General features: G+C 34.7%; 42 protein-coding genes, 1 pseudogene and 1 riboswitch (1 of these 44 running past the window's edge). Of the genes and pseudogenes, 5 read left to right on the top strand and 38 right to left on the bottom strand.

Annotated elements, in window-relative coordinates:
* Together BCR26_RS06740 and treP are read right to left on the bottom strand one after the other, a co-directional pair.
* Positions 1–120, bottom strand: a pseudogene (locus tag BCR26_RS06740) (IS30 family transposase); the annotation flags it as partial.
* Positions 121–293: 173 nt separating this feature from the next.
* Positions 294–1,760: a PTS system trehalose-specific EIIBC component gene (gene treP / locus BCR26_RS06745; RefSeq protein WP_069698219.1), complete on the bottom strand. Its 1,467-nt coding sequence runs from the start codon at positions 1,758–1,760 to the stop codon at positions 294–296.
* A 331-nt stretch (positions 1,761–2,091) separates the two neighbouring features.
* Here treP and BCR26_RS06750 point away from each other — a divergent pair, with 331 nt between their 5' ends.
* Positions 2,092–2,514, top strand: coding sequence for a hypothetical protein (locus tag BCR26_RS06750; protein WP_069698220.1), 423 nt, complete (start codon positions 2,092–2,094; stop codon positions 2,512–2,514).
* Between the two features lie 54 nt (positions 2,515–2,568).
* Here the strand turns inward: BCR26_RS06750 and BCR26_RS06755 are convergent, their stop codons facing one another.
* The gene (locus BCR26_RS06755; protein WP_069698221.1) at positions 2,569–3,963 is read right to left on the bottom strand and encodes a 6-phospho-beta-glucosidase; all 1,395 of its coding nucleotides are present in this window, start codon (positions 3,961–3,963) and stop codon (positions 2,569–2,571) included.
* A gap of 143 nt (positions 3,964–4,106) precedes the next feature.
* Here BCR26_RS06755 and BCR26_RS06760 point away from each other — a divergent pair, with 143 nt between their 5' ends.
* Positions 4,107–5,084 carry a LacI family DNA-binding transcriptional regulator gene (locus tag BCR26_RS06760; RefSeq protein WP_069698222.1) on the top strand — a complete coding sequence of 326 codons (978 nt, stop codon included), beginning with the start codon at positions 4,107–4,109 and terminating at the stop codon, positions 5,082–5,084.
* A 97-nt stretch (positions 5,085–5,181) separates the two neighbouring features.
* On the opposite strand, the gene BCR26_RS06765 is transcribed toward BCR26_RS06760, so the two are convergent.
* From BCR26_RS06765 to lepA, 10 genes are all read right to left on the bottom strand, one after another.
* On the bottom strand, positions 5,182–6,447 hold the full coding sequence (locus BCR26_RS06765; RefSeq protein ID WP_069698223.1) for an ABC transporter permease: 1,266 nt from the start codon (positions 6,445–6,447) through the stop codon (positions 5,182–5,184).
* Complete coding sequence (locus tag BCR26_RS06770) at positions 6,440–7,339, bottom strand: ABC transporter ATP-binding protein (protein WP_069698224.1); 900 nt, start codon at positions 7,337–7,339, stop codon at positions 6,440–6,442. Before BCR26_RS06770 ends, BCR26_RS06765 begins: the two co-directional genes overlap by 8 nt.
* Before the next feature lie 222 nt (positions 7,340–7,561).
* Positions 7,562–8,047: a DUF2178 domain-containing protein gene (locus BCR26_RS06775; RefSeq protein WP_069698225.1), complete on the bottom strand. Its 486-nt coding sequence runs from the start codon at positions 8,045–8,047 to the stop codon at positions 7,562–7,564.
* Between the two features lie 43 nt (positions 8,048–8,090).
* On the bottom strand, positions 8,091–8,306 hold the full coding sequence (locus BCR26_RS06780) for a helix-turn-helix transcriptional regulator (RefSeq protein ID WP_069698226.1): 216 nt from the start codon (positions 8,304–8,306) through the stop codon (positions 8,091–8,093).
* Between the two features lie 177 nt (positions 8,307–8,483).
* Entirely contained in the window at positions 8,484–10,268 is a 1,785-nt protein-coding gene (gene uvrC / locus BCR26_RS06785; RefSeq protein ID WP_069698227.1) for an excinuclease ABC subunit UvrC, read from the bottom strand.
* Between the two features lie 170 nt (positions 10,269–10,438).
* Complete coding sequence (gene trxA / locus BCR26_RS06790) at positions 10,439–10,753, bottom strand: thioredoxin (protein ID WP_069698228.1); 315 nt, start codon at positions 10,751–10,753, stop codon at positions 10,439–10,441.
* A 91-nt stretch (positions 10,754–10,844) separates the two neighbouring features.
* Positions 10,845–13,211 (bottom strand): endonuclease MutS2, encoded by a 2,367-nt coding sequence (locus BCR26_RS06795; RefSeq protein ID WP_069698229.1) that lies wholly within the window; start codon positions 13,209–13,211, stop codon positions 10,845–10,847.
* Positions 13,212–13,272: 61 nt separating this feature from the next.
* A complete protein-coding gene (locus BCR26_RS06800; protein ID WP_069698230.1) occupies positions 13,273–13,821 on the bottom strand; it encodes a CvpA family protein in 549 nt (182 codons plus the stop codon).
* A gap of 17 nt (positions 13,822–13,838) precedes the next feature.
* Complete coding sequence (gene zapA / locus BCR26_RS06805; RefSeq protein WP_069698231.1) at positions 13,839–14,282, bottom strand: cell division protein ZapA; 444 nt, start codon at positions 14,280–14,282, stop codon at positions 13,839–13,841.
* A 317-nt stretch (positions 14,283–14,599) separates the two neighbouring features.
* Positions 14,600–16,435 carry a translation elongation factor 4 gene (lepA, locus tag BCR26_RS06810; RefSeq protein WP_069698232.1) on the bottom strand — a complete coding sequence of 612 codons (1,836 nt, stop codon included), beginning with the start codon at positions 16,433–16,435 and terminating at the stop codon, positions 14,600–14,602.
* A gap of 351 nt (positions 16,436–16,786) precedes the next feature.
* Between lepA and BCR26_RS06815 the strand changes: the two genes are divergently transcribed.
* The 3 genes from BCR26_RS06815 (at position 16,787) to BCR26_RS06825 (ending at position 19,333) form a co-directional block, all read left to right on the top strand.
* Positions 16,787–18,007: a GNAT family N-acetyltransferase gene (locus BCR26_RS06815; RefSeq protein WP_069698233.1), complete on the top strand. Its 1,221-nt coding sequence runs from the start codon at positions 16,787–16,789 to the stop codon at positions 18,005–18,007.
* Positions 18,008–18,115: 108 nt separating this feature from the next.
* On the top strand, positions 18,116–18,601 hold the full coding sequence (locus tag BCR26_RS06820; protein WP_069698234.1) for a nucleoside 2-deoxyribosyltransferase: 486 nt from the start codon (positions 18,116–18,118) through the stop codon (positions 18,599–18,601).
* A gap of 54 nt (positions 18,602–18,655) precedes the next feature.
* On the top strand, positions 18,656–19,333 hold the full coding sequence (locus BCR26_RS06825; RefSeq protein ID WP_069698235.1) for a DUF2238 domain-containing protein: 678 nt from the start codon (positions 18,656–18,658) through the stop codon (positions 19,331–19,333).
* A 38-nt stretch (positions 19,334–19,371) separates the two neighbouring features.
* On the opposite strand, the gene BCR26_RS06830 is transcribed toward BCR26_RS06825, so the two are convergent.
* The 25 genes from BCR26_RS06830 to BCR26_RS06950 form a co-directional block, all read right to left on the bottom strand.
* On the bottom strand, positions 19,372–20,262 hold the full coding sequence (locus BCR26_RS06830) for an SPL family radical SAM protein (RefSeq protein ID WP_245341930.1): 891 nt from the start codon (positions 20,260–20,262) through the stop codon (positions 19,372–19,374).
* Positions 20,263–20,517: 255 nt separating this feature from the next.
* Positions 20,518–21,087, bottom strand: a complete 570-nt coding sequence (locus BCR26_RS06835) for a YdeI/OmpD-associated family protein (RefSeq protein WP_245676930.1) — start codon at positions 21,085–21,087, stop codon at positions 20,518–20,520.
* Positions 21,072–22,004, bottom strand: coding sequence for an alpha/beta fold hydrolase (locus BCR26_RS06840; RefSeq protein WP_069698236.1), 933 nt, complete (start codon positions 22,002–22,004; stop codon positions 21,072–21,074). The genes BCR26_RS06835 and BCR26_RS06840 overlap by 16 nt, the downstream gene beginning before the upstream one ends.
* 432 nt (positions 22,005–22,436) lie before the next feature.
* Positions 22,437–23,366 carry a helix-turn-helix transcriptional regulator gene (locus tag BCR26_RS06845; RefSeq protein ID WP_069698237.1) on the bottom strand — a complete coding sequence of 310 codons (930 nt, stop codon included), beginning with the start codon at positions 23,364–23,366 and terminating at the stop codon, positions 22,437–22,439.
* A gap of 361 nt (positions 23,367–23,727) precedes the next feature.
* Entirely contained in the window at positions 23,728–26,331 is a 2,604-nt protein-coding gene (clpB, locus tag BCR26_RS06850) for an ATP-dependent chaperone ClpB (RefSeq protein ID WP_069698238.1), read from the bottom strand.
* Between the two features lie 259 nt (positions 26,332–26,590).
* On the bottom strand, positions 26,591–29,251 hold the full coding sequence (gene mgtA / locus BCR26_RS06855) for a magnesium-translocating P-type ATPase (protein WP_069698260.1): 2,661 nt from the start codon (positions 29,249–29,251) through the stop codon (positions 26,591–26,593).
* A gap of 271 nt (positions 29,252–29,522) precedes the next feature.
* Positions 29,523–30,038 carry a GNAT family N-acetyltransferase gene (locus tag BCR26_RS06860; RefSeq protein ID WP_084387051.1) on the bottom strand — a complete coding sequence of 172 codons (516 nt, stop codon included), beginning with the start codon at positions 30,036–30,038 and terminating at the stop codon, positions 29,523–29,525.
* A 116-nt stretch (positions 30,039–30,154) separates the two neighbouring features.
* A riboswitch (M-box (ykoK) riboswitch) is annotated at positions 30,155–30,328 on the bottom strand.
* Positions 30,329–30,464: 136 nt separating this feature from the next.
* Positions 30,465–30,929 carry a hypothetical protein gene (locus tag BCR26_RS06865; RefSeq protein ID WP_069698239.1) on the bottom strand — a complete coding sequence of 155 codons (465 nt, stop codon included), beginning with the start codon at positions 30,927–30,929 and terminating at the stop codon, positions 30,465–30,467.
* Between the two features lie 33 nt (positions 30,930–30,962).
* The gene (locus BCR26_RS06870; protein ID WP_069698240.1) at positions 30,963–31,811 is read right to left on the bottom strand and encodes a hypothetical protein; all 849 of its coding nucleotides are present in this window, start codon (positions 31,809–31,811) and stop codon (positions 30,963–30,965) included.
* Between the two features lie 290 nt (positions 31,812–32,101).
* Positions 32,102–33,031, bottom strand: coding sequence for a primosomal protein DnaI (gene dnaI, locus BCR26_RS06875; RefSeq protein ID WP_069698241.1), 930 nt, complete (start codon positions 33,029–33,031; stop codon positions 32,102–32,104).
* A complete protein-coding gene (locus BCR26_RS06880) occupies positions 33,031–34,434 on the bottom strand; it encodes a replication initiation and membrane attachment family protein (protein WP_069698242.1) in 1,404 nt (467 codons plus the stop codon). The genes dnaI and BCR26_RS06880 overlap by 1 nt, the downstream gene beginning before the upstream one ends.
* Positions 34,435–34,446: 12 nt before the next feature.
* The gene (gene nrdR, locus BCR26_RS06885) at positions 34,447–34,923 is read right to left on the bottom strand and encodes a transcriptional regulator NrdR (protein WP_069698243.1); all 477 of its coding nucleotides are present in this window, start codon (positions 34,921–34,923) and stop codon (positions 34,447–34,449) included.
* Between the two features lie 98 nt (positions 34,924–35,021).
* On the bottom strand, positions 35,022–35,624 hold the full coding sequence (gene coaE / locus BCR26_RS06890) for a dephospho-CoA kinase (protein ID WP_069698244.1): 603 nt from the start codon (positions 35,622–35,624) through the stop codon (positions 35,022–35,024).
* A complete protein-coding gene (mutM, locus tag BCR26_RS06895; protein WP_069698245.1) occupies positions 35,624–36,463 on the bottom strand; it encodes a DNA-formamidopyrimidine glycosylase in 840 nt (279 codons plus the stop codon). Before mutM ends, coaE begins: the two co-directional genes overlap by 1 nt.
* Positions 36,464–36,562: 99 nt before the next feature.
* Positions 36,563–39,208 (bottom strand): DNA polymerase I, encoded by a 2,646-nt coding sequence (polA, locus tag BCR26_RS06900; RefSeq protein ID WP_069698246.1) that lies wholly within the window; start codon positions 39,206–39,208, stop codon positions 36,563–36,565.
* A gap of 420 nt (positions 39,209–39,628) precedes the next feature.
* Positions 39,629–39,883: a hypothetical protein gene (locus tag BCR26_RS18755; protein ID WP_069698247.1), complete on the bottom strand. Its 255-nt coding sequence runs from the start codon at positions 39,881–39,883 to the stop codon at positions 39,629–39,631.
* Between the two features lie 46 nt (positions 39,884–39,929).
* Entirely contained in the window at positions 39,930–41,840 is a 1,911-nt protein-coding gene (locus BCR26_RS06910) for an endonuclease MutS2 (RefSeq protein WP_069698248.1), read from the bottom strand.
* A gap of 316 nt (positions 41,841–42,156) precedes the next feature.
* Positions 42,157–43,977: a glycoside hydrolase family 13 protein gene (locus BCR26_RS06915; RefSeq protein ID WP_069698249.1), complete on the bottom strand. Its 1,821-nt coding sequence runs from the start codon at positions 43,975–43,977 to the stop codon at positions 42,157–42,159.
* A 9-nt stretch (positions 43,978–43,986) separates the two neighbouring features.
* Entirely contained in the window at positions 43,987–46,392 is a 2,406-nt protein-coding gene (locus BCR26_RS06920) for a glycogen/starch/alpha-glucan phosphorylase (RefSeq protein ID WP_379962730.1), read from the bottom strand.
* Positions 46,393–46,565: 173 nt separating this feature from the next.
* Complete coding sequence (gene glgA, locus BCR26_RS06925; RefSeq protein WP_069698251.1) at positions 46,566–48,002, bottom strand: glycogen synthase GlgA; 1,437 nt, start codon at positions 48,000–48,002, stop codon at positions 46,566–46,568.
* Positions 48,002–49,153, bottom strand: coding sequence for a glucose-1-phosphate adenylyltransferase subunit GlgD (gene glgD / locus BCR26_RS06930; RefSeq protein WP_069698252.1), 1,152 nt, complete (start codon positions 49,151–49,153; stop codon positions 48,002–48,004). Before glgD ends, glgA begins: the two co-directional genes overlap by 1 nt.
* Positions 49,143–50,285 carry a glucose-1-phosphate adenylyltransferase gene (locus BCR26_RS06935; RefSeq protein WP_069698253.1) on the bottom strand — a complete coding sequence of 381 codons (1,143 nt, stop codon included), beginning with the start codon at positions 50,283–50,285 and terminating at the stop codon, positions 49,143–49,145. The genes glgD and BCR26_RS06935 overlap by 11 nt, the downstream gene beginning before the upstream one ends.
* Before the next feature lie 239 nt (positions 50,286–50,524).
* Positions 50,525–52,420: a 1,4-alpha-glucan branching protein GlgB gene (glgB, locus tag BCR26_RS06940; protein ID WP_069698254.1), complete on the bottom strand. Its 1,896-nt coding sequence runs from the start codon at positions 52,418–52,420 to the stop codon at positions 50,525–50,527.
* Positions 52,421–52,936: 516 nt separating this feature from the next.
* The gene (gene alaS / locus BCR26_RS06945) at positions 52,937–55,576 is read right to left on the bottom strand and encodes an alanine--tRNA ligase (RefSeq protein ID WP_069698255.1); all 2,640 of its coding nucleotides are present in this window, start codon (positions 55,574–55,576) and stop codon (positions 52,937–52,939) included.
* 980 nt (positions 55,577–56,556) lie between these two features.
* A protein-coding gene (locus tag BCR26_RS06950; protein ID WP_069698256.1) for a hypothetical protein crosses the window boundary here: on the bottom strand, positions 56,557–57,671 show its 3' portion. 379 nt of this gene lie beyond the right edge of the window; 1,115 of the gene's 1,494 nt are visible here — the last part of the coding sequence; its start codon lies off the right edge, out of view — the gene reads right to left on this strand; the stop codon is at positions 56,557–56,559.

The following is a 57,671-nucleotide window of genomic DNA, read 5'->3' on the forward strand; positions in this document are numbered from 1 at the left end:
GTTATAGATTGTTTGTCTAGATCTTCTCAGTAGTTTAGCCGCTTCCAAAACAACGATTCCTTTTTTGAAATAAGCTTCTATCATCACGAGTTCATTTGGTGTAAGATGGGTATAGGTCATTTGTCTTCACTCCTTATAATTCTTTCGTCAGAACTATTTTGAGTGTAGCACAAATGACTTTTTTAGTTGTCTAGCTTAATTTTACTATCGGCGTAATTAAAAAAACGAGATAAAATCAACTGATTTTATCCCATTTTTTTCTATTTTTATGTTCTCCCTTAATTCAGAAGCTCTTAGCCTTCTTGAGAGTACAAAAGACCCGTTGCTTCATCTACAGGATCAATTTTATTGAAAATTCCTTTTTTTCTAAAGATATATGTCAATAGAAGTGGTACAACAACAGCTATTAGCATTGCTCCTAAGAAAGGTACATAGTATTTCGGAACAATCGATAAAATTCCTGGCAACCCACCGACTCCAATACTTGTTGCTCGTACACCAAACAATGTAGCAAACATCCCTGCTAACCCCGAACCAATCATTCCGGCAATAAATGGATAAACATATTTCAAGTTAATCCCAAACATTGCTGGCTCAGTAACACCTAAATAACATGAAATCATAGCTGGAATGGAAACTTGCTCTTCTTCTTTATTGCCTTTGTGCATGAATACAATTGCTAATACCGCAGACCCTTGTGCGATATTTGATAGAGCAATCATAGGCCATAAGTTCGTTGATTGGAAATCTGCAATGAGCTGTAAATCAATTGCGTTAGTCATATGATGTAAGCCTGTAATCACTAAAGGAGCATACATAAATCCAAAAACAGCACCAAACAACCAGTTAAAGGTTGAAGTTAATCCTGCATTGACAACATCTGATACCCAGCTTCCAATTGCCCAACCAACAGGTCCTAAAATAATATGTGCTGCTAAAACTGTTGGTAGTAAAGCAAATAATGGTACAAAAATCATTGAAATGGCTTGCGGAATTACTTTTCTAAAATATATTTCCAAGTAAGCTAACATAAATCCTGCTAACATTGCCGGAATAACTTGTGCTTGGTACCCAATCATATTTACTTGCGCAAAACCAAAATCCCAAAATGGAATGTCAGCAACTGGTGTACCTGCTACAGCATATGCATTTAATAATTGCGGTGACACTAACGTAATCCCTAAGACAATCCCTAAAATCTGTGTCGTTCCCATTTTCTTCGTGATGCTCCATGTAATACCTACTGGTAGAAATTGGAAGATTGCCTCTCCAATTAACCATAAAAATGAGTTAACACCATTCCAAAATGTCGAAACTTCCACAATTTTTTGCCCATCTAAAAATCCAAATGGAATTCCTTCTAATACATTACGAAATCCCAAAATTAATCCACCGATAACTAATGCGGGAATTAATGGCGTAAAAATTTCTGCTAAAACTGAAATCGCTCGTTGAACAGGATTCAAGTTTTGTTTTGCAGCAGCTTTCCCCGCCTCTTTAGATACTCCTTCTAAACCAGAGATTTCCGAAAATTCATTATAAAATGTTGACACTTCATTACCAATAATTACTTGAAATTGCCCCGCATTCGTAAAAGTTCCTTTCACTGCTGGAATCTTTTCAATTGCTGCTTTGTCAGCCTTTTCAGGATCATTCAAAACAAAACGCATCCTTGTTGCACAATGAGAAACTGCAGCAATATTCTCCTTGCCACCAACTTCTTTTAACAGTTTTTGCGCATCTTCCTTAAATTTACCCATTTTTTTGCTCCTCCCTGCCAACTTGTACATACAAGTTGTTTGTAATCTTATAATACTTCATTCTGAATTCTTTTACAAGCGTTTTCTTGAGAAAAAGAAATCTCAAGAAATTTGTAACAACTTCTTCTTTTACCAACTAGCTATCAACTGCGTAAAAATAAGCTTTGTAACAATAAATACTTAAAGAAACGTCTGTGTACTTTATTTCATTTTGTAAAATATGAACTATTTTATACGACTTTAGGAGGATAAAAAAGTGCAGATAATTCAGTCTTTTGTTGGAATCATTTTATTAGCATTTATGTGAAAATAGACCTAGGAGGTGGTTTCAATGAAAATCACATTGAGAAGACAAACAACTTGGGGTTGTGTACGCTACTTTTCTCTTTATAAAAATGGAACTTATCAAGGAAAGTTATTCAATAATATTGCGACTGAACTAGAGGTTGACGCTGGGGACAAAATAGAATTTCGTGAAGGCCTATTTCAATTTTCGCAAAAAATGATTGTTTCACCAAGCATGACAGAGATTACGATTACTAATTCAAAAAACTTACAGCCATTATTTCTTAAATTCATTACTCTGTTCCTATTAGTTTCATTTTTCGCACTGTCTATTCATTCTTTAGGCGTTTTCTTAGCTGTTGAACTAGTAACATTTCTACTTTTGAATCATGTTTTTAGACATCAGTCTTATCAGTTCCAAATTGAGGGGTATCAAAAAACACATTCTTTTTCACCTTATCTGTTTTAAAATAAAAAATCCTTTTACTCAGTAATTATAGAGTAAAAGGATTTTTCAGCTTAATTAGTTACTTTTCATTAGCTCTGTTACATAAGCAACAGTATCTGGTTGTTCAACTTCAATTTTTGCAATTGCCTCTGCAAAGTTTGGTAAATGATCTTTATGAGCTATTAACAATTCGTCTAGCAATGTTTTAGCCATTGCTCCTCCTGGAACTAATGGATTGATTGTAAATGCATGCAATGCTGCTCCATAGTCACCATTAATTGCTGCGCGGATGACCGTTTCTTCCATCCCTTTCATCACTTGGATAATTCCTCTTGCAGCTGGTGGGAAAGCGCCCCAGTTATACGGTTCATGTCCATGAGCAGTAACTGGACCAGAAACTTCAACGACACAGTCGTAAGGTAAATCAGTGATTGTACCATTATTTTCTGTTGAAACAACCATATCTGTGCGTTTATCATTGTAAATTGAAGCAATCAATTCACAAGCTGCATCACTATAATGCGTTCCACCACGTTGTTCTAATTCTTTTGGTTTGTAATCTAGATTAGGATCTTTATAGAGTTCAAATAAGCGAGCTTCCGTTTCTTTAACAACTTGTGCTCTTGTTTCTCCCTTTTCAAATTCCTCAATAGAATGTTTTAACATTTCATCTTCAATATAGTAATAACGGTGGTAGCCACAAGGAAGCAAGCCTAAATCTTTGATTTGCTCGTAATGATAAGGTGCATCCCAAATGTTTTTCAAATGACTTTCTTGTTCTTCCTGAGGACCATAAATTAAATCAATTAATTCTTGCGTTCTTTCTTTTCCTTCTTTATCCCAAACTCGATGCCAATGGAAATGATTAATTCCAGCAAATTTGAAGAATAAGTCCTCTTCAGGAATACCTAGTTTTTCAGATGCTTGTTTTCTATGCCCAATTGGCACATTACATAATCCTGCTGTTTTTTTCCAACCGCCATGTTTAATGGCTGCTTCTGTGACCATTCCTGCAGGATTCGTAAAGTTTACTAGCCAAGCATCTGGACATAGTTCTTTCATATCTTCGATAATCCCAAGAATAACTGGAATCGTACGGAATGCTTTAAACATTCCACCAGCTCCGTTAGTTTCTTGTCCTAGCACACCATGTGATAAAGGAATCCGCTCATCTTTAATTCGAGCATCTAATAATCCTACACGAAATTGAGTTGAAACAAAATCAGCATCTTTCAACGCTGCACGACGGTCTAAAGTCAGATGAACTTCCCAATCCAAACCTGCTGCTTTTACCATACGTTTGGCCATTGCGCCAACCGTTTCTAATTTTTCTTTTCCTGCTTCAATATCTACTAGCCAAATTTCTTTAATTGGCAGTTCGTCTTTTCTTTTGATGTATCCTTCAATTAATTCCGGTGTGTAGCTAGATCCTCCACCAATTGTTGCGATTTTTAAGGCTCCTCTTGACATGTGATTTCCCCCTATTATTTTTTCGAGTCACATTATGACATCGTTTACATTCTTATCATAATATGTGGGAATGTTCCCATGTCAAGCCTATTTTTCAATTTTTTTATGATATACTATAATTATTCAGTTAAAGGAGCTAAAAAATGACTACTATTATAGATGTTGCTAAAAGAGCTAAAGTCTCTAAATCAACGGTTTCTCGTGTTGTTTCTGGAAATGGGTATGTTAGTAAAGAAAGTCGTCAGAAAGTAATAGAAGCGATGGAAGCTCTTTCCTATTCACCTAACCTATTGGCAAGAAACTTACAAAGTGGTGCTACTAAAACAATTGGTTTTCTGGCACAAGGCTACTTCGATTTACTAGGAACTGTTTTAGAAAGCTTCATTTCTATTGCTAAAGAATACAATTATTATGTAACGCTCTATTTTACAGATGGCGACAAGAAAAAAGAAATTGATGCCTTAAATCAAATGAAATACAAACAATTAGATGGTATTTTCATTTTAACACGTGCGAATGACTGGGAAGTAATTGAACCTTACAGTGTCTATGGCCCTATTGCTACTTGGCATAGACTTGATTCTGAAAGAATTTATTCTTCTTATGTAGATCACTATTCAGGCTACTATCGTTCACTAGAATATCTTTTCAATCGAGGTTACGAAGAAATCGGACATGTCTTAGGGAATCCAGAAAATTTGAATACAAAAGCTCGTTTAAAAGCAATTGCTGACTTTCAAGCTGATATGGGACTAGCTGAAAAGAAAGAGTGGATTTTTCCTGCAGCTGGTCATCACGGTAACGGAAGAATTATTGCTAATCACTGGGCAAAAATGGATCTCAAACCAACAGCTATCGCCTTTTTTACCGATTCTGTTGCAGGAGAATTCATTTCAGAGCTTCAATTACTAAATTATTCAGTGCCAAAAGATGTTGCAGTCATTGGATTTGATAATAGTGAAACGAGTGAGTTAATGCATATCACTACTATTGATTATTCCATCAAACAACAAACAGAAAATTCATTTATTTATATTTATAACCAGCTACACAAACAGTCGATTCCAGAGAAAAAGATTACAGTCCGCTTAATTGAACGGAATACTGTACCTAAAAAATAGGCACTTAAAAGTAGGTCGAGAAAAAACGTTTAGAGAGGGTGTTACAAAACTAAAAATTAGTTTTGTAACACCCTCTCCTTTAAAACACCTATTTTATTTAAACTGTTTTTTTACGTTCGTTTTTCAGTATTGAAATTGATTGTTTCAATGATTTAATCATTCCACCTTCGTTATAAACTAAAACATTAGATTTATACAAGGTTGCTGAAAACATTGTTAAGCCAATTCCAAAAATGACTAAGGTACCTATTGAAATAAAGATTCCTGCAGTAGAAACTGTTTCATTTGCTACGCGAATTGGCATAATAAAGGATGAGATCAACGGGATATATGAAGTTACTTTTATGACAATATTTTGTGGGTCTGTTGTCCCTAAAAACATCCCGATAAAATAACCAATCATTGCTAAATAAGTTATTGGTTGTACTGCTTTTGCGGTATCTTCTGGTTTAGATACTAATGAACCACAAAGGGCGGCTAAAACAGAATAAATCAAGATTCCCAAAATAAAGAATATCAATGTATAAGCAAGGAAGCTTCCTAAAAGATCATTAAGTGAAAAGTTTGTTAGAAAATCCTTGACAAAGTCCATGTCTTTTAGCTGGTTGTATCCTATTGCAAAGCTGACACCGTAAATAAGAATTTGCGTCAACGCTACTAAAACAACTCCTGTTAACTTACCATAAAAATGTGTTTGCGCTTTGGTACTAGACAAGATAACTTCCATAATCCTCGTTCCTTTTTCTGAAGCAATTTCTTGTGCGATGATGGAAGAATAAGAAACGATAATCATAAACAGAACCAGACTTAACGCATAAGCTACACCAAATAAAATCATCGTATTATCTTGACCTGTTGTCATTTTTCCGTCTTCACCAAAGCTAACTTTTGTTTTGGAAAAATTTGCTGGTTGATTTAAACTTGCTACTTGTTCTGGTGTAAGATTTAATTTACTAGCATTAATTGATGATTGAATTGTATTAAGCATTTGATTAATAGTTAGCTCAGTAACTGTCCCTAAAGAGGATTCCGCATACAATTTGCCAGTTATTTCATCATCCTTAACCGTTAAAACAAGAAAAGCATCTAAATCTTTTGCTTTTAATTTCTTTTGGGCCTCTTTTTCAGTAGAAATATATTTAAATTTAAAGTCGTCATTTTTAATACTTTCCATTTGCTGTGCTAATTCTTGATTTTCAGAAATAACACCTACATTATTTATTTCAGAAGAACCACTCGCTAAAGACCCTGCAAGATAGATAACACCTAACAAAATAAACGGAACTAAAATCATGATTAAAAAAGCAACAGATTTTACATTTTTCTTATAAACATCGCTTGCTATAATCCAAAATTTATTCATTTGGCGCACCTGCTTTCATTTTAAATATCTCTTCTAATGTTGGAGGTTGTTGATTAAACATTGGAATATAGCCAAACTGTGTCGCTCTAGCAAATATTTCTTCGCCAGCTTTTGGATCAGTAAGGGTTGCTTCAAGTACGCCATCATCCCGTTTAATCGCGGATTTTACACCTTCAACTGCAAGAACATCTTCAGCTGTTAAAGAGGATTCTAAAAATAACTTGGTACGGCCGAATCTTTCCCGAATTTCATGAACTTTTCCATCCAATACCATTTTCCCATTTTTTAGCATCACTAAATGGTCGCATATTTTTTCTACGTTATCCATGTTATGACTGGAAAAAATAACACACGAACCTTTAGCTTTTAATTCTAAAATCCCATCTTTTAATAATTCAGCATTTACAGGATCTAGTCCGCTAAAAGGTTCATCTAAGATAACCAATTTAGGTTCATGAATCAATGTAGCAATCAATTGCACCTTTTGTTGGTTTCCTTTTGAAAGAGATTTTACTTTATCGGTTTTCTTTCCTTTGACTTTGAATTTTTCCATCCATTCGTCAATTTTCGGTTCAATTTCTTTTTTCGTTTTCCCTCTTAATTCTGCAAAGTAGATCAACTGATCTTGGATAGAGACTTTAGGATATAATCCACGTTCTTCAGGTAAATAACCGATTGTATTGTAATCTTTCCCAGATATTTTATGTCCATTCCATAGTACGGTTCCACTATCTGCTGATAAAAAGTCTAAAATCAACCGAAAAGTAGTGGTTTTCCCAGCACCATTCTGACCGATTAGCCCTAATATTTTTCCATCTGGAATTTCAAAAGACACATTGTCTAGCGCTTTAAAATCACCAAATGTTTTCACCAAATTCTTTACCTCTAACATTTAATTTCCTCCTTCATATAAAATTATTTATGTAGATTAGACGAATAAAATAGTCTAAAGATTTTTATTTTCCTATAAACTAGTAATTTCAGCAAATATTTCTTATCGGAACATTTCGACTTTTCTGTAGAAAAAATATGATGCCATTTCCCTACACATGAAAATCATTTTAATTTGTTATAAAAATATTATTTCATAATGTAAAATAAGTCAAATGCTTTTTTACATTTTTTTATTATAGTACCAGTAGAACAAGCCATATAGTAGAAAAAATGAACTGACAAAATAAGCTATAATCATCGAATATTGCGTATTAAATACACCTAAGATAATTACCATAACGTAAACACTGACTAAAAAACACACTGAAGTCATCTTCCACGCTAAATTCCCAATCGCTACATTTCGTTCATCTGTTTCTTTTAGTCTCTTTCTTTTTAAAGTGCTCTCATTGTTCATAATACTATAACTATTGATTATTAATACAATTGAACTCCCTATAATTCCGATGCCGATGCCTATATAATAACTTTTTGTATGTTCTGGCATTACTACACCTAAAAAAGGTTTAGAAAAAAATGCAAGGAAAACAGTAAATAATCCAATCGAAAATAAAATAAAATATTTTAAACACCTCTTTCTCAATACTTTTCTGTAATCCTCATTATTATTTATTTTATTTCCATTAATAATCGGTTTTAATTTCATTTTTACAACTCCTTATATCAATAATGTTCTATTCCAAATTCATTCACTTCAATAAATTTTCCTCTTCTAAATCAAAAATAAAAATCTCTTCTATCGTTTTATGAAAAAACTGAGCAATTTTATGAGCTAAAATCAAGGAAGCGTTATATCGTCCATTTTCTAATGAAATGATCGTTTGTCTTGTTACCTCCACTGCATCAGCTAATTCATTTTGTGTAATCTTGCTGGCTTTCCTTAATTCTTGAATTCTATTCTGCATATACTTCTCACCTTTCTATTTAAGATAGCTTTAAATAGGGAATTATACACCTAAAAGTATAGCAAGCTTTACAAAAATAGTTTAGTATACTTTACATTTTATGTCAAGGGTACTTTACAAAATTAAAAATAGCAGAATTTAACAAGAACTGCTTTGCTAAAATCTACTATTTCATATTTATTTATCTGTGTCAGCATGCAGCTGTTTATATACATTTTTAGCAACATTTAATGGTAATCCTGATTTATTTAGCTCCTCAATAGAGGCATCAGTAATGTTCTTTAAGGACTTAAATTGTTTTAGCAAGTTCTTCTTACGTTTAGGCCCTAAGCCATCAATATTGTCTAACTTTGAAGCAAAGCTATTCTTACTTCGCAATTGTCTATGGAAGGTAATTGCAAATCGATGAACTTCGTCCTGAATTCTTTGTAGTAAGAAAAACTCTTGTGAATTTCGTTCCAATGCCACTACATTCAGCTCTGATCCAAATAATAGCTCGCTGGTTTTATGCTTGTCATTTTTTGCTAATCCAGCTATTGGAATATCCAAACCTAATTGATTTTCCAACACTTCTTTTGCTGCATCAACTTGCCCTTTTCCGCCATCAATAACGATTAAATCAGGAAATGGTAACCCTTCTTTCACTACGCGAGAATAACGGCGATAGATGACTTCCCGCATAGACGCATAGTCATCGGGACCTGTAACTGTTTTGATTTTATATTTTCGATATTCTTTTTTATCTGGTCGACCGTCTATAAAAACAACCATTGCCGATACCGGGTCTGTTCCCATAATATTTGAATTATCAAATGCTTCAATCCGAATAGGTGTTGGAATATTCATAGCGTTTCCTAATTTTTCTACTGCACCGATGGTTCGTTCTTGTTTTCGTACAATAATATCAAATTTTTCTTGTAAAGCAACTGTTGCGTTTTTTCCAGCTAATTTCACTAGCTTCTTCTTTTCTCCCCGTTGTGGTTGTAAAACTTTTGTAGAAAGCAGCGCTTCAACACTTTCCTTATCAATATTATCAGGAATTAAGACTTCTTTTGGTATAAAATGCTCATTCTCTTGATAGAACTGTCCGATGAAAGTTAAAAAGTCTTCCTCTTCTTCATTATAAAATGGGAAAATGGAAACATCACGTTCAATTAGTTTCCCTTGACGAATGAAAAACACTTGAACACACATCCATCCTTTATCAACAGCATAACCAAAAACATCTCGATCAATTAAATCCGCATTGGTCATTTTTTGACGAGTCATAACTGTCTCGATAGATTTTATCTGATCTCGATATTCAGCAGCTTTTTCAAATTCCATTTTTTCAGCGGCTAGTTCCATTTTTTTCTGTAGTTCTTCTTGGATTTGTGGATGACCACCATTAAGAAAGCGACGAATCTCTTCCACCATGTCTTTATAGGTCTTTTTAGGTATATCAAAAATACAAGGTGCTAAACATTGTCCCAGATGATAATAGAGACATACCTCTTTAGGTAAGACGCGACATTTTCTTAATGGGAAAAGTCGATCTAATAATTTCTTTGTATCATTTGCAGCTCCAACATCTGGATAAGGGCCAAAATAAGAAGCCTTATCTTTTAGTACTTTACGAGTAATTAATAGACGAGGATAATCTTCTTTTGTAATCTTGATAAAAGGATAACTTTTATCATCTTTCAGCATAATATTATACTTTGGGTCATTTTTGTGGATCAAATTTATTTCCAATAGCAAGGCTTCAATGTTTGATTCAGTTACAATATATTCAAAATCTTCAATTTCACTAACAAGCCGCTCAGTTTTTGTATCGTGGCTTCCAGTAAAATAGGAGCGTACACGGTTTTTTAAAACTTTCGCTTTCCCTACATAAATAATCGTCCCATTTTTATCTTTCATTAAATAACAACCAGGTTGATCAGGAAGTAAAGCTAATTTATGTTTAATTCGTTCGTTCATGTTCCTTCCTTTCCGTAACTTTCAATGATTTCATTATACCATTTTTTTTAATTTTTTCAGCTTTTTTACAGACACTTGTTCCCCTATCAATCATAAGTTCTAATTTTTCTTTAAGTAAAAAATCCTCTAACCCATTATATATGGATTAAAGGATTTTTATACTTTGTTGCTTACATGTGGCTCGCAATCATTGCTTTTAACTGATCTTTCGATTGGACACCCACCGCTTTTTCAACGACTTCTCCATCTTTTTTTAAGATTAGAGTAGGAATACTCATGATGCCGAAGCTTGCTGGAGTTTCAGGGTTTTCATCCACATCCATTTTTACAATTTTCACTTCATCTTCATCATATTCTTCAGATAGTTGTTCTAAGATCGGTCCTTGCATTCTACAAGGTCCACACCAAGTTGCCCAAAAATCAATTAATACTAAACCTTTGTCTGTTACTTCTGCAAAATCTTTATCTGTAATAGCTTCTGTCATTGTATATACCTCCTAATATCTTATCCTTAATTCTATTATAGCACTTCACTTGCAATCCAACTAGTTTGACGCTTACCTTTAGTAAGTCAGTTTAACCAAATTTAACAATTGTAGCTCCATTTCCACCTTGATTCGCCGGAGCAAACTCAAAACCTTTAACACTACGATGATTTTTAAGGTATTCAGTAATTCCTGTTCGTAAAGCTCCTGTTCCTTTTCCATGAACAATTGTAACTTGAGGATAGCCAGCTAAAATTGCTGCATCCAAATATTGATCAACCTCCGCCAGTGCCTCTTCGTATCGTTTTCCCCGTAGGTCTAATTGATTTGGCACATGACTACTTTCTGCGGATCTAATTGAAGTCACTCGTTGTGTCGGTTCTTTAAGTGGTGCTACTGGTGTCATATTTTCTTCTGAGACAGCCATTTTTAAAATCCCTAACTGAACTTGCCACTCATGAGTATTGATTTTACGAATAAGTGTCCCTCTTTGTCCGTAAGTGTCTACAATCACTTCATCACCGGCTTTTAATTGTTTTTGCTCTTTTGCTCGTTTCAAGACTTTATTTTTTTCTAAACGTGTTTCTTCTTGATGTAATTGTGTTAATTTACTTTTGGCATCAATCAATTGGTGTTCCTTTATGCCGCCTTGCGTACCACTGGCTAATTGCATTTTTCTTATATCAGAAATAATTCCCTCTGCTTCTTCCTGTGCTTGTGCTACCAGCTCATTTGATTTTTTACGAGCTTTTGCCATTTCCTTTTCACGTTCATCAAAGAAGAAACTATAAGCTTCTTTTAAATCTCTGTAAAGATTTTCTGCTTCATCTACATAGTGACGAACTTCTAAATATTCTGTCTCAGCCATTTTTCGACGGTTTTCAAGATCTGCTATCATTTCATTCAGGTCTTGACTTTCACCATCCATGATTTGTTTTGCTTCAGAAATAATTGTTGTGTCTAAGCCTAAGCGCTTAGATATTTCAAAGGCATTGCTTCGTCCAGGTACACCAATCAACAGTCGATACGTTGGGCTTAGAGTGTCTACATCAAATTCCATACTAGCATTGATTGTCCCTGCACGATTGTAGCCATAAACTTTTAACTCTGGATAATGAGTAGTTGCCATAACATACGCACTTTTACTACCGAGAGCATCCAAAATAGAAATCGCTAGTGCTGCACCTTCTTGCGGATCAGTTCCAGCTCCTAGCTCATCAAATAGAACCAAGCTACGTTCATTTACCTTATCTAAAACACTCACAATATTTGTCATATGAGAAGAAAAAGTACTTAAGCTTTGCTCAATGGATTGCTCATCACCAATATCCGCAAAAACCTCTTCAAAAATTCCCATCTGGCTTTCTTCTCCAACGGGAATTGGCAACCCTGATTGTCCCATTAATTGCAAAAGGCCTAATGTTTTTAAAGTAATAGTTTTTCCACCTGTATTCGGTCCAGTAATCACAATTGCTTGATACTCTTTTCCAATCATAATATCGTTAGCAACGACTTTGTCTTGATCAATTAAAGGATGTCTTGCTTGCTTGAAATAAATATGATTTTCTAGACTTATTTCTGGCACAATTCCTCTCAACTCTTTACCAAGTCTTGCTTTAGAATTAATAAAATCTAATTTTCCAATCACATAGGCATTATGCAAGATCTCATTACGATAAGGAACTAATTCTGCTGACAGCTCAGATAATATCCGCTCAATTTCATTTCTTTCAGCAATTTGATGTTGTCGTAAGCGATTATTGGATTCGACAATTTGTTTTGGTTCAATAAATAGCGTTTGACCTGATGCACTTTGGTCATGTACCACTCCACCAAAAACACCTTTATACTCTTGCTTCACTGGAATTACATAACGTTCATTCCTCATGGTAATGATTGCATCACTTAAATATTTTGCATTTTTTCCCCTAACAATACCATCTAGTTGTTCTCTGATGGTTTGTTCACTACGACGGATATTCTGACGGATTATTTTTAACTCTGGCGAAGCTTCATCTGTTACCCGTCCGTCTTCATCGATAGATTCTTTTAACCGTCGGCTTAATTCTGGTAAATGAACAAGCTGTTCAATCCAATTGTAAAGTCTTGTCAATTCAATTTCGCTATCTTGTAAATCTTCGAAAAAGCGAGTGATTTCTGATGTAGTTGATAATACTCTACCTACTTGTGCAAGTTCAACACCATTCAAATCAGCACCTATTTCGATCCGCTTCATGTGGGGTCTGATATTTTCTAACTTTGGAATCGGAATGCCGCCACGTAGACGTTGTACTTTTAACCCATCCTCTGTTTCTTCTAACCAAGATTGAATGGTAGATGCTTCACTGACTGGAACAAGTTGTTCTACTTCCTCTGCACCTTGAGCTGTTACAATATACGTAATCAACAATTGTTTGACTTTATCAAATCCTAAAGTAGTTAAAATTCTTGTATTCATTTTTTCACCTTCTCTTTTCTCTATAAGAAAAGCTGAACGTTATTTGTCCAGCTTCGTGACTTTATTTAATCATTTGCTCAATCCACATATTTTGCACTTGTTTCGTTAAAATCGGCGTATTTTCAACAATAAATCGAGCGAGTCCACTATTTTTAAATTGATTTTGCACAGCATCAACTGGTAGCATGGCTATTGTGCTCAACACTAAAAAGATCCCGACATATATAACTAAAAAGCTTAGCACCCCGCCAGCTAACCCATTCGCTTGCTTCAAAACAGGAATAAACGTGAGTCCATGGGCAAATACAGCTAAAATTCGAACAACTAACCACCCTGCAAATAGGATTATTAGAAATGCGATAGCACCATAAAAAGCCTGATCCAACTCCAATGTTAACTTTTGATCAAAAAATAACAATTTTGTTTCCGCTGTTGGTGAAGGGTATGGAATATATAATTCAAGATGAGAGGCTAGAGCTTTATAGTTCTGTTTCGCAACAAGATAGGCAATCAAATACCCTACAGTATAAATTATTTGTAAGACTAATCCTCGCTTTGTGCCAGTATAAAACCCCATTGCTAAAATAAGGAAGATTATTAAGGTTAACATCCTATCATCCTCTCAGATTATTGATCTTGTGTACTTTTGTTTTGAATTTTTTTCTTATGGTTTTCGTTTAAAATTTGCTGGGCTTCCATGTGGTTTTGAATTTCAACACCTTCTTGACCATTCTTCTTCAATACATCTCTAGCTTCTTCTTCTATAGCTTCAATTCGTTTAATACGATTTTCAAGTTCAGCAACTTTAATTGTTCGCTGCTTCAATTCAGCTACTTCTTGTTCTAACTTCATTACTTGTTCTTGTTTTTTTAATTGATCTGAAATCGCATTGATTGCTAATAGAACAGAAGCTTGTTCGTTATTCGTTTGTGGTGAAATATGCTTTATTTCAGCTAGTTGTTCATTTACTAGTTTCGTCACTAAATCCATATGTTGTTTATTTTCTTGTCCGATAATTGTATACGTATGTTCAGCAATCACGGCTTTATATCTCGCTTTATCTTTGGCCATGTTGAAGGACCTCCTTATAATATTCCATTTGTCAGGTCTATACTGAAAGATAGATTCCCTATTTTCTCTAACTAATCCCTTACTATTATATGCTAACACAAGAAAAAGTAAAAGCTTTAATCAAAAGAATCAGAGGAATTCTGCCACTCTTAAAAAATCCTTTTGCTTTGGTTGAGTGATTTTTTATATATTTTTATCGCTTTCTATGCTGTCTAGTTTTCAGAACATGGAAAAATCTTCCTACGAGATAATTACCTCATAGGAAGATTTTAGCAAAATGACTATTTCCAATAATATTCAAGTCCCTGAAACCCTTGCTACTTCTTGTTTTCATCCTCATCCATTTTAAGAACTGCCATGAAGGCTTCTTGAGGAACTTCAACTGACCCTACTTGTTTCATTCGTTTTTTACCATCTTTTTGTTTCTCTAATAGCTTACGCTTACGGGAGATATCTCCACCATAACATTTGGCTAAAACGTTTTTGCGTAGGGCTTTAATCGTTGAACGGGCTGTGATTTTTTGGCCAATGGCTGCTTGGATTGGCACTTCAAACTGTTGACGAGGAATTAATTTTTTTAATTTTTCAACAATTACTTTGCCACGTTCAAAAGCAAAATCTTTATGCACAATAAAGCTCAGAGCATCAACTTTTTCCGAGTTCAAAAGAATATCCATCTTAGACAGATTACTTTTACGGTAGCCAATCATTTCATAATCTAATGAAGCGTACCCTTTTGTTCCTGATTTTAAACGGTCAAAGAAGTCATAAACGATTTCTGATAATGGCATATCATAAACGACATTTACTCTATATTCATCCAAATAATCCATCGTTACAAATTCTCCGCGTTTTCGCTGAGAGATTTCCATCACAGCACCAACATATTCATTGGGTACCATGATTGTTGCCTTCACGTAAGGCTCTTCTACAAAATCGACACTACTTTGGTCTGGAAATTCTGCTGGATTATCAACCACAATTTTCGTTCCATCGGTCTTCGTTACGTGGTAAATTACTGATGGCGCTGTTGTAATCAGATCAAGGTTGAATTCACGTTCTAAACGTTCTTGGATAACATCCATATGCAGCAAACCTAAAAAGCCACAACGATAACCAAACCCTAAGGCCTGAGAAGATTCTGCTTCAAACTGTAAAGCTGCATCATTTAGTTGTAATTTTTCCAACGCTTCACGTAATTCAACATATCGTGAGTTATCGATTGGATACAATCCACAATAAACCATTGGATTCATTTTACGATATCCGGCTAAAGCTTCTTTTGCAGGATTGTTTGCTAAAGTTACTGTATCCCCTACTTGGGTATCACGAACTGTTTTGATAGCTGCTGTGATATAACCTACATCACCAACCATTAAAAAGTCACGACTAATTGGCTTAGGTGAGAAAATACCTACATCCGTTACTTCAAAAGTCTTGTTGTTATTCATCATCATGATTTTATCTCCAGGTTTTACAACCCCATCCATGATTCGGACATTCAAAATAACACCACGATAACTATCATAAACTGAATCAAAGATTAACGCCTTTAATGGTGCTTCAAGATCTCCTGTTGGTGCTGGAACTAAGTCAACGATTTGTTCTAAAATCTCTTCGATTCCAATCCCTGCTTTTGCGCTTGCTAAAACAGCATCGCTAGCATCAATTCCAATAACATCTTCTATTTCGGTACGAACACGTTCTGGATCGGCTGCTGGTAAATCAATTTTATTGATTACTGGAAGAATCTCCAAATCATTGTCTAAGGCTAAATAAACATTTGCTAAGGTTTGCGCTTCAATCCCTTGAGCGGCATCAACAACTAATATAGCCCCTTCACAAGCGGCTAAACTTCTTGATACTTCATAAGTAAAGTCCACGTGCCCTGGGGTGTCAATCAAATGGAAAATATAATCTTCCCCATCTTTTGCTGTGTAAGTCAATTCAACAGCGTTCAATTTAATCGTAATACCACGTTCACGCTCTAAATCCATCGCATCAAGTAATTGATCTTGCATTTCACGGTCTGAAACGGTTTCTGTTTTTTGTAAAATCCGATCAGCAAGTGTAGATTTCCCATGATCGATATGGGCTATAATCGAAAAATTACGAATCTTTTCCTGTCTTTGTTTCATTTCATCTATATTCATGATATTCCTCATTTCTTTTCAGTCAGCACTTTTCATTATAGCAAGGTTTTTCAAAGATTTAAAGAACTTTCATAGCTAGATTCAACGATTCTTCTATTTTTGTCCTCTATATGATGAATCTTCAAAACTGTCTATCTTAATTCGTAACACATCTTCCTTAGATTTGGTATACTATAATTATATTTGTTCGACTTAAAAATAATAGATATCAAAATATTATGCGTCGAACGAAAGAAAATTTGCATTCAAGTGCATCGCTTTCTATCGATGGTTGATATAAAACGAAGGGAATTTCTTCTTTCATTTGATTGCAAAGAATAAACAATAGCAAAAAAATTTGGAGATGGAAAAATGGAAGATCATGAGTTTCGAGATAGTTTAGAATTAAAACCTGTAGAAATGGAACATGTGGCTCAATTTAATGAACTACTAAGTTATGTTTTTCAATTTACAGAAGCTGACTTAGAAGAAAGTGGCTATGAAAGTAAAAGAGAGTTAATTAAATCTAAGCAGCCAATTTTAGAGCTCTCAAAAGTGTTCGGTTGGTTTCATGAAGACAAGCTCATTTCTCAAATAGCAATTTACCCTTGTGAAGTGAATATTCATGGAAAATTATTTAAAATGGGTGGTGTAACTGGTGTAGGAACCTATCCAGAATATGCGAATCATGGCTTAATGCAAGATTTGATTCATGTAGCTTTGGAAAATATGCGCCAAGACAAACAATGGATTTCTTATCTCTATCCTTATAGTATTCCTTATTATCGGAGAAAAGGTTGGGAAATACTTTCAGACAAACTTTCTTTTAAAATAAGAGATACACAGCTACCTAAGCAAGTTGAAGTTCCTGGGTTGGTAGAACGTGTTTCGGTAGATCACGAAGATGTTTTCTCCGTCTACGCTCGTTTTGCTCGTCAAAATCATGGGGCTTTAATCCGCAGTGAATTCAATTGGGAAGAATATTGGCGTTTTGAAAATTTAGAAGAACGGACAGCTGCTGTTTATTATGGTGCAAACCAAGAACCTTTAGGCGTTCTATTTTATTGGGTAGCGGAAGAAGTTTTTCATGTCAAAGAAATGTTCTATTTAAATCAAGAAGCACGAGATGGTCTGTGGAATTTTATTTCTGCACATTTTTCAATGATTTATTGGGTTAAGGGGGATATCTATAAAAATGAACCTCTAGCTTTTCTTTTAGATGACAGTCAAATAAAAGAAACAATAGAACCATATTTTATGGCTCGGATTGTTGATGTCAAAGAATTTTTAACCGCCTATCCTTTCGCCAGCACAGCGAAGCCATTTCATTTTATCGTGACTGATCCTGTAGCAGAATGGAACAACGGGATATTTAGTCTACTTTGGGACGAAAATGATCAAGTCACCATAAGCAATGAACCTTTGGGAAATCCTGTCCATATTGATATTCAAACATTAACTTGCTTAATGATGAATTATCGTCGCCCTTCTTATCTTTACAGAATTGAACACATTGAAACAGATAAAGAAACTTTGCACTCTTTGGAACGAATTATTCCAGATCAAGAAGCTTATTTTAGTGATTACTTTTGATACAGAAATGAAATTATTTACGGGACGTGAGGAATCAATCTAGATTTCACCACGCACTAAGTCCACACCCTATTACCTACTATTTTTATAATAAGCGGAGGAAAGATCATGAACATTTATTTTGCAGGCCCTATGTTTGCTAAGGCAGATTTACTTTATAATGAATATTTAGTTGGAAAAATACGTGAGATAGACTCCTCAATTAGTGTCTATTTACCACAAGAAAATGGTGCTATCAACGACAAAACAGCCTATGCTGATAGTCAAATGATTGCTTTAGCAGATACAGAAAGAGTGTTAAACAGTGATTTATTAGTAGCTGTTCTCGATGGTGCTGTAATAGATTCTGGTGTCGCTTCTGAAATCGGGATTGCTTACGCCAAAGGAATTCCAATTATTGGGCTGTATACAGATACTCGACAACAAGGCGCCGACAATCAGAAGAAATTGGATGCGTTGAATGATACAGCAGAAAATCAGTTTCACTATTTAAATCTCTACACGGTTGGGCTAGTAAAACTAAACGGCACAATTGTTAATACGGACGAAGACTTTTTATCTTTGATTAAACAAGCAACGCTAGAAAAAAATTAGGTCTATCTTGCAAAATGAACCATCCTTAAAAAATAATCTGGAGGTAACCCCTTAATGAAAATTGAGTTTGAAGATAAGCAAGAAAAAACGATTTTTTCCCTACTAGTTGGATTTGGTTTGATTACATTAGTAGTTAATATTGTTAAAATTTTTACTGTCCAGCCTGCAAGTCAATATATCTTGTTAACTTTGGAAATGATTCTTGGGATTGGAGTACTTTTTGTCCCTTTCCTTTTCACAAAACTAACTGGATTAGTTTTTCCTAAAATGGTTCGTCTTTACTATTGGTTTTTCCTTTGGATTGCTGTATTTTTAGGAACTGGTTTACGTTTAATTATCGTGATTCCTTTTTGGGATAAAATTTTGCATACAGTTAGTCCGATTCTGTTAGTAGCTGTCGGTTATGCGTTTATTGGGTATTATTTAAGAGACATTGATTATACCAAAATCAGCCCGTGGCTCTTTATTATTATGGGCTTTGCTTTTGCAGGATTATGTGGTGTTTTTTGGGAGTTTTGGGAATTTATTTGCGATTCACTCGGAGATATGAATCTACAACGATACATGAGTGAATCAGGTGTCCCCTACGTTGGTAGAGCAGCTTTAATGGACACTATGGGAGATTTATTTACGAATACACTTGGCGCATTAGTTTTAACTATCTATAGTTTTACACAGCGGCATAAACCAGACTACTTTAAGAATTATGCTTTTAGAAAAGTAAAAAAATAGATTTAAAAAAAGCGGCAGCGTACTGTCGCTTTTTATAATTAAGAAAATAACGATAATTGTTCCATTGTTTTCTTCTTAGGAGTTGCTTTCACAATATCTTCCATTTTATAAAGCAAGCCATATTTTTCGCAATTTTCAACAAAAGCCTTCGCTAGTTCCTTGCTATTTTTTGCCTCGCAACCATAATTATCTCCATAACTTCTTTGATATCGTTCTTTTAGTCCAGGAAAATGGTGATCCAAGGCTTCAAAATAATGTTCTCTTTGTCCCCTTCTCATAGTCATACCAAATTGCGCATAAATAAATGAGGCACCACTTTCAGATGCTTTTTTAACAATTGCTTCGATGTTTTCAACAGTATCCGTTATATAAGGTAAAACTGGTGTCAGCAAAACGCCTGTGTAAATTCCTGCATCACTTAACTTCCGAATTGCTTCAAATCGTTTACTAGAAACACAAACACCAGGTTCAATAATCCGCGATAATTTATCGTCAGCTGTTGTAATGGATAGTTTAATAGAAGCAGAATGATTTTCTTGGATTTTTTGGATTAAGCCGACATCTCTAATGATTTGATTGCTTTTCGTCTCTATTGAAATGCCATAACCAAATTCAGCGATTTTTTTCAATGCATTTCTAGTCAGCCCTTCCCTAAGTTCTTCTGAATTATAGGCATCTGACATCGCCCCAAAATTAATTACACCTGTTTTATGTTTCTTCAATTCAAAATAAAGCAATCCTTCACTATTTTTCTTCCCTCGAACTCGGTCAAAAGATTCAATGAAATACTTGTCACTGCGACTATCACAATAAATACAGCGATGATTACATCCTTTATACAAATTCATTATATAATCGATACCAAACCATAAATCTCCATTAAACGACACCTTACTTAGCAACGATTTTGCTTCTATCCATTCCATCATCTTATGTTCCCTTCTTCAGTTTACTTATTCTAACTATAACGAACGTATGTTCTTTCGTCAATATAGAATTACCAAATTAAATGCAATAGAAATAAAAGTATGGAAACTAAAAAGCATGTCCTCGTTAGAAATTAAGTTTTATGCCTCTTAAGTTTTTTTTTCGATATTTATTCATTTTGTTTCCTTTTTAATTACTTTAGCGAACAGCACAGTTTTTTCATATACTTTCTGCCAAAATAAAGTAAAATGAAGAAACTAAGGTCTAAACATCTCTCCCTTTTCCCATGAAACAATCAGTCGATTAACTCTTCTTAGCTTAGTATCTTCTCTTTTTGCACTCATTATCCACCAAATAGCATCTCTTTTGTAAGAAGCTGGAAGCTGGTTGAAAAATTTCCAAGAATTCGAATTTTTTCTAATTTCATCTTCATATTCTTTCATTAGAATAGCATTTCTATTGACTAAAGAATACCCTGCTCGATCATTTCTTTGGTTAAAAACAGCCAATCCATTTGGTCTCATCTGATTGAGCGCTATCAGCTTCTGTGCCTTTAGCACATTAACTTTGCTCCAGAGACTATCAAGCTTACGTGGAGTAAAGCGAATTTTATAGCTATCTTCATCAACTTTTTTTCGTCTTCCATCAATCCAGCCAAACGACAGTGCACAATCTACTGATTTAGACCAAGTGAGACTTGCTCTATTAGTCTTTTTCTTTAGAAAAACTACCCAAATTTCACTAGCTGTTTGATGATGAATATCCAACCAATCAATAAATTCTGTTTGATTACTAAAAAATAATCCTTCACTCATTTTCCCAACCATTCTAAAATCATTTTATTAAGCTCTTCAGGTCTTTCCTCTTGAATCCAATGACAAGTGTCTAAACTCCTAACATCTATATTGGGTACAAAATCTTTTATGTTTGGAAGCGGTGGAATAACATCTTTCTCACCATAGACCATTAAAGTTGATTGATGAATAATTGGAGATACGTTACCTAATAAATGCCAATTACGATTTAAATTTCTGTACCAATTGATGCTGGGTGTGAAGCCTGTCTTCTTAAAACTTGCGATATAAATAGAAAGATCCTCATCACTCATAACTGGTTCACCTAAGGGCTTGCTTGCTTTAGCAAGATTAATCATCTCCATGCCTTTAACAACTCTTTGTGACGGGAGATTCTTTCGATATAAATTATGAAGAAACTGTGCTACATTTCCGTCTAATATAGTATCTGCAACTCCTGGTTGTTTGTTAAAGTGAACGAAATAGTAATCATTGCCAAAAACTTCTTCCATAAAGTCTATCCAAGGTTTATCTCCTCGAACTTGGTAAGGTAAGCATAAATTAATCATTTTACTAACACGTTCTGGATGCAGTAAAGCCATACTCCAAACAACACTTGCGCCCCAATCGTGGCCCATGAAAATAGCATCTTTGTATTGATAGTAATCCAAAAGAGCAACAAGATCACCTGTTAAATATTCAATATCATATTTTTCGACTTCCTTTGGACAAGAAGACTCTCCATATCCTCGTTGATTAGGTATAATAACGTGGTAACCTGCTTCAACAAGTGAAGGTACTTGATATCTCCAAGAAAAGGCATGTTCTGGCCATCCATGACAGAGAACGATAGGTCGCCCCATATTTTCTTGTCCAGCTTCAAAAACCTCTAGTTTTACACCGTTTACTGAGATAAGTGTTGGTGTTGGAAATTCATAATTTTTTGTCATTTTACATCCTCCTAATTAAAATAGAGTCCTCTAGGAAACTTCACTTCCTTGTCATCGCTACCTTTTAAAGGGGCTTTGGATATATTTTACTCTTCTTTTTAAGTGCTTATTTTTCAATTCATCAACTGGAGCATAACGCAAAGAAAATAACTTATTGTAAATAAAATATCGGAACTACTAGTAGTTGGTGCCAGTAACCGTGTCTGGAAGCCAATGTGAATTACTTGGGCTTGTTATTTATTTAGCCCAAGTTTGAAGCTTGGAAGCTCTGAGACCTGACTTTTGGGCTCAGAGCGATTCCACGGTTTTCACTGGTACAACTGCTAGTAGTGGAGCGGATATAGTTTCCTAGTTCACTCAAATAAAACTGTCTTACACTAATTATATTATCATGGAGGTTTGACAACAGTCTGTCAGGTTTGAGAAGCTCACTTAACTATATTTTTTAGTCATCATACTTAATTTGGAAGCAATTTTTTGACGTAATTCTTTTGGAGCTAAGACCTCTATATGTTCTCCAAAGCTAAATATAAGAGAGTATAACCATTCTTTTTCAGGAAATGTAGCATTAACAAGAAGTTCACCAGTTTCTAAGACCGAAACATCTTCTTTTCTAAAAACATCCTCCACGCGAGACTTCATTACTGGGGAAACTTTCAAGACAATTGTTGTCATTGTTGTTTGTTCATTTAATAATGCCATAATCTCACGATAGGATTTTTTTCGACGTTCAAATAATTTATTTTCGATGTAAAAATCAGTTATACGCGAAATTCTAAATGTTCTAAAGTCCTCTCTTAAACGACAATAAGCAAATAAGTACCAAGTATAATTTTTAAATATTAGTGACATCGGCTCAATTTGTCTTTTGCTGACAATATTATCATAATTTCTATAGTCTATTGTCAACAAACCATTCTGTGTAATAGCTTTTCTAAACGTTCTAACGAGTGATTTTTGATCTGACGTATCTCCAAAAGGATGTAAATCAATGATGATTTGTTCCATATGCTGATTTAGATAATCTAACTTGTTTTTAGGAATTATATTTTGTAGCTTTTCTATGGATGATTCTAAATCAATATCGTCAACCGTAGAATTAATATCCTTGAGAACAGAAAGAAGGGAGGACAGGTTATTAAGAGTCAGTACTTGATGATTTAGCTTATAACTTTCATAAATGCTGAATCCACCATTGTTTCCTGAATGAGAAATAATTGGAATACCAGCCAAATTGATTGTTTCAATATCTCGGTAAATAGTACGAACCGACACTTCAAACTTCTCAGCTAATTCATTTGCTGTTATACGATTTCTATTTAATAGCATCACAATAATGGTTAACAGACGTTCAATTTTCATCGTGTTCTCCTTAAGAATATATTTTTGTTGGAATGCGTCTTTATTGTCTAAAAGATTCTATGAAGCCTTCATACTAAAATAAGCTTAAACAACTGCTTTTTTAGCTTTAAAGTCATTCAAAAAATTCCTTATAGAAGGACGCATCTTCCAAGATTCTTATTCTAACACAGTTCTGGTTGTTTTTATGATACGATTTTTGTGTTAGGGTTTTGACGATCTTATAAAACGCTTTCGACAAGGTTCACACATCACAGATAAACAATGCTTTCGCGCAAAGCTCTTCTCGCAGAAAGACACTGTCGTACTTAAATTGTATATTAGCAAAAAAAGAACCAGATTAAAATCTGATTCTCTGTTCTTCTTATTCTTCTATCGCTTCATTTTCAAAAACTAATTGGTTGTTCAATAAACTGATAGTAACTTTTGTTTTCGGCATAATTCTTCCAGAAACAATTTCTTTTGCTAATGGGGTTTCCACTTCTTTTGTAATAAAACGTTTCAAAGGTCGTGCGCCATAAGCAGGTTCATAAGCACTTTCAGCAATCCATGTTTTCGCTTCATCGGAGATAACCAGTTGAATCTCTTGTTGTTCTAGTCGTTTAGCAAGATAAGCAGTCATTTTCTCAATGATACCTTTCACATTTTCCAAGCTTAATGGTGTAAATAAGATCGTATCATCAATTCTATTCAGAAATTCTGGTTTAAAGTTGCCTTTTAGTATTGTCATCACTTGCTCTTCTATTTCTTCCGGAATCGTTCCTTCAGCAGTGACACCTTCCAATAATAATTGTGAACCAATATTACTGGTCATAATTAAAACTGTGTTTTTAAAATCAACAACTCGACCTTTAGAATCTGTCAAGCGACCGTCATCTAAAACTTGTAATAAAATATTGAAAACATCTGGATGGGCTTTTTCGATTTCATCAAGCAAAACAATTGTATAAGGATTTCTTCGAACGGATTCTGTTAGCTGTCCACCCTCTTCATAACCTACATAGCCTGGAGGTGCACCTACTAAGCGAGAAACACTATGTTTTTCCATATACTCACTCATATCAATCCGAACCATATGATCTTCTGAATCGAATAAATCTTCTGCCAAAGCTTTCGCTAATTCTGTTTTTCCAACACCAGTAGGTCCTAAGAACAAAAATGAACCTAGCGGGCGATCAGGGTCTTGCAAGCCAGCTCTAGAACGAATAACAGCATCACTTACAGCATCCACCGCTTCATCTTGTCCAATTACCCGTTTATGAAGGGTTTCGTTCAATTTCATTAATTTCTCTCGTTCCCCTTCAACAAGTTTTGTCACAGGAATACCCGTTAGACGACCGACCACTACGGCGATTTCGTTTTCAGTAACAGACTCCTGAACCATCTTGCTATTTTCGGAATTGTTTTTTGCTTCTAAAACTTGTAATTCCTTCTCTAATTCAGGAATAGTTCCGTGACGAAGAACAGCAGCTCGCTCTAAGTCATAATTGTTTTCAGCATCTTCCAGTTCGTGTTTCGCTTTGTCTATTTCAGCACGCTTGTTGCTAACGGCATTGACTTCTTCTTTCTCTGTTTCCCATTGCATTTTCATGGCATTGGTTTCTTCACGAAGTTCAGCTAGTTCTTCTTGTAAGATGCCTAACCGTTTTTTACTCGCATCGTCAGATTCCTTTTTCAATGCTGCTTCTTCAATTTCCAATTGCATTAAGCGACGAGTCACTTGATCTAATTCAGTTGGCATAGAATTCATTTCTACTCGAATCGTGGCACTAGCTTCATCCACTAAATCAATTGCTTTATCTGGTAAAAAACGATCTGTAATGTAACGATCAGATAGTGTTGCCGCAGCAACTAGCGCATTATCATGAATATTCACACTATGATGGATTTCAAAGCGCTCTTTTAATCCACGCAAAATACTAATGGTGTCTTCTACTGATGGCTCTTTGACTAAAACTCTTTGAAAACGACGTTCCAAGGCTTTATCTTTTTCCATGTATTGTTGATATTCATCTAGTGTTGTTGCACCAATTAAATGCAATTCACCTCTAGCTAACATTGGTTTAAGTAGGTTGCCCGCATCCATGCTACCTTCTGTTTTTCCAGCACCTACAATGTTATGAATTTCATCAATGAACAAAATAATTCGGCCATCGCTTTTTTTCACTTCTTTTAAAACAGCTTTTAATCGCTCTTCAAACTCTCCTCGGAATTTTGCCCCGGCAATCAGAGCCCCCATATCTAAGGAGAAGATTGTTTTATCTTTTAAGTTTTCTGGTACATCTCTCTTGACGATTCGTTGGGCTAACCCTTCTATGATGGCCGTTTTACCTACACCAGGTTCCCCAATTAATACTGGGTTATTTTTAGTTTTACGAGAAAGAATCCGAATCACATCACGAATTTCTTCATCTCTACCAATAATCGGGTCTTGATTGCCACTTTTTACCTGTTGAACCAAATCCACACCGTATTTTTCTAACGCTTCGTATTGCTCTTCTTGATTTTGAGAAGTCACACGATCCCCTCCTCTCATTGCTTCGATATTCTGTCTTAGTTCCTTTTCATTTATTCCCTGACTAACTAAATATTTTGTCAAACGATAATTTTTTAACTTCATTAGACCTAAAAGAACAATTTCTGTTGATAAGAATTCATCGTGAAAAGATTCTCTTAATTTGTCTGCTTCATTTAGCAAATTAAATAAATTTTGACTCATACTTCTTCCATATTGGATGTTTTCTCCTTGAATGCTTGGGTACTCATCCAACGCTTTATCGATTTCTCTTTCAAAAGCTTCAACATCTACGCCAGCATCTGTATAAAAGTTACGACCAAAATGATTCGGTTGCAAAAATATTTTCCATAAGTGAGCAATATCAATTTCTTGATGGCGACGGGTCACAGCAATTTTTTGTGCCTCAGCAATTGCTTCTTGCAAAGTTGTTGTCATTTTTTCGATATTCATATTCATATCTCCCTTTCTAATCTCTAACGAAAAACCAACCCATAAGTTAGTTTTATTATAATTCTTTGTCTCTCTATTTTAAAGAACTAGCTTTTTTTACGATCTCTTCTATTCTGTAATTATAAGGCGTTTATTCAACCTTATAGTCAAATTATACTCTTTTGGTCAGTAAAGGTCAAACGATAAATCATCACTTTGTAAAAAAAATAAACATAGCTCATCCAACTAGACTAGCTACGTTTATTTTATGAAAATACTCTTATAAAAGATCTCCAAACCGCTTCACATAAATAGTTTTTACAACCATTACTAACAATAAATATGCAATAATTGTTAGTCCTAACCAAGCAAAGTAAACCAATGGTAATGGTGCTAAACCTAAATTTTGACCAAAGGAAGTAAATGGTAAAATAGTTCCCACGCCAATACCTATTGAAGTAATCGTTGTTAGAACAAATGACGCACGACTTTGTAGAAAAGGAATTTTCGGTGTACGTAAGGTATGAATAACTAAAGTTTGAGACCATAGAGATTCGACAAACCAGCCTGCATGGAAAATTGCAATGAACATTGCTTGTTCCGCAGGGCCCAAGTCATGATAGCTTCCCCCCATAATTTGAGGACAAATGATAAAGTACATTAACAAATAGGTCGTAATATCAAATACTGAGCTAGTCGGTCCTAACCAACGCATAAATGAACCAATTCTTGAAGCATCCCATTTTTTGGGTTGTTCTAAATAGTCACTATCCATATTATCCCAAGGAATAGACATACAAGAAATATCGTAAATCAAGTTCAAGAAAAGTAGCTGAATCGGGAACATTGGTAAAAATGGTAAGAAAATGCTCGCAACAACTACAGAAAACATATTTCCAAAGTTTGAACTTGCTGTCATTTTTACATATTTCATAATATTCCCAAATGTAGTTCGACCAGATAATAAGCCTCGCTCTAAAACCATCAAATCTTTTTCTAAAAGAATAACATCCGCTGATTCTTTGGCAATATCAACTGCTGTATCTACTGAAATGCCTACATCCGCTTCTTTCATTGCAGGAGCATCGTTGATCCCATCCCCCATAAAACCAACTGTATGTCCAGCGTTTCTTAAGACTTTGACTAAACGTGTTTTTTGTTGAGGATTTAGTTTGACAAAAATGTTATATCGTTCTGCAACTGTTTTTAATTCTGCATCATTCATTTTAGCCATTTCGCTGCCTGTAACCAATTCTTCATTTTCTAAGCCTACTTGCTTACAAACAGATTTTGTTACTAAAGCGTTGTCTCCAGTCAAAACTTTTACAGCAACACCATGTTTTTTCAACGCTTCAATGGCTGATTGTGTTGTTTCTTTTGGTGGGTCTAAAAATGCTAGGTAGCCAATTAGAACCATTTCACTTTCATCTGATACTGAAAATTCTCCCACAACACTAGGATTTGTTTTTTGAGACACTGCTAACACACGCAATCCATCTTCGTTCAAGTCTTCTACTGTTTTCAAGATTGTTTTTCTTAGTTCGTCGGTTAATGGAATAACCGCCCCTTGATAATCAACAAAACTAGATATTTCAAGCATTTCTTCTACTGCGCCTTTAGTAATCAATTGCGTTTTTCCAGTAGTATCTTCGATTACTACACTCATACGGCGACGTTGGAAGTCAAAAGGAATTTCATCTACTTTTGTGTAGGCAGAGGAATCGATGTTTAATTCTTCTTTTGCAGCATCAATAATAGCAACATCCATTAAATTTTTCAGTCCTGTTTGATAATAGCTATTGAAAAAAGCGTGTCTAAGCACTCGCTTGTCTTCGTTTCCATCACAATCTAAATGATACTCCAAAATTATTTTATCTTGCGTTAAAGTTCCTGTTTTATCTGTACATAAAATATCAATCGCGCCAAAATTTTGAATAGAATTCAAGTTTTTAATGATTGTACCTTTTTTTGCCATTGCGGAAGCCCCTTTTACAAGGTTCGTTGTTACAATCATAGGTAACATTTCTGGCGTTAACCCCACCGCAACAGACAATCCAAATAAGAATGCTTCAAACCAATCTCCTTTCGTTAATCCATTAATTAGGAAAACGGCAGGTGCCATCACCATCATAAAACGAATCAACAACCAAGAAGTTTTACTAATTCCTACTTCAAAGCTTGTTTGAGGGCTAATCGCAACGACATCTTTTGCTACTTTCCCAAAAAGAGTGCCATCACCAACTGAAATGACAACTCCTAAAGCACTTCCACTAATGACATTACTTCCCATAAAGACAATATTTTCATATTCTGTTTCACTACTAGTAGGATTCACATCATAATCAGCTTTCTTTTCAACTGGATAGCTTTCCCCAGTCATTGCCGCTTGCGAGACAAATAAATCTTTTGTTTGGGTTAAGCGAATATCAGCTGGAATCATGTCGCCTGCTGACAATTTCACAATATCGCCACAAACAACTTCTTCCATCGGGAGTTCCATTTCTTTTTTTCTACGAATGACAGTTGCTGTAACTTTTACCATGTTATTTAATTTTTCTGCCGCTTGACTAGAGCGCACGGATTGCACTAAGGTCATGGTACCGCTAATTAGAACCATTGAAAGAATAATAATAACTCCGATTAAATCACGTTCTTCGGGTGCTGCAATCATATAATCTGTAATAAATGAAATCACTGCTAAAGCAATCAAAACAATTGTAAACGGTGTGATATAGGCTTTCAATACTTCGATAATAAAAGGTGTTTTTTCACCTTTAGAAATAATATTTTCTCCATATTCTTCTCTTGAAAGAACTGCCTGTTGATTCGTCAATCCTTTTTGCGACGTTTTAAATGTGGTAAAAATATCTTCCACTGAATTTCTTGCGAAGAATTCATAATTTTTGTTGTTCGTTTGTTTCAATACTGATTTTTTTTCCATTTTTTTCGCCTTCTTTCCAAAAAAACTTTGTCCATAAAATAAGGAATAAAGTGAAGAAGCAACCATTGTCTATTGATAGTCTTCTCCCTTTATTGATATTTGGTGGGCCTATGAAAAGAAGGGGTAATCGTTAAACGAGCGCTATTTATCGTTAATTAGAAACAAATAAACAATAATAATAGATTCATTTTCTTGGATTGCATCTTCTACTGGGCATAGGCCCTTAATCTTCAGACTACTGTCGTCCATTTGTTTCCATCTCCTTTAACATTTATGCAGGTAGCAATTCTTTTAACGATTCAATGACTACTGCTTTTTCATATTTTTTTAACAATACTTTCCCATCGTAATAGGATTGGCCTACACTATCATAGCCAAATTTTTCATAAAATCCCCAAGCTTGACTTCTTCCAGTTAAATAGATGGTGCTAAATCCTAATTTTCTGGCAAGTTCTTCAGCAAAAAATAATAGTTCTTTCCCTAATCCATTACCTTGATAACTTTCATCAATCGCCACTTGCTTCACTTGAACGGTACTGGAATTTTTTTTAGATAGCATCAACGTACCAATAACAACTGAATCAATCTCTGCTACAATGTGTAAATCATTTTTTTCATCCTTTGGAAGTCTTCGAATACATGGTTTCTCTGCACTAAGTTTAAGATATTTGTTTCTCAAATTAATTCCTTGCCAGTACTGTTTACTATTCCAAGTAGTCGTTTTAATTGTCACTGTTTTACCATATTGATTCCCCCATTCTTTAAATAAGTTACTGACTTTTTGCATCCTCAAAAAATTTTTCAAGAAAACCAGTAAATAAATTCTTGTTTTTGGCTAAACACAATAAAAAACCTTCCGCCGAAAACTCAGCGAAAGGTCAAATAAGCACATTAAAAAAAACTCTTATGATCTAATCGTTGAGTTTTGGCACTATACAACGTAAAAAGCATAAAAGCTTTTAGCTACCTTATGAAAAGCCTTGTAATCGACAATCCCTGTTCTACCCATTGGCGTCTCTCGACATTTTTGGGCAGTAGCCTGTGTTTGTATAGGAGCCTCACCTAACAAATCTTTATTCAATTTTCTTACATGTGAACTATACCATCATCTGAAAGGACTTGTCAACCCCTCCATTATTTTTTATGAAAATCAGATAAAATAACAAAAAATGGCAACCCGTATATGGGATAACCATTTTCAAGTTATTTATCTTTAGATTATTTTTTCAATAGATGTAATACTATTACCTGGTATTTGTGGCGGAATAGACATTGTCATGATTGATAATCCTTGTAAGGAAAATTGAATTGTATCCCCTTTTAGTAATTGATTTTCATCCAGACCTTTAGGGAACACTTCTTTTGGCGCGTTTAAAATAACACCATCTGTCTCCATCATGCCAATAATTTTTTCAGGATCGTCAACAGCTTCAACTTTTTCTAAAACTAAACGAACCGTTTTACTATCATCGTCATTCATTTTGGCATCTTCGGCTAATGTGCCTGAAAAAATCGATGTCTTCATTTCCTTCTCCTTAATTTTTCCTTCACTTGAATTAGTAGAAGAGTTTGTTACCTTAGATACTTCAGCTTTTTCTGTGGTTTTAGAATTTGAACCACAGGCCCCTAGAATAAATAAGCTTGTAGTTAATAGTAAAATCATTTTTGTTTTTTTCATCTTTTTCCTCCTAAATAACCTAAAATATATTACTTATTCATAGTCTTCCATATTACGAAATGCCTGCACTAGAAAATCTATTGATTTTTGACTCTCATTATCCTTTTGTTTTCCTTGACCAAAAATCAAACGAACATTCAAATGATCTATATTGGGCGTAGAAAGTAACTTTTGAGAAAGACTCTCACTTATTTGTCCTTTGGAAGTGATTTGCGATAATTCCTCAGAAAAAGATAAGATTCCCCATGTAGGAAAAACAGAATCTAGCAAATAGGTTAGTTCCCCTTGTTTGGTTCTTTCTGCAATGGTTTCATTTACTAGTCTGAAAAGTATTTCAAGCTCTTCTTCACTGGCTGTATTTTTCAAATGATTCCAATCATGAAACCTAATAACCATCGTATAAAGTGGTACTTTTAACCGCGCAGAAGTTTCAGAGCAAAATTTAAAGTCTTGATCATACATTTGGATTGTTCTAAGAAACATCTCAGATTCTTTTGCATTTAAACGTTCAATTCCATTTTTAAGTAACGTATTCTCCTTTTTAACCGACCGAACTGGATAAATAATAAAACAAGTGCTGACGAAGAATAATAGGGAGATCACTAATAAAAAAAGAGAGCTAAGTGAAAATTGTCTATAAAACACATACTCATAAGAAATATAACAAAGCTGTATGAAACTTAAAAGTAACATACCAACTAAACCGTAAGCTATTTTAGTAAAATACGTAATCAGGATTACAATGAAAACAGCAAACAAAAAGAAGAAATGTATCAACAGAAAAGATGAATTTAGGCTTAAGAAAATAGCCGTACATGCAATAAATGAAATAATCAATATCAAGAAAGAATTAAACAAGCTCATCGCATATCTATCATTCATAAATTATCTTCCTCCTTGTTTATTTATTTTCAAAAAAACGTTATTTAATCTAAAACAATTCCTTATGAATTTTTCTCACAAAAATATTTTTTCTATAATTGTTAGTTTACATTCATTTATCTATTTTCGCAAATTTTTGCCTGTAAAAAAAGTAAAAATATATAGAATTAAATGAATATATTTCAGCAATACTATTAAAAAGTATTTTTATAAATAAAACTTAATTAATAAATGCAACAGAAAATAAACTGAGAAGGATACTAAAAAAGTAACCTTCTCTGTTTATTTATTTACCCATTACGTCTGTCATTTCCACTCATTGTTATTTCTTTAGAAAGGTAACGAACCCGTTCCATAATTCTTTTAGCTTTTAATGGCTCTTGTTCTCCTCTTTGGGTAACCGTTAAATGTGATTCTAAAGCCTTCATATCAAGATTGGATGAGAAGAATGTTACTAACTGTTCTTGCATTCTGTATTGCAAAATGACACTAAGTACATCATCCCGAATCCAGCTAGTCATTGATTCAGCGCCTAAATCATCAATCATTAAAACGGGGGACTTTTTGACAGCATCTAGTTTTTCTCCTACTAGATCTTTGGCTATTGCTTGTTTCATTTCTACAGTAAAAGTAGGAAAATGAACGATTGTTGTGATAAAACCATCTTTAGCTAATTCATTAGCAATGGCTCCTAATAGAAAAGATTTCCCAACACCAAAGGTCCCTTGTAAATAAAGTCCTTTATGAAAGTTCTTTGGATTACTTACGTATGAATCAACTAAACTTGTCGCCTCAGTCAAAGCTTCCAATCTGCCTCTTGAAGATAAATCAAATTTATCGAAGCTTGCTTCTCTAATATCTTTAGGCATAGTCATAGCCTTAACTCGTTTGCGTATTTCATCTTCTTTTTGTTTTGCAACTAAGGCTTCTGTCGGAATATAGGTGACATCAATATAATGGAAATTCAAGGCTAATTTAGGTTCATATCCAGGGGCTATCATTGTTGGGTCTTTCAACTGAAATTTTCTTTTTTCTTGGACAAACTCATACAATTTTGCATAACTTTTCCTGATGTCTTCTTCTGTTAAACGTTCTCGGTGTTCCTCAATAAACTGTTGAACATCTTCATCTTGCATCACAGCTTCTACTAACTGATTAAAACGCTCATTCAGCTGTTTTTTCTGGATTATTTTTGACATCTCTTTTCCCACATCTTCCATTAATTGTCACCTCGTCTCTTTAAAAATTTTTCCATTTCTTTATCTAGTTTTTCTTGTTCTTCAATTGAGAGCTTTTCTTCGGCCACAGGATTATTCACCCAATCCGGTAAAACTTCTTGGCGAATCGGTTTTCCATTATTATATTTAGAGCGATTTTGTTTCTTTTCTTTTCCTTGTTTTGCTAAATCTCTTACGTGAGAGATGGCTTTTTCAGGAGAAAAAATTTTACTTTGCGCCCATTCATTGGCTATTCTGTTAACATAATCGGCTTTTAAAGTCGGTTGTTTTTGAATATTATAAACATAATTAATTAATATATTTATAACACTATTTGGCAATCCTGACTTACTTACTAAATATTTCACTAGTGATCTTTCTTGCGGGGTGATATAGCCTCCACGACCTGCTTTTAATGCTTCTAAATAATTCAGAGGGAAATTATTCTCACTATCCATAATCATTTGAATATCTTGTTCAGAAAAACCTTCCAATTTTAACGAGTTGTGACGATAGGTCTGTTGGTCTTGCTCACTTAAATTTACTTTTTCATTTCTAATTGGTGTTGCATTTGTCTGTTTCTTATCAGGGTCTTTTGCTAAATAGATGCTCCGTTCAAAATCCTTGACAACAATTTGATTCGTATAGTAATCAAACGATTTAGAAGCAAAATCAATCATGTCTAATTCATTAATGCCAAATAAGTTATGAAAAATGTAAATTTCTTCTTTAAATCCTTCTTCATTTGCCGGTAATTTTATTCCTAGACGTTCAATTCCTGAAATAAAATAATCCCAGTCAAAAGTTTCACTGACTGCTGTAATCTTCGTTGCTGGTCTTGAATCATGAAAAGAATTTTCGATGTTATTTAACATTTCACTGTGAGAAATGATTTGCTCTTCTTTAAACAGATAGACATCTTTAAAGCCAACTGAAATATTTTCATATCCAGATAAATTAACAAATTTAGGCTTAAACCGATTAAACAGTTTGTCTAGTTTTCTCTGCCCAATGATATTTAATAAAGTTAAAGTTAAGACTTCATCTTTAAAAAAATGTTCCGCTGATTCTGGATGATTTAATCGATAAATGTAGACATTTCCAAGTTCACTGTCTGTTTTTACAAAAGTTTCCAGTAGCCCGATCCCTTCAAGTTTTAATCGAGCTTTTTCTAATTGTTGGATGCTTAAATCTAGCATTGTAATTAAATCAGCATGAAATAAAGAATCGCTCATCCCGGAAGCATCTATTTCAGACAAGAGCGTTAAATAAAGACTAAAGGCATTTGCCCCTACAATTGGCTGGTAAAGAAAGGTCAGCACTTCTTGCTCTTGGTTTGATAAAGGATTATTAATCACTGCTTTGAATATATTTTTAGGTTGGATTTCTTTCCGTATGTCTTTCAAGGAAAGACCTCCTTATTGATTTGTTGCATCATTCTTAGCTTTTTCAACAATATCTTGTAATTCTTTCAAAAATACACTCATATCTTTGAACTGGCGATAGACACTTGCAAAACGAATATAAGCAATTTCATCTAAATTTACTAAATCTTCCATAACGTACTCGCCAATTAAATTGGTGGATATTTCATTTTCTCCCAAGCTACGAACACGGTTTTCCACATTATCAACGATTTGAACCATCTGTTCCATCGTAACGGGTCTTTTTTCCGCTGATCGGATCAATCCACGAAGAATTTTTTCGCGATTAAATTCTTCACGCTCACCTGTTTTCTTGATAACAAGTAATGGAGCGGCTTCGATTCTTTCAAATGTTGTAAAGCGATAATTGCAACTTTCGCATTCTCTACGACGACGAATCGCACGGCCATCATCGGCTTGGCGACTATCAATGACTCTTGAATTGTTATGATGACATCTTGGACAACGCATGGTGTTCACCTCATCTATCTTAATATGATTTTTACTATGTTAATATATGGTACAATTATAACATGAATTTGTTGAGATACCATCTATCTGCTGGTAACTTATTCGGTATTTTTCAAAAAAGAATCTATCCAGCTCAAGACTTGGGTTCTGGTTTCGGCCAGTGTTCCCTGGTTATCAAAAACAATATCTGCTTTCTTTTTCTTCTCCTCAATGGACCACTGGCTTTTAATTCTGCTGAAAGCCTCTTCCTTGGTTAACTGATTCCTTGCCATCAAACGTTTTAATTGAAGCGTTTCTGGAATGTAGACCACAGCGACTTTATCCACTAAAGACTCATAATGATATTCATAAAGCAATGGAATATCAGCAATCACTAATTGATTGCGCTTTTTCTCTTGTTCTATTTTCTTGATTATTTCGGTTCGAATGAAGGGGCCTAAGGTACTATCCAATTGTTTACGTTTATTGTCATCTGAGAAAATAATGGCTCCTAATTTCTTCCGATTCAACTGTCCGTTTTCCAAAAGAATTTCTGTACCAAACTTCTCAACAATAGCTACTAAACCTTCTTTCCCCGGTTCAACTACTTCTCTAGCAATAACATCTCCATCAACAATAGGGTAGCCTCGTTCTTTAAAAATATTTACTACGGTTGTTTTTCCTGTCGCAATGCCTCCAGTAAGGCCTAACACTTTTCCCATTAGCCTTTCCTCACTTTTACTTTTTGACACTTCGGACAAAAATGAGTCCCTCTCTGAGCAACTTTTATCTTTTTAATAGGTGTACCGCAGCGCTCGCAAGGTTTATCTGTTTGTCCATAAGCATGTAAAGAAATTTGAAACTTGCCTGCTTCTCCAAGTGCATTTAAGTAAGTCCGAATCGTCGTTCCGCCAGCTTCAACTGCTCTAGCTAGAACATCAATAATTGCATAATACAACTCTTCAACTTCTTTTGGTTTAAGTGTATTGGCTGGTTGTTCAGGATGGATCTTCGCTTCCCACAATGCTTCATCTACATAAATATTCCCTAACCCAGTAACTAGTTTTTGATCTAACAATAGCGGTTTAATAGCTTTATGGTGTTTTTTTAAGCCTTTTTGAAAAGCAGCGAGTTTGAACTGTGAAGGGATTGGTTCTGGCCCTAAAGCTAAGATTCCTTTATAGTTCGCCCCTTGGTCTTTCTCTACTAATACCATTCGACCAAATTTTCGTACATCTAAATAACGTAAGTCACTACCATCTGTAAATGAAAAAATAACATGTGTATGCTTCGCTATCGGCTCATCACTTTGGTTTATCTCGTATTTCCCTTCCATTCTAAGATGGGAAATCAAATCATAATTTGTTAATTTAAAAATCAAAAATTTACCCCTTCGTTCCATCTTTTCAATGGTTTGTCCAAGTAATTTTTCTGCAAATAGTTCTGCTTCTGGTCGTTCGATAATTCTAGGCCATAAGATAGTAACTTTTTCTATTTTTTTCCCAACAACTAATTTTTCTAAACCCTTGCGAACCGTCTCAACTTCTGGTAATTCAGGCATGATAGTTCCCTCCTTTTTTATCGATTAGCTGTGCCTATTTCTTTAAGAGTCAATAAAGCTAGAGAAAAGCGATAAGCACTTTCCTCCAGCCTGATTCCACTATTTTGCTTCGTACCAAGTTTTCCCCCAACTACTATCTGTAATTAAAGGCACATGTAAGGACACAGCATGTTCCATTACATCTTTAACTAGCTCATTTAATTTTTCTAATTCAGATTCTGGTACTTCAAAAACCAATTCATCATGTACTTGTAATAACATTGTTGCTTGCATCTTTTCTTCTTTCAATCTTTGGTCCATATGAATCATAGCAATTTTTAGAATATCTGCCGCACTTCCTTGGATTGGTGTGTTAATCGCAGTTCTCTCTGCAAATGAGCGTAAGTTAAAGTTCCGAGCATTGATATCAGCTAAATAACGACGACGATTGTATAAAGTCTCAACGTAGCCTTTATCTTTCGCTTCACGAACAATATCTTCCATGTATTTTTTAACACCAGGATATTTTTCAAAATAGGTGTCGATATATTGTTGTGCTTGCTTTCTTGTAATGCCAAGATTCTGAGATAACCCGTAGTCACTAATACCATACACGATCCCAAAATTTACGGCTTTCGCTTGACGTCTCATATTAGGCGTAACATCTTCAGCTTTTTCAACACCAAATACTCGCATAGCAGTACTTGCATGAATATCCTGCCCTTCAATAAAGGCTTCTTTCAAATGTTGGTCATCAGAGATATGGGCCAGTACACGTAGTTCAATTTGAGAATAATCTGAAGAAAAAATCAACCAATCCTCTTTTCTTGGAACAAACGCTTGGCGTATTTTCCGGCCTTCATCTAAACGAATCGGAATATTTTGCAAGTTAGGATCTACCGAACTTAAACGACCTGTTTGTGTCAAGGTTTGAACATAACGCGTATGAATCTTATCGTCTGGTTGAATAACCTTCAGCAACCCTTCAACATAAGTCGATTGGATTTTAGCAATTTGACGATAGATTAAAATATCTTCAACAATTGGAGCCTGCTCCTTTAATTGTTCTAGAACATCTACCGCTGTTGAGTAGCCTGTTTTTGTTTTCTTGATAACAGGTAAACCCATTTTTTCAAATAAAATAACACCTAATTGTTTTGGAGAGTTCAAATTAAATTCAGTTCCTGCTTCAGCATAGATTTTTTGTTCGATTTCCCGAAGGCGATTAGAAAATTCTACGCCCATTTCTTTTAATGTATGAGCATTTACACGAATTCCCGTGATTTCCATATCTCCTAAAATTTTAGATAAAGGTAACTCCATTTTATAGAATAGATCGGCTTGATTTTTTTCTGTCAATTCACTGTCTAACTTTTCTGATAGGAAATGAATAGCTTGGATTTTACGGGCAAGATGACTGAAAAATACCTCTTCGTCTTCTGGCAATCCTTTCTTAGCTCCTTTTCCATAAACAGATTCATCGGAATGGATGTCACTATAGCCATAATAGTGTGCTACACCTTCAATATCTGCACTATTATCATTTGTATCTAAAAGGTATGCTGCTAATAAAACATCGAATGCAATGCCTTCTGTTTTCCCAACATAGCGATTTAATGAAACATAGGTACGTTTCGCATCATAGACTTTTTTCTTAAAGCTATCAGATTGAAGCCATTCGATAAAAAATTGATTTTCAAAAAGTTCTAAACTATTAGTTGTATAGATTTTTTCTCTTGTTCCCCAAGCAACGCCAACAATCGGCGAAGTATGATAGTTATCTTCTAGCATTTCTACATACAAAGCCATGTCGCCTGTAAACATCTCTTTTGTAAAGTTGTCAACAACATCAAAATGAACATCTTCTAATTGAACAACTTCTTCTTCGATATTTAGCTTACTTAAAAACTGTTTAAAATCCATTTCTTTATAAAAAGGAACCAACTTGTCTAAATCTTTTCCATGGTATTCTAAATCATCAATATTTACATCTACAGGAGAGTCTACATTAATGGTTGCCAATCGCTTCGACATGAAAGCTTGTTCTTTATCATTTATCAAATTTTCTTTCATTTTACTTTGTTTCATTTCATCAATATGCTCATAGACTCCTTCTACAGAGCCATATTCTTTAAGCAGCTTAATTGCTGTTTTTTCACCTATTTTTGTTACACCCGGAATATTATCAGAGGTGTCTCCAGCTAATCCTTTCATATCAATGATTTGATTAGGTGTTAAGCCATCATATTTTTCAGCCACATGCTCTGGCGTGTAGGATTCAATATCACTAACCCCTTTAATGGTAATTTCAACCTTCACTGAATCAGTTGCTAATTGTGTTAAATCTCGATCTCCTGACAACACAACAACATCAAACTCTTCCTTAGGCACTTTGTGGGCTAGGGTTCCGATGATATCATCCGCTTCATAGTTGTCTAGTTCATAATATTGAACACCTAATCCAGTTAAAAGTTCACGAATATAAGGCATTTGTTCTTTAAATTCTCCTGGCGTTTTTGAACGTCCTGCTTTGTATTCAGGATAAAATTCGGTTCTAAAGGTTGTTTTGCCAGCATCAAAAGCAACAAGCACATGTGTTGGCTGTTCTTTTGCCATGACATTTTCAAACATATTATTAAAAGCATAAATCGCATTTGTATGCAGTCCATTTTTATTCTTGAATCGTTCTAATGAATTGTGCAAAGCAAAGAAGGCTCTGAATGCTACACTGTTTCCATCAACTAATAATAATTTTTTCTTCGTCATTCTTTTTCCCCTTTTTCTTTGTAGTCCGATTGCTACTATTATTATACGCTAGGAAGAGCAAAAACAGCTTTTTCCTTAGCTCTCGCAAAATGCGTTCTCTCTATTTTAACAAACATTACGAAACTTTGCAGTAAGAAGGGATTTCTCTTCTACTCATTCAATAGATACTACTATTTTCAGCAAAAATCTCAATAAGTATTTCTCTCTATCCAATCCAAATTTTTGCTTAAAAAGGTTAGTGTCTTGGCAAAGTCAAAACAACGAGATAGTTCAAATGTATCGCATTGTCAAAATACTAAACCACACTCATTGATATACAAATAAGCCATTTCAACTCAAAAATGGCTTATCAATAAATTACGTATCTGTTGTAACCAATTTGTTCACTAGTGTTGCATAAAGACAGGGTCTTCCTCTAGTTTAATCAATTTTCAAAGAAGGTTGCTTCAAAAAAACAGCGGAACTACTAGCAGTCAGTGTCAGAAACCTTGACCAGAATCCAAGCTTCAAACTTGGGCTTAAATTATTTAGCCCAAATTTGAAGCTTGGAAGCTCTGAGACCTGACCTTGGGGCTCAAGAGCGGTTCCTCGGTTTTTCATTGGCACTAACTTGTTGCTAGCTAATGCTAGTTGTTTTTTTATTAATAAAGCAGAATAGGCTAATCTAGTTTCCACAAAACTAATGGTAGTTTCTTTGTATGTGTCCTAGTAGAGTATTTAATCATTTAGATTTCTTTTCCAAGCGCTGCCTTTCTATCATTTCTTTATATAGTTTTTTATGAGCCTTTTTTGATCCTCGGTCAATATCTCTACGTTCTTTTCTTACTTTGTGGCTTTCAAATAGCGAACCCAAATCGTAGTTAGCTGGATAAAGTTCAGTCGCTTTCATTTTCATTTGAAGCCTTTTTCGACTGACTTCAACGAATTCTTTCTCCACATAAATAATCACTTGATCTGAACCTAGAATTGTTTCATAAACTAAAGCAATTTTTTGTTTTTCAGTCCAAAGCACTTGGTCACCTTTTTCAAAATCCACCCATTTCAACACGGTTTCTTCTTGCTTCTTAGGTTGACTAAAAACCACTTTTTCAGTTGAATATTCTTTGGTTGCTAAATAGTCTCGTGCCTTTTCTAATACGTTTTGGTTCAACTTCATTTTATCTGCAATCCAAAAAGCATTACTTTCTCCGGTTTGTCCTAAAATCAGTTGATATTTTGGCGTTAAAGTGGCAGAATCAAAAGCCATCGCTGCCGTCGTAAAATCTTCATGTTCTTGTGAAAACTTTTTGATTTCTCCATAATGTGTAGTTGTGATTAATATACTTCCTTTTTGATAAAAAGCCTCCATGATAGCAATCGCCAAAGCTGCTCCTTCATTTGGTTCCGTTCCACTACCAATTTCATCAAGTAAAATAAGACTATTTTTTTTAGTTTCTGCAAGAATTTGAGCGATATTTTGCATATGTCCTGAGAAAGTACTTAGCGCATTTTCAATACTTTGTTGATCTCCAATATCTACAAAAATTTGATCGAAAATAGCAATATTCGTCCCCTTTTCTGCGATAATTTGAAGCCCTAGCATAGTTTGTAATGTTACTAAAGCGACTGTTTTTAGTACTACAGTTTTACCACCAGCATTAGGACCAGTAATTGTTAAGCCCCGATAGTCTTTCCCTAAAGAGAGTGTCAATGGTACTGCTTGTTCTCCCAGTAAAGGATGTTTAACACCTTTCAGATCAATAATCCCTTGTTTATTTATTAACGGTTCCATCCCATTAATCTCTCTACTATATTTTCCCTTAGCAAAAATAACATCGAATTGGCTAATAACTTCCATATTTGACTGAATAGCAACCATTTTTTCTGCGATTAAGCCATTTAGCATTGCCAAAATTTGATAGACTTCTGTCATTTCTTCCATTTTTAACTGATACAATTTATCATTTATCTTTGTTAACGCTGCTGGTTCAATATAGGCCGTTGCTCCTGTCGCCGAAATCTCTACGATTGTTCCTGAAATTTGGTTTTTATAGCTAGCTTTGATTGGAACTGTATATCGTTCTTTTTTCTTAACAATGAAGCTTTCCTGTATTTTCTCTTTGTTTTGTGAACTTCTCAAAAATTTATTTAGCTTGTCTTCGATTTCTTTTTCACAGTCATTAATACTATTTCGAATTTTTTTCAACGATTTACTGGCTTCTGTTTTAACTTGTCCATTGCCAATCACACGATAAATTTCGTCTTCAATCTCTGGAAAAATTTGTAAAGACTCGCCGTACTTCGACAATAACGGAACCAAAAATTCATTTTTTTTCATAAATTGTTGGATCAAGCGATTGCTTCTTAAAAAATCAGCATAGTCAATTAGTTCTTTGGGTTCCATTAGAATCCCTTTTTCAACTTGTTTTGTTAAATAGTCAATCGTTACCAATCCCATAAAAGGAACATGCTGATTCGAATTTAAAAGATTTTTGGCTTCTGCCGTCTCTTTCAGTCTTTTTCTAACAACTTCAAGGTGAATACTCGGCTGCATCTTCCGAATAGATTCTTTTGCAGAAGAACTAATAGCATATTGAATCAATTTTTCTTTTATTAAATGAAACTGTGTTTTTTCAATTGTATCTGTATTCATGAGTATCTCTCCTCTTTTTTGAGACACCTATCTGTTGAGAATAACAATAAAAAGAGCGACGAAGGATTCCTTCATCACTCAATAATCTACAAATATAGATAGCATCCAACTATCAAATAGGTATTATGAGTTTTAGATAGGTATCAAACATAAGTTCACCAAATAAGCACCAACCTTTATAGGCTATTGTTTATTTGCTATTCACTTTAAGTTAGATACTTACACTCATCAAAATACCTCGTTTATTTTCTTTTACTGTTATTCTTGAACTCACTTAAATTATAGTATGTTACCTTTAACTCGTCAATGATTTTATTCATTGAAGGAAAAATACTCCCCCACTACCCGCGGAAATTTCCCCATAATCAAGAGATAAAAATTGTTTTTTTCTCTCTTCTGAGATATCACATGTAAAACAAAAATCAGCTTTTTGCACTATTTTCGTTTCTAAAGTTGGGTTCACAATATAAACAGCTATTTCCTTCTCAAAGAAACGAAGTACACCAAAAAGGTCTTTTGTATAAAAAGGAACAAACTCACCTTTTTGCAAAACTTCACTTGTTCGACGAATCTGAATCCACTCTTTAAAACCTTTCAACAATAATAAATCTTCTTTTCCCCAAGGATAATATTTTCGATTTTCAGGATCTTTCTCACCAGTCAATCCTGCTTCATCTCCATAATAAAGACACGGAACCCCAGGTAACATGGTCATTAAGGCAAAAGCCGTGATTGTCTTCCCTTTATCTTCATTAAAAATGGTCAAAATTCTTTCAGTATCATGGGTACCTAGGTTATTTAAATTGTTGAATAAAATATCTTTAGGATAATTTTCTTTTAAAACAGTCATATTTTCCGCAACTTCTTCAGGTGATTTTCCCCTCTGCAACAAAGCGATAATGTCTTCTTTAAACGGATAATTCATGACACCATGTAACCCATTTCCTAAAATATATTCACGACGATGATTATAAGCTATTTTATTGGATGCATCTTCCCAAACTTCTCCAATTAGTACTTTTTCACTATATTGATTCAGATTGTGCCTAATTCCTTGAATAAAAAAGTCTGGTAATTCATCCGCAACATCCAGGCGCCAGCCATCGACACCAAGCTCATTCCATTTCGTTAAAACACTATTTTTTTCACCATAGATAAAGGTTTGGAACGTTTGATTCTCTTTATTTACTTCTGGTAAATCTTTTACTCCCCACCAAGCTTTATATTCTTTTGGGTATTCCGTAAATGTAAACCAGTGATAGTAAGGACTATTTTTATTTTGACTAGCACCAATTGCTTTTCCATATTGACCATTCTCATTAAAATAACGGCTATTCCGTCCCACATGATTAAAAACACCATCTAAAACAAGTCGCATACCATTTTCATGTAACCGCTCAACTAATTCTTTGAATTCTATTTCATCACCAAGAATACCATCGATTGCTAGGTAATCTCCAGTATCATAACGATGGTTACTATTAGCTTCAAAAATCGGATTTAAATAGACAGCATTTATACCCAAGTCCTTCAAATAGGGAATTTTTTTCATAATCCCTAAAAGATTGCCACCTTGAAAGTCCCAGCGAATCACTTCACCTTTTGCGTTTTTTATATACATTGGTTCGTCATCGTGCCTGCCATAAATAAAGGTATTTTTCTTCGGTTGATTCACATGCTCATCTTCATTACCATTAAAAAAACGATCAGGAAATATTTGATAAAAAACAGCTTCTCGATACCATTCAGGAGCCGGATCTGCCTGTTCAAAGCACGTTAATTGATAAGGCTTTACAAAATGCTCTTCATAGTAATTGACTCCTTCACCACCATGACTTTCTTTTTCCGCTCCATAAAAAATAGTTTTATCCCATTTGGGTTGAATAATAAAATAGTAATAGTAAAGTCCCTTCCCTTGATCCAAAGTATATGAAAACTGATAATCTCCTTCGTTATTAGGCTGCATTTGATACGTTTCCTTACCTTTTAAGCCATTTTCTTTATGAATAATCAGTTGCACATATTCAACATCTTTTGTTGAAACGTTGATAGAAAATGATACTCGATCCCCTTCTATCATCGCCCCAAATGGTTGTTTGTACTTTTTCAACCAAGAATTGTAGTATACCTGCGTCATTTTTTCTCCCTACTTGCCAACTATTATTTTTGATGAGTCAATTTTCCAAATATCTTCTGCATAGCGCTCAACCGTCAAATCAGAAGAAAAACGACCAGCATTTGCGATATTAATTAGACTCATTTTTTGCCAACGGGATGTATCTCGATAGGTCGCATCTACTTTTCTTTGCGTTTCAACATATGCATCATAGTCTCTTAAAACAAAGTATTCATCATTATACTTAATTAACGAATCAAAAACTTCTTGTCCTTCTCGATAAATATTCGGGATAGTTCCATCGATAAAGGCATTTAAGACTCTTTGCAGCATTGGATTTTGTTCATAGGTTTTGATTGCAGAATAATCTTTGCTTTCATAATAACGGTAAACCTCATCTTCTCGTAACCCGAAAATAAATATGTTGTCATTTCCAACAGCGTCACGAATTTCAATATTGGCACCATCTAAGGTTGCGACAGTCACAGCACCATTCAACATCAATTTCATGTTACTGGTTCCAGATGCTTCTTTTGATGCTAAAGAGATCTGCTCACTTACATCGGCTGCTGGAATAATCATTTCTGCTAATGACACGTTATAGTTTTCTAAAAATACCACTTTGATACGATGATTGATACTCTCATCATTGTTAATCATATTTGCAACTTCGTTAATACACTTGATAATCGTTTTCGCATACGTATAACTAGGAGCCGCTTTCGCGCCAAAAATAAAGACTCTAGGTTCCATGACTTTTTTAGGATTATCTTTTAACTCAAAATATATTGTTAAAATATTTAATAAATTTAAAAGTTGACGCTTGTATGCATGTAGTCGTTTAATTTGTACATCAAAAATAGCATCCGGCGAAACCGCCACTCCATTTGTTTTTAAAATATAATCGGCTAATCGCTTTTTATTTTCCCATTTGACTTCACCTAAACCAGTTAGTACAGCTTCATCGTTTTGATAATTCATTAACAAATGGATATCTTCAGGATTTTTTCGCCAAGAACAGCCGATGGTTTTATCTAACAAGTGTGAAAGAGGTTCGTTTGATAATTGCAACCATCTTCGTTGGGCAATACCATTCGTTTTATTATTAAAGCGTTCTGGATACAATGTACTAAAATCTTTTAGCACAACCGTCCGCAATAAATCTGAATGTAATTTAGCAACACCATTGGTACTATGACTACCAATAATCGCTAAATGAGCCATGTGAACTTGGTTATCTTTTATGATTCTGGTTCGTTCAATTAAATCTTGGTCTGCTAAATGAGCCATTTCTTCAAGAAAACGGCGATCAATTTCTTGAATAATTTGATACATTCTTGGCAGCAATTCCTGCATCATATGCACAGGCCACTTTTCCAAAGCTTCTGCCATAATCGTATGATTCGTATAACTCATGACTTTAACCGTAATATCCCACGCTCGCTCCCAAGATAGATCTTCGTCATCTAATAAAATACGCATCAATTCAGCGACACACAATGCTGGATGAGTATCATTAATGTGAATCGCAATGTGTTCATAAAGCTCTTCCATCGGAACACCAATTTTTTTATAATAACGTACAATACTTTGCATTCCCGCTGAAACAAAAAAGTACTCTTGTGTCAGACGAACCACTCGTCCTTGCTCACTAGAATCATCTGGATACAAAACGGCGGTTAAATCTTCTAATTTACGACGTTCTTCGATACTTTGATATTTGTATTCCTCAGATGCTGGAATTTCAACAGACCAAAGACGGAGTGTATTCACTACATCATTTTCATAGCCAAGCATTCCTGTATCATAGGGTACAGCTCTTAAAATTCTTGGATTTTCATACACAGGTTTTAATTGTCCGCGATGATTTTCTCTTAAATAAACATTGCCACCAAAAAGAACATTGACTGCTTTACTCTCTTTGCGGACTTCCCAAATATTTCCACCCTTTAGCCATTCATCAGGTAATTCAACTTGATAACCATCTACAAACTTTTGTTTAAACAATCCATAATCGTAGCGAATCCCATTACCATTTCCCGGTAAGCCACAAGAAGCGATAGAATCCATGAAACACGAAGCTAGTCGGCCTAAACCACCATTTCCTAAAGCCATATCTGGTTCTGCCTTACAGACAGCTGAAAAATTTATTCCTAGTTCTTTAAAAGACTCTTGCACAGTCGTTAAAATACCTAAATTTAATAAATTACTTTTTAGCATTTTACCAGGCAAAAACTCAATAGAAAAATAGTATACTTGCTTCTTCTTATTTGTTAAATATTCTTTCCAAGTATCTGTCCACGCATCCGAATAATACGCCTGAACCAACGCACCAAGTGCTACCAACTGTTCCGTTTCAGATGAATCTTCTAGTTCGATGGCGAACTTTTCTCTTAAACGTTTACGAAAATCCTTTTTAAACTGCTCTTTTGTTATTTTCATGTCCTTTGGTTAGCTCCCTTATAATAAACAGTTAGTGGAAAAACAAACATAAAATGACAGTAGTTAACAATTCTTAGTTCGTACTTTACACTAACTATTTGATTTCTCTCTTTTGTTCATCGCTTTAATAGAAAACTTACGCTCTTGTTCTTCTTATCAATTTAAACTTACGATGGAACTACTTGATGATAAAGATCTAAGTATAGCTGACTGGATGTCGTCCAACTAAAATCTTTATTCATCGCTGCAGACATCAAGGATTTCCAAGTTTCTGGTTCATTCCAATACAATTCAATCGCTGTATGAATCGCATGCATGAGGTAAAATGAACTGAACTCATGGAACCCAAATCCATTCCCTGTTTTGTCAATTGGATTGTACGGTGTCACTGTATCTTTTAAGCCACCTATTTCATGAACAACTGGCAACGTCCCATAACGCATTGATATCATTTGAGATAAGCCACATGGTTCAAAAGCAGAAGGCATTAAGAACATATCTGACCCTGCATAAATTAATTGTGCCAATTCCAAATCAAAGGAGATGCAAGCACTTAGTTTTTCGGGGTAACGTCCAGCAAAATAGTTAAATGAATTTTCAAATCCTGGATCCCCAGTGCCTAACAAAACAACTTGAACTTCTTTTTCAAGTAGATGTTCCATTTCATCTAAGATTAAGTGGAACCCTTTTTGATAAGTCAATCGGCTTACAATCCCAATTACTGGAATATCATCACGAACAGGCAAGCCCATTCGTTCTTGTAAGACTTTTTTATTCAGTGCTTTTCCGGCTAGTTTAGTGGCAGAAAAATGGTTTGGTATAAGCGGATCGGTTTCTGGATTATTTGTTTCATAATCAATCCCATTTAAAATTCCTGTTAATTTCCAATTTTCCAATATCAACACACCATCAAGACCAGAACCAAAAGCAGCAGTTTGGATTTCTCTAGCATAGGATGGACTTACAGTAGTGATTCTGTCAGAATAGACAATTCCAGCTTTCAAGAAATTAATCCCATCACCATACCGCACTGATCCATCATAAAAATGATCTTCCCCCATCCCGAACAAGTCCGGTAATACTTCTTTGCCATACATTCCTTGAAATTCAATATTATGAATTGTTAAAATCGTTTTGATTTCACGATATTTTTCAATCCAATGATACTTTTCTTTTAGTAAAAACGGCACCATCGCTGTATGAAAATCATTTACATGAATAACATCTGGAATAAACGCTATTCTTTCTAGCATTTCAATAATCGCCATGGAGAAAAAGGCAAACCGCTCACCATCATCGTAATAACCATAGAGATTTTCTCTATCAAAGTAATAAAGATTATCAATAAAATAGTACGTAACATTGTTCAAAATGAGTCGCTTAATACCACAGTACTGGCGGCGCCAACCTACATTTACATGGAATTCGGCTAGGTCTTCGCATTGCGCTTGATACATTTCAGGCATTTTTGTAAAGTAAGGTAAAACAACTGCAACATCAGCTCCTTTTTTACAAAGCTCTTTCGGTAACGCTCCTGCAACGTCTCCCAAGCCACCAGTTTTAAAAAAAGGAGCGCACTCTGCACTAGCAAATAAAACTTTCATCAGTTGTTTCCTCCAATTAAGTCTTTTGAAACTACTTCATTTTTCTTCACAACCACTGGTTTTTCTGGTGTCCCTTTAATGGTTACTCCCGCATTAACCACAACATTTTTATCTAAAATAGCATATTCAATTAAAGCTTTTTCACCAATTTTTGCATTAGCCATGACAATCGAGTGATTGATTTTCGCCTCTTTCTTAACGACAGAACGTCTAGAAATAAGACTGTTCTCAATCGTCCCTTCGATGATACATCCAGTTGCACATTGACTATTTTTCACTTGAGAACATTCCGCGTAATAAGTTGGCACTTCATTTTTTAGTTTCGTATAGATTTTTTTACTGGAATACATTAACGAGTTAAATTTCGCAGAATCTAGCATATCCATGTTCGCTTTATAGTACGATTGAATATCATAAATATTACTTAAATAGCCGGTATATTCATAAGCAGAAGTAGTCACTTCCCCTATTCTCATTCGTAAAAAGTCTTGAATACTTGCTGGACTACCAATTTTCTGTCCTTCTTTCAGTTGCTCGATTAACCATTTTGTTTCAACAATAAAAATATCCATACAAAGATTCGTTTTTTCCAATGCTAAATCATGCTCTTCAAAAAAATGATACCCTGCGATATTTCCATCTGGATCTAAATCCAAGACAGCATCAGATGAGTATATTTTCTTGGTATCCATCCGCTTGTAAACGACCGTTAATTCATTTTTCTGAGCTTGATGAATTTTTAACACTGCTCTTAAATCAATATTACATAACATCTTACTCCCCATAAATACGGTGTAATCAGACTTTGATTTTTGTAAGTAATCAATCACTGGTGTGAAGTAAGGTAACCCTTCTGCCTTTTTCTTCAAAAATTCTTGATAGAAGTATATGAAGTAACGATTTTGCAGAGAGTCTAAGTTCCACTCTTTCCCTCCACCAATATGATCAAATACTGACTGAGTCTCCCCTTCATTAAAGACCATAAAAATATTATTAATATTCGCGTTTACAATACTCGATAAAGGAAAATCTAACAAGCGATATTTACAATCAAATGGTAGAGTATCTAAAGGACGATGATCCGTTAATGGTAGCAAGCCGTTAAATTTTGATACATTTCCTAAAATTGCACACATTTTATTAGTCTTCATCGATTTGCACTCCTATCACTTCAGAATATCCAACGACTTCAATCTCTTCTTCGTTGTAAACAACAGCATGATCTCCAATAATTGCGTTTTCTCCTATAATGGCGTTTTTGATTGTGACGTTTTTTCCAATGGTTGCGCCTGGCATTATCACACTGTTTTCAATCGTTGACCCTTCTTTTACTTGCACGTCAGTTGAAAGGATACTGTCACTAACAGCTCCTGCAATATAACAGCCATCTACAATTAAAGAGTTATTGATTGAAGCTGTTTCAGTAATATAATGTGGTGGTGAAATTGTGTTTTTTGAAAACATGCGCCAACTTTTATCCTTCATATCTAACTCATTCTCTAAATCAATAAACTCCATACTTGCTTCCCAAAGAGAATCAATCGTTCCAACATCTTTCCAATAACCACTAAAACGATACGCATAAACATTTTCACCCGCTTCTAAGTAGGAAGGGATTACATGCTTTCCAAAGTCGATCATTTGACCATCTTTCGAATAACTATTTAATAGGACATCACGCAAACGCCCCCAGTTAAAGATATAGATTCCCATCGAAGCAAGGTTGTTTTTAGGCTCGTCTGGTTTTTCATCAAATTCAATGATTCGATCATTTTCATCTGTATTCATAATTCCGAAACGAGAAGCTTCCTTAATTGGTACTTCAATCACTGCTACAGTTAAAGAGGCATTATTATCTTTGTGCTCTTCCAACATTGTTTCATAGTTCATTTTGTAGATGTGATCTCCAGATAAAACTAGCACATATTGAGGATTTGTTTGGTCAATATAAGAAATATTTTGGTAAATCGCATGGGCAGTTCCTTGAAACCACTTTTCTCCATCAGAGCTAGAATATGGCTGTAAAATAGTTACATCTGAATTAATCCCATCTAATCCCCAACTAGCACCATTGCCAATGTGATTATTTAAAGCTAACGGTTGATATTGGGTCACAACACCAACATTCTTAATCCCTGAGTTTGTACAATTACTTAAAGTAAAGTCGATAATACGGTATCTTCCGCCAAAAGGTACTGCTGGTTTTGCGATATTTTTGGTTAATTTTCCTAACCGAGTTCCTTGACCTCCAGCTAAAATCATTGCAAGCATTTCTGTATTCATAATACGCGGGTGTATCAACCACCCTAGCCTCCTTTCATTTGCAAGAGCAAAGAGAATGGTATGTTTCTATAGGGAAGGTTATCTAGTACTGAAAAAAGGAATTTTCTTTCAGTAAAGAAGTTCTCTTTCAGAATCAATTTATTCTACAATGCTAACCAACTTAAACGTAAGTATCATTGTTAATGGAAATAAATTTCCGGCAGAAGCAACAGCGGATTTTTTCTCAAAAGAAACAGACATCATTTTTTTGATCGGGTGTTAATTTCTTTAGGTTTTAGAATAATACCGCCAAAAGCCGGTATAATCGTTGAAAGTTGGTAATCAAATTGCTTGAAGGTTGCTTTAACAGTCGTTTGCGCTTCATTTGAATAAAGCCAAGTACCGCCAAATTCTTGCATTTCTGTATTAAAAATTTCTTCATAAATGCCAGCATATGGCACACCTATCGAAAAATCATGATATTCAACTGGCGAAAAATTCAAGATGACTATTAGAAAATCTTTCTTGGTTTTTCCTTTGCGAATAAAACTCAGTACAGTCTGTTCCGCATTATCAGCATCAATAAATTCAATTGTTTCTGCTTCATTGTCTAGCTCCCAAAACGATTTTTCCTTTTTATATAAATTATTGAGTGTTTTCGCAAAATATTGCATCTTCTGATTAAGTTCATCCTCTAAATCAACCCACTCTAATTCATGATCATATTTCCACTCTAAAAACTGTCCCCATTCGCTTCCCATAAATAAAAGTTTTTTCCCTGGATGACTCATTAAATATAGATAGAGATTTCTTAATTGCGCAAATTGTTTGTATCGATCTCCCCACATTTTATGCATCAAACTCTTTTTCCCGTGAACGACTTCGTCATGAGAAAGAGGTAAAATATAGTTCTCATTCATTCTGTACATAAACGAAAATGTTATTAGGTTAAAATCATACTTTCGATAGATTGGGTCCATTTCATAAAATCTTAAAGTGTCATTCATCCACCCCATATCCCACTTGTAATCAAAGCCTAATGCACCACTTTCTAAGGTTCCAGTTATTTTTGTATTTGAAGAGCTCTCTTCTGCCATCATAATCACAGTAGGATGAGCCAATTTAATAACTGCATTTAGTTTCTGTAAGAAATGATATCCTTCAAAATTACGATTTCCGCCTTCGTGATTGGGTGTCCATGGACCTTCATCATAATCTAAATACAACATATTCGAGACTGCGTCGACACGAATCCCGTCAAGATGAAACATCTCAATCCAATATAAAGCACTTGAAATCAAGAAACTCTGTACTTGCGGTTTTCCTAGATCAAAATTTAAGCAGCCCCAGCGAATATTTTTTGCACGATTAGGATCTTCGTATTCAAATTGGGGTGTTCCATCAAAATAAGGTAACGTGTCATCGTTAATACAGAAATGTCCAGGAACCCAATCAACAAAAACTCCAATATTATTTAAATGACATTCTTCTACAAAATCTTGTAACTCTTCTGGTGTCCCAAAATAAGAACTTAACGCAAAATAACCAACCAATTGATAGCCCCAAGACATACCTAATGGATGCTCCATTAATGGCATAAACTCAATATGCGTGTAGCCCATTTCTTTTACATAGGGAATCAGCGTTGTTTTTAAATCACCAAAACTAAAGGGCTCTCCTGTTTCATTTTGTTTCCAAGAGCTTGCATGAACTTCATAAATATTTATGGGTCTTTTAAAATAGTTAGAGCGTTTTTTGCGCCCTTGCCACAACCCATCTCGCCATTTTTTTTCAGGAATCGAATGAATTACTGCTGCATTGTTAGGTCTTTTTTCAAAGAAAACTGCATATGGGTCGATTTTAAAAATTTCTCTACCGCCGAGTTGTTTCACTTGATACTTATAATAATCTCCTTCAGTGGGTAAAGTAGTAAATAGTTCCCAAATACCAAAGCGTTCTTCTTTTATCATTGGTAGTGATTGATCCCAACCATTAAAATCTCCTACTAGCCAAACTGCTTCTGCCTTTGGTGCCCAAACGCGAAAAACGTACCCTTCTTGGTCCCCCCTAACTTCTTTATGATAGCCGAAATAATGTTGACTATAAAAATTTTCTCCTGTTTCAAATCGTTCAGCGGGGCTACTTCCTTCAAACATTTTCTCACTCCTTGTTTATTAAAATAAATACGAACGAACAGCTGAAAATAATTACTTCCTTAATTCAACAATCTATAGCTATATCATACCATAATAAACGTTATAATATAGATATTTGCTTAAGTTTTCCAAAAGAAAATCGTTATCTTTTCATTTTCATTCTCGCAAAAAACTATTACAGAAAAAAAGAAAGATAAGACCACTTTTTTCAATAAAACAGACTGTTGCCTTTCTGAAATCATTAGAAAACCCAATGCTATTAATCATGAAATTTTTTCATTCAAAAGAAAACTTTTCATCTATACGCATAGTTACATTTTATTAATTATAAAAAAATATAACTTTAAATAATATTTCATCAAGGAAGTAAGTTATTTTATAAATAATCACTCTATCATTAATTTACCAACAAAAAGGAAAAATTGAAAATGTAAACCTTTCTTTGTTAAATAACAAAAAAAGTAGAGGCTATCTTCAAACGATTGGTTTGAAGAACCTCTACTTACTCAGTGATTATTATTTTGACAACCAGCTAACTACTTCATTTAAAGCATCTGTGATTCCAGCTGGGTTTTTCCCACCAGCTTGTGCCATATCAGGACGGCCGCCACCGCCACCACCAACTTTCGGTGCAATAGCTTTAATTAAATCGCCTGCTTTTAAACCTTTTTCATTCGCAGATTTGCTCATGGCTGCTAATAAACTAACTTTTTCTTCTTGCGCAGTTGCTAACACTAAAACGTCCGATAGTTCTTTCTGTTTCCATTGGTCTGCTAACTGGCGTAATTGATTCATATCTTTTACATTTACTTTAGCGGCAATATAGGTAATGCCATTTGCTTCTTTCACATCTTTGAAAATATCTCCTGCTTGTTGATTCGCAAGTTTTCCTGCCAATTGTTCGTTTTCCTTTTGTAGCTCTCGTAATTGGTGTTGTAGTTGTTCTGTTTTTGCTACTACTTCTTTTAATTGTGGTGATTTTACAAGACTAGCAATTGCTTTTAGCTGTCCTTCTTCTTCATTCAACAATTCATACGCTTCTTTACTAGTAACAGCTTCGATTCGACGAACGCCTGCTCCAATACCAGATTCTGAAACGATTTTGAAAATACCAATATCTTCGGTATTCTTCACATGAGTTCCTCCACAAAGTTCAATGGAATAGCCTCCGATGTTCACAACGCGAACTTCTTTACCATATTTTTCACCAAACAATGCCATTGCACCCATATTCTTAGCTGTATCAATATCTGTTTCAACCGTTTCAACTGGAATTGCTGCCCAAATTTTTTCATTAACGATTGCTTCCATTTGAACGAGCTCGTCTGCAGTTGCTTGTCCAAAATGAGTAAAATCAAAGCGTAAATGTCCTGGACTAACTAAAGAACCTGCTTGATTGGCATGTTCTCCCAAAATATCTTTTAACGCACGATGAAGTAAGTGAGTCGCTGTATGATTTTTCAAAATTCGGTTACGCATCTTCTCATCAACATGCAATTGATATTCTTGACCCTCAACTAATTTCCCTGTCACTTCTACAGTGTGTAAAAATTGACCATTTGGTGCTTTTAACACATTGGTTACATGGCCAACGACAGTCCCATTTCCATCTGTTATTGTTCCATGGTCGGCTACTTGTCCACCCATCTCTGCATAAAATGGCGTTTCAGAGAAAATTAACTGAACCGTTCCTTCAGTACACTCATCTACGATAGACTCACCAGACAGAATAATTAATAGCTTACTAGAAACTTCTAAATGAGTATAACCGACAAATTTACTTTCAACTTTAATATCTGTCAGAACTGCTGATTGAACCCCCATAGAAACTTCTTTACTACGAGCTGAGCGAGCACGTTCTCTTTGCGCTTCCATTTCTTTTTCAAAACCAGCATGATCGACTTTTAAACCTTCATCTTCTGCCACTTCTTCAGTCAATTCCACTGGAAATCCATAAGTATCATATAATTTAAAGATATCTTTTCCGTTTAACGTTTGTTCTTTAGAAGCTTTTAACTTTGCAATTAAATCATTTAAAATTTCTAGACCTTCGTTAATTGTTTCATGGAATCTTTCTTCTTCTGTGCGAACAACTTTTTCAATAAATTCTTTTTGTTGTAGAACTTCTGGGTAATAACTTACCATAATTTTTCCAACAACAGGAACTAGTTTATATAAAAAGGCTTCGTTAATTCCTAATTTTTTTCCATGCATCACTGCACGACGTAGAAGACGACGTAAGACATAACCACGACCTTCGTTAGACGGTAAAGCGCCATCTCCAATCGCAAATGCCAACGCGCGAATATGGTCAGCGATTACTTTAAAGGAAATATCTGTTTGTGGCTCTTCGCCATACTTCTTTTGTTGACTTAATGATTCAATCGCTTGAATAATCGGCATAAACAAATCTGTTTCAAAATTGGTAGGGGCATCTTGAATAATTGAAACCATCCGCTCTAAGCCCATCCCCGTATCAATATTTTTATGAGGAAGAGGCTCGTAACTATCATCTGGCTGATGATTAAATTCTGAAAACACTAAATTCCAGATTTCCAAATAACGCTCATTTTCTCCACCAGGATAGTTTTCTGGATCATCTGCTGCAAGATCATTAAACGCTTCGCCACGATCATAAAAAATCTCTGAATCCGGACCACAGGGGCCTGCTCCGATATCCCAAAAGTTGTCTTCAATTTCAATAATATGAGTCATATCCAACCCAACTTCTTCATGCCATATACGCTTTGCTTCAGTATCTTTTGGATAAACGGTCACATATAATTTTTCTGGATCAAAGGCCATCCAATCTGGAGAAGTTAAAAATTCCCACGCCCAGTGAATCGCTTCTTTTTTGAAATAATCACCAATTGAAAAATTTCCTAGCATTTCAAACATCGTGTGATGACGCGCTGTTTTCCCAACATTTTCAATATCATTCGTACGGATTGATTTTTGTGCATTAGTAATTCTAGGATTTTCTGGAACTACTGAACCATCAAAATATTTTTTTAAAGTTGCAACACCAGAGTTGATCCATAATAAGGTTGGGTCGTTGACAGGCACTAATGATGCACTTGGTTCGATTGAATGTCCTTTCGTTTTAAAAAAATCTAAATACATTTGTCTTACTTGGGTACTTGATAATTTCTTCATCTTTATATTCCTACTTTCTAAAAATAGTTTAGTTTGATCAATTGACAGAAATATTTAAACCTTTTTCTGATGCTGTTCCACATCCATTTGCTTCGCCTTAGTAAATTTCTTCTCTTCATCCACTCGCTGTTCGTTCGTGGAACTACAGACATCAAGGTTTCACAACGCTGACGCGTTCTGATGCTGTTCCACATCCATTTGCTTCGCCTTAGTAAATTTCTTCTCTTCATCCACTCGCTGTTCGTTCGTGGAACTACAGACATCAAGGTTTCACAACGCTGACGCGTTCTGATGCTGTTCCACATCCATTTGCTTCGCCTTAGTAAATTTCTTCTCTTCATCCACTCGCTGTTCGTTCGTGGAACTACAGACATCAAGGTTTCACAACGCTGACGCGTTCTGATGCTGTTCCACATCCATTTGCTTCGCCTTAGTAAATTTCTTCTCTTCATCCACTCGCTGTTCGTTCGTGGAACTACAGACATCAAGGTTTCACAACGCTGACGCGTTCTGATGCTGTTCCACATCCATTTGCTTCGCCTTAGTAAATTTCTTCTCTTCATCCACTCGCTGTTCGTTCGTGGAACTACAGACATCAAGGTTTCACAACGCTGACGCGTTCTGATGCTGTTCCACATCCATTTGCTTCGCAAATGGTGTGGAACATGCAAAAACACCATTGCAGTCAAGGACGAAAATTCGCGGTACCACCTTGATTGCAATGATGTTTATCATTACCTCTTGAGCTCTATAACGCAGAGTTGCGTTGGTATTTCTACCAAAAAATCTAAAAGGGAGCAGATTTGTTTTGGTGTTGTTTTTCTCTCAGCTATGAAAAACTTTCTGTAAACATTGCAATAACAAACTATATCCTTATACTTTCCTAACAAAGTATAAGGAATCTTTTGAGAAAAGTCAACATATTCTTATTTGAAATCCTTCATAGCCAAAAATCAGTCTCTTCCATTTCTTCCTTGATTTCATTTATCAAAAAGTTGAATCTTATTTTCTTCTATCAATCCTGAATTACTATAAGAATTGTCAGTTAAAAACATATTTTCCAGATCTTTTTCTGGTACAAAATAGCCGACTTTTAAAGTCTTTTTAGTCTTAGTAGGCAAGTCACCGATTTTTAAATAATTTTTTGAATCCGGACCATGCGAATCTAAAAATGATAATTCATAAAAGTTACTCGCAGTATAAAATTCTGGGATTGTATATTGCCCTATTTCAGGATATTTAAAATAGTAATAACCATTTTTTTCACTTAAAATAACTAATTTTGCTTGAAAATAACAATCTTTTACATCATACTTTGAAATATTTTCTAATAAAACAGTAACTTCAACATATTTTAATTGTTGCTTTTCTATTTTTATAAGTGTGTCAAGAGTGTTCTTTCCATCACCGATTTTATAGGTCTTTGCTTCAAAAGGCAGAAGTTTTCCCTCATCATCAATTAGGCTCACTTTTTTCAAATCATTTAATCTATCTACCAAAAATTCCTCTTTACGAGAATCAAAAGCTTTATTTAGATGGTCATAAATTTCAACTTCTTTTACTGCAAATTCTATTTCAGCTTCGCTAAAATGCTGATTATCATTTTTACTATTCACAGGTGCAAAAAAGCTAACTGGTTCATTTCTATGCTTAATATTTGGACTAGTAACACTGACTTTTTCATCCACAGTTTTCTCTTCTAAAACACCTTGTATTTGATCTAACTCAGTTACATAGTATGAAGCAAAATCAGAAGTAGACTCAACTAGGTTCGTTCCTGCAATAATCTTATCTAATGCTTCGTCCGAAACTCCTTCGCCAATCATAAATAATAGAATGTATCCTTCTTCTTCAAAAAGAATATACGCTTCGCGATTGAGATCACTATTATAGTGTCCACTTTTATTTATAATCCACGTTCTGTGTTGTCCGATTTTTTGCTCTTCAGTTTCTAAAGTATAACGCGTTTCAAACTCTTGTTTGTCATTCAGTTTAACCAAAATTGTCGAAATCGATTCTTGACTATTTTTAGCATTAGAGTTCCAAAACTTACTAGGAACCTCTCCTTGATTATGGGGCATGGGAGCCCATTTTT

This window comes from Enterococcus rivorum, assembly GCF_001742285.1.
In the GTDB taxonomy this organism is placed as follows: Bacteria; Bacillota; Bacilli; order Lactobacillales; family Enterococcaceae; genus Enterococcus_L; species Enterococcus_L rivorum.

What these genes read in the sequence shown, in the direction of transcription:
- BCR26_RS06750 (WP_069698220.1), top strand. Translation starts at nt 2,092, where the DNA reads ATGAAAATCACATTGAGAAGACAAACAACTTGGGGTTGTGTACGCTAC.
- BCR26_RS06915 (WP_069698249.1), bottom strand. Translation starts at nt 43,977, where the DNA reads ATGACGCAGGTATACTACAATTCTTGGTTGAAAAAGTACAAACAACCA.
- BCR26_RS06815 (WP_069698233.1), top strand. Translation starts at nt 16,787, where the DNA reads ATGGAAGATCATGAGTTTCGAGATAGTTTAGAATTAAAACCTGTAGAA.
- glgB (WP_069698254.1), bottom strand. Translation starts at nt 52,420, where the DNA reads ATGTTTGAAGGAAGTAGCCCCGCTGAACGATTTGAAACAGGAGAAAAT.
- BCR26_RS06840 (WP_069698236.1), bottom strand. Translation starts at nt 22,004, where the DNA reads ATGACAAAAAATTATGAATTTCCAACACCAACACTTATCTCAGTAAAC.
- BCR26_RS06825 (WP_069698235.1), top strand. Translation starts at nt 18,656, where the DNA reads ATGAAAATTGAGTTTGAAGATAAGCAAGAAAAAACGATTTTTTCCCTA.
- mutM (WP_069698245.1), bottom strand. Translation starts at nt 36,463, where the DNA reads ATGCCTGAATTACCAGAAGTTGAGACGGTTCGCAAGGGTTTAGAAAAA.
- BCR26_RS06820 (WP_069698234.1), top strand. Translation starts at nt 18,116, where the DNA reads ATGAACATTTATTTTGCAGGCCCTATGTTTGCTAAGGCAGATTTACTT.
- BCR26_RS06845 (WP_069698237.1), bottom strand. Translation starts at nt 23,366, where the DNA reads ATGAAAATTGAACGTCTGTTAACCATTATTGTGATGCTATTAAATAGA.
- coaE (WP_069698244.1), bottom strand. Translation starts at nt 35,624, where the DNA reads ATGGGAAAAGTGTTAGGCCTTACTGGAGGCATTGCGACAGGAAAAACA.
- BCR26_RS06755 (WP_069698221.1), bottom strand. Translation starts at nt 3,963, where the DNA reads ATGTCAAGAGGAGCCTTAAAAATCGCAACAATTGGTGGAGGATCTAGC.
- BCR26_RS06760 (WP_069698222.1), top strand. Translation starts at nt 4,107, where the DNA reads ATGACTACTATTATAGATGTTGCTAAAAGAGCTAAAGTCTCTAAATCA.
- BCR26_RS06835 (WP_245676930.1), bottom strand. Translation starts at nt 21,087, where the DNA reads ATGGTTGGGAAAATGAGTGAAGGATTATTTTTTAGTAATCAAACAGAA.
- nrdR (WP_069698243.1), bottom strand. Translation starts at nt 34,923, where the DNA reads ATGCGTTGTCCAAGATGTCATCATAACAATTCAAGAGTCATTGATAGT.
- treP (WP_069698219.1), bottom strand. Translation starts at nt 1,760, where the DNA reads ATGGGTAAATTTAAGGAAGATGCGCAAAAACTGTTAAAAGAAGTTGGT.
- BCR26_RS06765 (WP_069698223.1), bottom strand. Translation starts at nt 6,447, where the DNA reads ATGAATAAATTTTGGATTATAGCAAGCGATGTTTATAAGAAAAATGTA.
- BCR26_RS06860 (WP_084387051.1), bottom strand. Translation starts at nt 30,038, where the DNA reads ATGCAAAAAGTCAGTAACTTATTTAAAGAATGGGGGAATCAATATGGT.
- zapA (WP_069698231.1), bottom strand. Translation starts at nt 14,282, where the DNA reads ATGGCCAAAGATAAAGCGAGATATAAAGCCGTGATTGCTGAACATACG.
- glgA (WP_069698251.1), bottom strand. Translation starts at nt 48,002, where the DNA reads ATGAAAGTTTTATTTGCTAGTGCAGAGTGCGCTCCTTTTTTTAAAACT.
- trxA (WP_069698228.1), bottom strand. Translation starts at nt 10,753, where the DNA reads ATGACAGAAGCTATTACAGATAAAGATTTTGCAGAAGTAACAGACAAA.
- BCR26_RS06770 (WP_069698224.1), bottom strand. Translation starts at nt 7,339, where the DNA reads ATGTTAGAGGTAAAGAATTTGGTGAAAACATTTGGTGATTTTAAAGCG.
- polA (WP_069698246.1), bottom strand. Translation starts at nt 39,208, where the DNA reads ATGACGAAGAAAAAATTATTATTAGTTGATGGAAACAGTGTAGCATTC.
- lepA (WP_069698232.1), bottom strand. Translation starts at nt 16,435, where the DNA reads ATGAATATAGATGAAATGAAACAAAGACAGGAAAAGATTCGTAATTTT.
- BCR26_RS06800 (WP_069698230.1), bottom strand. Translation starts at nt 13,821, where the DNA reads ATGTTAACCTTAATAATCTTCCTTATTTTAGCAATGGGGTTTTATACT.
- BCR26_RS06910 (WP_069698248.1), bottom strand. Translation starts at nt 41,840, where the DNA reads ATGAATACAGATACAATTGAAAAAACACAGTTTCATTTAATAAAAGAA.
- clpB (WP_069698238.1), bottom strand. Translation starts at nt 26,331, where the DNA reads ATGAATATCGAAAAAATGACAACAACTTTGCAAGAAGCAATTGCTGAG.
- BCR26_RS06775 (WP_069698225.1), bottom strand. Translation starts at nt 8,047, where the DNA reads ATGAAATTAAAACCGATTATTAATGGAAATAAAATAAATAATAATGAG.
- uvrC (WP_069698227.1), bottom strand. Translation starts at nt 10,268, where the DNA reads ATGAACGAACGAATTAAACATAAATTAGCTTTACTTCCTGATCAACCT.
- BCR26_RS06795 (WP_069698229.1), bottom strand. Translation starts at nt 13,211, where the DNA reads ATGAATACAAGAATTTTAACTACTTTAGGATTTGATAAAGTCAAACAA.
- BCR26_RS06780 (WP_069698226.1), bottom strand. Translation starts at nt 8,306, where the DNA reads ATGCAGAATAGAATTCAAGAATTAAGGAAAGCCAGCAAGATTACACAA.
- BCR26_RS06830 (WP_245341930.1), bottom strand. Translation starts at nt 20,262, where the DNA reads ATGATGGAATGGATAGAAGCAAAATCGTTGCTAAGTAAGGTGTCGTTT.
- BCR26_RS06870 (WP_069698240.1), bottom strand. Translation starts at nt 31,811, where the DNA reads ATGAATGATAGATATGCGATGAGCTTGTTTAATTCTTTCTTGATATTG.
- BCR26_RS06935 (WP_069698253.1), bottom strand. Translation starts at nt 50,285, where the DNA reads ATGAATACAGAAATGCTTGCAATGATTTTAGCTGGAGGTCAAGGAACT.
- mgtA (WP_069698260.1), bottom strand. Translation starts at nt 29,251, where the DNA reads ATGGAAAAAAAATCAGTATTGAAACAAACGAACAACAAAAATTATGAA.
- dnaI (WP_069698241.1), bottom strand. Translation starts at nt 33,031, where the DNA reads ATGGAAGATGTGGGAAAAGAGATGTCAAAAATAATCCAGAAAAAACAG.
- alaS (WP_069698255.1), bottom strand. Translation starts at nt 55,576, where the DNA reads ATGAAGAAATTATCAAGTACCCAAGTAAGACAAATGTATTTAGATTTT.
- BCR26_RS06865 (WP_069698239.1), bottom strand. Translation starts at nt 30,929, where the DNA reads ATGAAAAAAACAAAAATGATTTTACTATTAACTACAAGCTTATTTATT.
- glgD (WP_069698252.1), bottom strand. Translation starts at nt 49,153, where the DNA reads ATGAAGACTAATAAAATGTGTGCAATTTTAGGAAATGTATCAAAATTT.